Annotated in this window: 53 protein-coding genes and 2 pseudogenes (2 of these 55 only partly in view); 33 read left to right on the forward strand and 22 right to left on the reverse strand. The window is 61.9% G+C overall.

Translation table 11 applies throughout. From position 1 onward, the window contains the following. Positions 1 to 434, forward strand: partial view of an MFS transporter gene (locus ACP7CJ_RS06920; protein WP_247398325.1) — the end only. Its footprint begins 709 nt before the window's first position; 434 of the gene's 1,143 nt are visible here — the last part of the coding sequence; its start codon lies off the left edge, out of view; the stop codon is at positions 432 to 434. A 14-nt stretch (positions 435 to 448) separates the two neighbouring features. Here the strand turns inward: ACP7CJ_RS06920 and ACP7CJ_RS06925 are convergent, their stop codons facing one another. Both ACP7CJ_RS06925 and ACP7CJ_RS06930 read right to left on the reverse strand, forming a co-directional pair. Continuing rightward, the gene (locus ACP7CJ_RS06925; RefSeq protein WP_426099906.1) at positions 449 to 2,017 is read right to left on the reverse strand and encodes a phospholipase D family protein; all 1,569 of its coding nucleotides are present in this window, start codon (positions 2,015 to 2,017) and stop codon (positions 449 to 451) included. Positions 2,018 to 2,079: 62 nt separating this feature from the next. After that, positions 2,080 to 3,504 (reverse strand): PLP-dependent aminotransferase family protein, encoded by a 1,425-nt coding sequence (locus tag ACP7CJ_RS06930; protein WP_276195445.1) that lies wholly within the window; start codon positions 3,502 to 3,504, stop codon positions 2,080 to 2,082. Positions 3,505 to 3,669: 165 nt separating this feature from the next. Between ACP7CJ_RS06930 and ACP7CJ_RS06935 the strand changes: the two genes are divergently transcribed. Further along, positions 3,670 to 3,894: a DUF1127 domain-containing protein gene (locus ACP7CJ_RS06935; RefSeq protein ID WP_426099907.1), complete on the forward strand. Its 225-nt coding sequence runs from the start codon at positions 3,670 to 3,672 to the stop codon at positions 3,892 to 3,894. Between the two features lies 1 nt (position 3,895). Here the strand turns inward: ACP7CJ_RS06935 and ACP7CJ_RS06940 are convergent, their stop codons facing one another. Next, the gene (locus ACP7CJ_RS06940; protein WP_426099908.1) at positions 3,896 to 5,188 is read right to left on the reverse strand and encodes an NAD(P)/FAD-dependent oxidoreductase; all 1,293 of its coding nucleotides are present in this window, start codon (positions 5,186 to 5,188) and stop codon (positions 3,896 to 3,898) included. A 115-nt stretch (positions 5,189 to 5,303) separates the two neighbouring features. Here ACP7CJ_RS06940 and ACP7CJ_RS06945 point away from each other — a divergent pair, with 115 nt between their 5' ends. After that, entirely contained in the window at positions 5,304 to 5,657 is a 354-nt protein-coding gene (locus tag ACP7CJ_RS06945; RefSeq protein WP_276195442.1) for a YkgJ family cysteine cluster protein, read from the forward strand. Positions 5,658 to 5,722: 65 nt separating this feature from the next. Here the strand turns inward: ACP7CJ_RS06945 and ACP7CJ_RS06950 are convergent, their stop codons facing one another. Continuing rightward, positions 5,723 to 6,211: an Lrp/AsnC ligand binding domain-containing protein gene (locus ACP7CJ_RS06950; protein WP_003206849.1), complete on the reverse strand. Its 489-nt coding sequence runs from the start codon at positions 6,209 to 6,211 to the stop codon at positions 5,723 to 5,725. A gap of 155 nt (positions 6,212 to 6,366) precedes the next feature. On the opposite strand from ACP7CJ_RS06950, the gene dadA reads away from it, so the two are divergent. The 6 genes from dadA (at position 6,367) to ACP7CJ_RS06980 (ending at position 12,463) form a co-directional block, all read left to right on the forward strand. Beyond that, on the forward strand, positions 6,367 to 7,668 hold the full coding sequence (dadA, locus tag ACP7CJ_RS06955; RefSeq protein WP_276195441.1) for a D-amino acid dehydrogenase: 1,302 nt from the start codon (positions 6,367 to 6,369) through the stop codon (positions 7,666 to 7,668). Then, positions 7,640 to 7,993: a RidA family protein gene (locus ACP7CJ_RS06960; protein ID WP_276195440.1), complete on the forward strand. Its 354-nt coding sequence runs from the start codon at positions 7,640 to 7,642 to the stop codon at positions 7,991 to 7,993. Before dadA ends, ACP7CJ_RS06960 begins: the two co-directional genes overlap by 29 nt. Positions 7,994 to 8,071: 78 nt before the next feature. After that, on the forward strand, positions 8,072 to 9,145 hold the full coding sequence (gene alr, locus ACP7CJ_RS06965; RefSeq protein WP_426099909.1) for an alanine racemase: 1,074 nt from the start codon (positions 8,072 to 8,074) through the stop codon (positions 9,143 to 9,145). 116 nt (positions 9,146 to 9,261) lie between these two features. After that, a complete protein-coding gene (locus ACP7CJ_RS06970) occupies positions 9,262 to 9,810 on the forward strand; it encodes a cupin domain-containing protein (protein WP_276195438.1) in 549 nt (182 codons plus the stop codon). Positions 9,811 to 9,992: 182 nt separating this feature from the next. Next, the gene (locus tag ACP7CJ_RS06975; RefSeq protein WP_247401985.1) at positions 9,993 to 10,403 is read left to right on the forward strand and encodes a c-type cytochrome; all 411 of its coding nucleotides are present in this window, start codon (positions 9,993 to 9,995) and stop codon (positions 10,401 to 10,403) included. Between the two features lie 137 nt (positions 10,404 to 10,540). After that, a complete protein-coding gene (locus tag ACP7CJ_RS06980; RefSeq protein ID WP_426099910.1) occupies positions 10,541 to 12,463 on the forward strand; it encodes an acetyl-CoA hydrolase/transferase C-terminal domain-containing protein in 1,923 nt (640 codons plus the stop codon). A gap of 160 nt (positions 12,464 to 12,623) precedes the next feature. Here the strand turns inward: ACP7CJ_RS06980 and ACP7CJ_RS06985 are convergent, their stop codons facing one another. Together ACP7CJ_RS06985 and rep are read right to left on the reverse strand one after the other, a co-directional pair. After that, on the reverse strand, positions 12,624 to 13,196 hold the full coding sequence (locus ACP7CJ_RS06985; RefSeq protein ID WP_276195436.1) for a xanthine phosphoribosyltransferase: 573 nt from the start codon (positions 13,194 to 13,196) through the stop codon (positions 12,624 to 12,626). A gap of 58 nt (positions 13,197 to 13,254) precedes the next feature. Next, positions 13,255 to 15,264 carry a DNA helicase Rep gene (rep, locus tag ACP7CJ_RS06990; RefSeq protein ID WP_276195435.1) on the reverse strand — a complete coding sequence of 670 codons (2,010 nt, stop codon included), beginning with the start codon at positions 15,262 to 15,264 and terminating at the stop codon, positions 13,255 to 13,257. A 255-nt stretch (positions 15,265 to 15,519) separates the two neighbouring features. Between rep and ACP7CJ_RS06995 the strand changes: the two genes are divergently transcribed. Next, positions 15,520 to 17,184 (forward strand): putative bifunctional diguanylate cyclase/phosphodiesterase, encoded by a 1,665-nt coding sequence (locus tag ACP7CJ_RS06995; protein ID WP_276195434.1) that lies wholly within the window; start codon positions 15,520 to 15,522, stop codon positions 17,182 to 17,184. Positions 17,185 to 17,234: 50 nt separating this feature from the next. Here ACP7CJ_RS06995 and ACP7CJ_RS07000 read toward each other — a convergent pair whose 3' ends face one another. After that, positions 17,235 to 18,638, reverse strand: a complete 1,404-nt coding sequence (locus ACP7CJ_RS07000; protein ID WP_426100008.1) for a NorM family multidrug efflux MATE transporter — start codon at positions 18,636 to 18,638, stop codon at positions 17,235 to 17,237. Between the two features lie 151 nt (positions 18,639 to 18,789). Here ACP7CJ_RS07000 and ACP7CJ_RS07005 point away from each other — a divergent pair, with 151 nt between their 5' ends. After that, positions 18,790 to 19,710, forward strand: coding sequence for a LysR substrate-binding domain-containing protein (locus ACP7CJ_RS07005; protein ID WP_276195432.1), 921 nt, complete (start codon positions 18,790 to 18,792; stop codon positions 19,708 to 19,710). 164 nt (positions 19,711 to 19,874) lie between these two features. Then, complete coding sequence (locus ACP7CJ_RS07010; protein ID WP_276195431.1) at positions 19,875 to 21,851, forward strand: methyl-accepting chemotaxis protein; 1,977 nt, start codon at positions 19,875 to 19,877, stop codon at positions 21,849 to 21,851. A gap of 17 nt (positions 21,852 to 21,868) precedes the next feature. Here the strand turns inward: ACP7CJ_RS07010 and ACP7CJ_RS07015 are convergent, their stop codons facing one another. Continuing rightward, a complete protein-coding gene (locus tag ACP7CJ_RS07015; RefSeq protein WP_276195430.1) occupies positions 21,869 to 23,368 on the reverse strand; it encodes a PLP-dependent aminotransferase family protein in 1,500 nt (499 codons plus the stop codon). Positions 23,369 to 23,510: 142 nt separating this feature from the next. On the opposite strand from ACP7CJ_RS07015, the gene ACP7CJ_RS07020 reads away from it, so the two are divergent. The 3 genes and pseudogenes from ACP7CJ_RS07020 (at position 23,511) to glyA (ending at position 26,438) form a co-directional block, all read left to right on the forward strand. Then, positions 23,511 to 24,752 (forward strand): benzoate/H(+) symporter BenE family transporter, encoded by a 1,242-nt coding sequence (locus ACP7CJ_RS07020; RefSeq protein ID WP_426099911.1) that lies wholly within the window; start codon positions 23,511 to 23,513, stop codon positions 24,750 to 24,752. Continuing rightward, positions 24,749 to 25,092: pseudogene (locus ACP7CJ_RS07025) on the forward strand (alanine racemase); the annotation flags it as partial. The gene ACP7CJ_RS07020 and the pseudogene ACP7CJ_RS07025, both read left to right, overlap by 4 nt. 80 nt (positions 25,093 to 25,172) lie before the next feature. Continuing rightward, a complete protein-coding gene (glyA, locus tag ACP7CJ_RS07030) occupies positions 25,173 to 26,438 on the forward strand; it encodes a serine hydroxymethyltransferase (RefSeq protein ID WP_426099912.1) in 1,266 nt (421 codons plus the stop codon). A 10-nt stretch (positions 26,439 to 26,448) separates the two neighbouring features. On the opposite strand, the gene ACP7CJ_RS07035 is transcribed toward glyA, so the two are convergent. Together ACP7CJ_RS07035 and ACP7CJ_RS07040 are read right to left on the reverse strand one after the other, a co-directional pair. Next, on the reverse strand, positions 26,449 to 27,966 hold the full coding sequence (locus tag ACP7CJ_RS07035) for a YifB family Mg chelatase-like AAA ATPase (RefSeq protein ID WP_276195427.1): 1,518 nt from the start codon (positions 27,964 to 27,966) through the stop codon (positions 26,449 to 26,451). A gap of 214 nt (positions 27,967 to 28,180) precedes the next feature. Beyond that, a complete protein-coding gene (locus ACP7CJ_RS07040) occupies positions 28,181 to 28,444 on the reverse strand; it encodes an accessory factor UbiK family protein (protein ID WP_426099913.1) in 264 nt (87 codons plus the stop codon). A gap of 422 nt (positions 28,445 to 28,866) precedes the next feature. Between ACP7CJ_RS07040 and glnK the strand changes: the two genes are divergently transcribed. The 4 genes from glnK to sutA all read left to right on the forward strand — a co-directional run bounded on the left by glnK (position 28,867) and on the right by sutA (position 31,645). Next, on the forward strand, positions 28,867 to 29,205 hold the full coding sequence (gene glnK / locus ACP7CJ_RS07045) for a P-II family nitrogen regulator (protein ID WP_002555808.1): 339 nt from the start codon (positions 28,867 to 28,869) through the stop codon (positions 29,203 to 29,205). Positions 29,206 to 29,239: 34 nt separating this feature from the next. After that, positions 29,240 to 30,577, forward strand: a complete 1,338-nt coding sequence (locus ACP7CJ_RS07050) for an ammonium transporter (RefSeq protein ID WP_276195415.1) — start codon at positions 29,240 to 29,242, stop codon at positions 30,575 to 30,577. 211 nt (positions 30,578 to 30,788) lie between these two features. Further along, positions 30,789 to 31,214: a secondary thiamine-phosphate synthase enzyme YjbQ gene (locus ACP7CJ_RS07055; protein ID WP_017845176.1), complete on the forward strand. Its 426-nt coding sequence runs from the start codon at positions 30,789 to 30,791 to the stop codon at positions 31,212 to 31,214. A gap of 104 nt (positions 31,215 to 31,318) precedes the next feature. After that, on the forward strand, positions 31,319 to 31,645 hold the full coding sequence (gene sutA / locus ACP7CJ_RS07060) for a transcriptional regulator SutA (RefSeq protein WP_247406754.1): 327 nt from the start codon (positions 31,319 to 31,321) through the stop codon (positions 31,643 to 31,645). A gap of 96 nt (positions 31,646 to 31,741) precedes the next feature. Here the strand turns inward: sutA and ACP7CJ_RS07065 are convergent, their stop codons facing one another. The 6 genes from ACP7CJ_RS07065 to lptM are packed head-to-tail and all read right to left on the reverse strand — an operon-like array spanning position 31,742 to position 36,324. Continuing rightward, entirely contained in the window at positions 31,742 to 32,437 is a 696-nt protein-coding gene (locus ACP7CJ_RS07065; RefSeq protein ID WP_426099914.1) for an HAD family hydrolase, read from the reverse strand. After that, positions 32,434 to 33,333 (reverse strand): tyrosine recombinase XerC, encoded by a 900-nt coding sequence (xerC, locus tag ACP7CJ_RS07070; RefSeq protein ID WP_046381665.1) that lies wholly within the window; start codon positions 33,331 to 33,333, stop codon positions 32,434 to 32,436. Before xerC ends, ACP7CJ_RS07065 begins: the two co-directional genes overlap by 4 nt. A 2-nt stretch (positions 33,334 to 33,335) precedes the next feature. Further along, positions 33,336 to 34,052, reverse strand: a complete 717-nt coding sequence (locus ACP7CJ_RS07075; protein ID WP_426099915.1) for a DUF484 family protein — start codon at positions 34,050 to 34,052, stop codon at positions 33,336 to 33,338. Positions 34,053 to 34,065: 13 nt separating this feature from the next. Then, positions 34,066 to 34,896: a diaminopimelate epimerase gene (dapF, locus tag ACP7CJ_RS07080; protein ID WP_276195412.1), complete on the reverse strand. Its 831-nt coding sequence runs from the start codon at positions 34,894 to 34,896 to the stop codon at positions 34,066 to 34,068. Between the two features lie 3 nt (positions 34,897 to 34,899). Then, positions 34,900 to 36,147: a diaminopimelate decarboxylase gene (lysA, locus tag ACP7CJ_RS07085; protein ID WP_426099916.1), complete on the reverse strand. Its 1,248-nt coding sequence runs from the start codon at positions 36,145 to 36,147 to the stop codon at positions 34,900 to 34,902. A gap of 9 nt (positions 36,148 to 36,156) precedes the next feature. Then, complete coding sequence (gene lptM, locus ACP7CJ_RS07090; RefSeq protein WP_048723727.1) at positions 36,157 to 36,324, reverse strand: LPS translocon maturation chaperone LptM; 168 nt, start codon at positions 36,322 to 36,324, stop codon at positions 36,157 to 36,159. A 238-nt stretch (positions 36,325 to 36,562) separates the two neighbouring features. Between lptM and cyaY the strand changes: the two genes are divergently transcribed. The 3 genes from cyaY (at position 36,563) to rnk (ending at position 37,673) form a co-directional block, all read left to right on the forward strand. Then, entirely contained in the window at positions 36,563 to 36,910 is a 348-nt protein-coding gene (gene cyaY / locus ACP7CJ_RS07095; protein ID WP_276195410.1) for an iron donor protein CyaY, read from the forward strand. A gap of 2 nt (positions 36,911 to 36,912) precedes the next feature. Further along, positions 36,913 to 37,131 (forward strand): DUF1289 domain-containing protein, encoded by a 219-nt coding sequence (locus ACP7CJ_RS07100; RefSeq protein WP_247401872.1) that lies wholly within the window; start codon positions 36,913 to 36,915, stop codon positions 37,129 to 37,131. Positions 37,132 to 37,262: 131 nt separating this feature from the next. Then, the gene (gene rnk / locus ACP7CJ_RS07105) at positions 37,263 to 37,673 is read left to right on the forward strand and encodes a nucleoside diphosphate kinase regulator (protein ID WP_247401875.1); all 411 of its coding nucleotides are present in this window, start codon (positions 37,263 to 37,265) and stop codon (positions 37,671 to 37,673) included. Here the strand turns inward: rnk and ACP7CJ_RS07110 are convergent. The 3 genes from ACP7CJ_RS07110 to ACP7CJ_RS07120 form a co-directional block, all read right to left on the reverse strand. Further along, on the reverse strand, positions 37,670 to 40,510 hold the full coding sequence (locus ACP7CJ_RS07110) for a class I adenylate cyclase (RefSeq protein ID WP_426099917.1): 2,841 nt from the start codon (positions 40,508 to 40,510) through the stop codon (positions 37,670 to 37,672). The two genes, rnk and ACP7CJ_RS07110, sit on opposite strands and share 4 nt — an antisense overlap. 170 nt (positions 40,511 to 40,680) lie before the next feature. Continuing rightward, a complete protein-coding gene (locus ACP7CJ_RS07115; protein WP_247401881.1) occupies positions 40,681 to 40,935 on the reverse strand; it encodes a TIGR02647 family protein in 255 nt (84 codons plus the stop codon). Positions 40,936 to 41,087: 152 nt separating this feature from the next. Next, positions 41,088 to 41,372: a hypothetical protein gene (locus ACP7CJ_RS07120; RefSeq protein WP_426099918.1), complete on the reverse strand. Its 285-nt coding sequence runs from the start codon at positions 41,370 to 41,372 to the stop codon at positions 41,088 to 41,090. 125 nt (positions 41,373 to 41,497) lie between these two features. On the opposite strand from ACP7CJ_RS07120, the gene ACP7CJ_RS07125 reads away from it, so the two are divergent. Further along, positions 41,498 to 42,157, forward strand: a complete 660-nt coding sequence (locus ACP7CJ_RS07125) for a glutathione S-transferase family protein (protein ID WP_426099919.1) — start codon at positions 41,498 to 41,500, stop codon at positions 42,155 to 42,157. A gap of 40 nt (positions 42,158 to 42,197) precedes the next feature. Here ACP7CJ_RS07125 and argH read toward each other — a convergent pair whose 3' ends face one another. After that, complete coding sequence (gene argH, locus ACP7CJ_RS07130) at positions 42,198 to 43,592, reverse strand: argininosuccinate lyase (RefSeq protein WP_276195405.1); 1,395 nt, start codon at positions 43,590 to 43,592, stop codon at positions 42,198 to 42,200. A 389-nt stretch (positions 43,593 to 43,981) separates the two neighbouring features. Here argH and ACP7CJ_RS07135 point away from each other — a divergent pair. From ACP7CJ_RS07135 to rsd, 8 genes and pseudogenes are all read left to right on the forward strand, one after another. Beyond that, a pseudogene (locus ACP7CJ_RS07135) lies at positions 43,982 to 44,098 on the forward strand (sensor histidine kinase); the annotation flags it as partial. Beyond that, positions 44,095 to 44,841, forward strand: coding sequence for a LytR/AlgR family response regulator transcription factor (locus tag ACP7CJ_RS07140; RefSeq protein ID WP_253400091.1), 747 nt, complete (start codon positions 44,095 to 44,097; stop codon positions 44,839 to 44,841). The pseudogene ACP7CJ_RS07135 and the gene ACP7CJ_RS07140, both read left to right, overlap by 4 nt. Before the next feature lie 126 nt (positions 44,842 to 44,967). Next, positions 44,968 to 45,909 (forward strand): hydroxymethylbilane synthase, encoded by a 942-nt coding sequence (gene hemC, locus ACP7CJ_RS07145; protein ID WP_276195404.1) that lies wholly within the window; start codon positions 44,968 to 44,970, stop codon positions 45,907 to 45,909. After that, positions 45,906 to 46,664, forward strand: a complete 759-nt coding sequence (locus tag ACP7CJ_RS07150) for a uroporphyrinogen-III synthase (RefSeq protein ID WP_426099920.1) — start codon at positions 45,906 to 45,908, stop codon at positions 46,662 to 46,664. The genes hemC and ACP7CJ_RS07150 overlap by 4 nt, the downstream gene beginning before the upstream one ends. 18 nt (positions 46,665 to 46,682) lie before the next feature. Then, a complete protein-coding gene (locus tag ACP7CJ_RS07155; RefSeq protein ID WP_276195402.1) occupies positions 46,683 to 47,798 on the forward strand; it encodes a uroporphyrinogen-III C-methyltransferase in 1,116 nt (371 codons plus the stop codon). 5 nt (positions 47,799 to 47,803) lie between these two features. Further along, on the forward strand, positions 47,804 to 49,045 hold the full coding sequence (locus ACP7CJ_RS07160) for a heme biosynthesis protein HemY (RefSeq protein ID WP_276195401.1): 1,242 nt from the start codon (positions 47,804 to 47,806) through the stop codon (positions 49,043 to 49,045). Between the two features lie 237 nt (positions 49,046 to 49,282). Further along, on the forward strand, positions 49,283 to 49,804 hold the full coding sequence (locus ACP7CJ_RS07165; protein ID WP_276195400.1) for a disulfide bond formation protein B: 522 nt from the start codon (positions 49,283 to 49,285) through the stop codon (positions 49,802 to 49,804). Between the two features lie 208 nt (positions 49,805 to 50,012). Then, positions 50,013 to 50,471: a sigma D regulator gene (gene rsd / locus ACP7CJ_RS07170; RefSeq protein WP_276195399.1), complete on the forward strand. Its 459-nt coding sequence runs from the start codon at positions 50,013 to 50,015 to the stop codon at positions 50,469 to 50,471. A gap of 54 nt (positions 50,472 to 50,525) precedes the next feature. On the opposite strand, the gene ACP7CJ_RS07175 is transcribed toward rsd, so the two are convergent. Next, positions 50,526 to 51,203 carry an FKBP-type peptidyl-prolyl cis-trans isomerase gene (locus tag ACP7CJ_RS07175; RefSeq protein WP_276195398.1) on the reverse strand — a complete coding sequence of 226 codons (678 nt, stop codon included), beginning with the start codon at positions 51,201 to 51,203 and terminating at the stop codon, positions 50,526 to 50,528. 192 nt (positions 51,204 to 51,395) lie between these two features. On the opposite strand from ACP7CJ_RS07175, the gene ACP7CJ_RS07180 reads away from it, so the two are divergent. Beyond that, entirely contained in the window at positions 51,396 to 52,421 is a 1,026-nt protein-coding gene (locus tag ACP7CJ_RS07180; RefSeq protein WP_426244267.1) for an AlgP family protein, read from the forward strand. On the opposite strand, the gene ACP7CJ_RS07185 is transcribed toward ACP7CJ_RS07180, so the two are convergent. Then, positions 52,418 to 52,882: a TIGR02444 family protein gene (locus ACP7CJ_RS07185; RefSeq protein ID WP_276198012.1), complete on the reverse strand. Its 465-nt coding sequence runs from the start codon at positions 52,880 to 52,882 to the stop codon at positions 52,418 to 52,420. The two genes, ACP7CJ_RS07180 and ACP7CJ_RS07185, sit on opposite strands and share 4 nt — an antisense overlap. Positions 52,883 to 52,932: 50 nt before the next feature. Between ACP7CJ_RS07185 and ACP7CJ_RS07190 the strand changes: the two genes are divergently transcribed. Next, a protein-coding gene (locus ACP7CJ_RS07190; protein WP_276195396.1) for an ATP-binding cassette domain-containing protein crosses the window boundary here: on the forward strand, positions 52,933 to 54,792 show its 5' portion. Its footprint extends 51 nt past the window's final position; 1,860 of the gene's 1,911 nt are visible here — the first part of the coding sequence; the start codon lies at positions 52,933 to 52,935; its stop codon lies off the right edge, out of view.

Consider the following 54,792-nt stretch of genomic DNA (forward strand, 5'->3'; position numbering starts at 1 on the left):
TGGTCAGTACAGTGGTGGTGGGCGACGCGTTGCTGCAGTTGCCCATCGGCGCACTGGCCGACTACCTACCGCGCCGCACGCTGTTCTTGAGTTGCGCCCTCGTGTTGCTGGCGTCGAGCCTGGCGATTCCGTTGTTGCTGCACACGCCGTTGATCTGGCCGGTGTGGGTGCTGTTCGGCGCCAGTGCGGGCGGGTTGTTTACGTTGTCGTTGATCCTGATTGGCGAGCGTTACCGCGACGATGCGCTGGTGCGCGCCAATGCCCACGTGGCGCAACTCTGGGGCATCGGTTGCCTGATCGGGCCTTTGGTCGCCGGTGCGGGCAGTCAGTGGGTCAGCGGGCAGGCGTTGCCGTGGCTGATGGCGGCGGGAGCGCTTGGGCTGGTGGTGCTGTTGTTGCGCCAGGGCGCGTTTGGCGTCGTGCAATCGGCCTAGCACCTGATTTGGTCTTAGAGCATGCGTTCCAGGCCGACGGAGGTGGCGAACCAGGCATTGAAACGGCGCCACCAACTGCCGGGCTCGCGGGTCAGGGTGTGCAGTTGCCCGTTATCCTCGGTCGTCCACACCACCTGGCCATCCTGTAGTTTTGCTTCGTAGCTCAATGCTGGCGCCATGCCTTGCAGCGCCAGGTTGCGCACGTGCTCGGCCAGCTCGGGGCTGTCCACCAGCACGCCGACTTCGGTGTTCCACAGCACCGAGCGCGGGTCGAAGTTGAACGAGCCGATAAACGATTTCTGCCGATCAAAAATCATCGCCTTGCTGTGCAGGCTGGAGTCCGAGCCGAGGAAGGTGCCGCGACGAAACAGGTGTGGCCCGCTGCCTGTGCCGGGCGCACCCGGTTGGCGGCGCAACTCATAGAGTTTCACGCCGTGCTCCAGCAGCGCCTTGCGATAGGGTGCGTAGCCGCCGTGTACGGCCGGAACGTCGGTGGCTTCGAGGGAGTTGGTCAGCAGGCTTACCGAGACGCCCGCGTCTGCGCGTCCGGTCAAGTACACCAGGCCCGGCTGGCCCGGCACGAAATACGCCGAGATCATCACCAGCTCATGGTCGACGCCTGCCAACTCCGGCGCCAGTTGGGTGGTCAGCAGCAGCCGTGGGTCCGGATCAGCCTTGGCGAGTACCTTGCTCGGTGCGTCCCACAGTGCCTGGTTCCAGGCCCAGATCAGCTCGCTGCGCCAGATGTCCAGGCGCGGTTCGGTCTTGTAGATGCGTAGACGGTTGTAGAGCGCGTGGTTCTGTTGGCGCGATTGGGCCAGTGACTCTTCCAGGCGCAAGCGTCCTTTGCTCAAGTCACCTTTGGACGGCAGGTTAGAGACGAACTCATCGATGGGTTTGCTCAGTGCGCTGTTCCAGTACTGGTCGAAACTGTGGCCCAGTTGCTCGGCCACCGGGCCCACGCTGAGCATGTCGATATCGGTGAAATTCAGGTTCGGTTCGGCGTCGAAATATTCGTCGCCCAGGTTACGCCCGCCGACGATGGCCGCGCTGTTGTCCGCCAGCCACAGCTTGTTGTGCATGCGTCGATGTTGCCGCGACAGGTTGAGCAGGCGCCCCATGGCCCGCGTCACGCCGGTGCTGCGCCCCAGGTGCAACGGGTTGAATAGGCGAATCTGGATGTTGGGGTGGGCGGCGAGGGTGGCGATGACCTGATCGAGGCCGTCGCTGGTGGTGTCGTCCAGCAGGATGCGCACGCGCACGCCACGGTCGGCGGCCTTGAGCAGTTCATCCACGAGCAGGCGAGTGCTGATGCCGTCGTGGACGATGTAGTACTGCAGGTCGAGGCTGGTCTGGGCGTTGCGGATCAGTTCGGCGCGGGCCATGAACGCCTCGCTGCTGTTGGGCAGCAAGCGAAAGCCGGAGCGGCCCTGATGCGGCGCGGCCTGGGCCTGGATCGAGCGACCGAACGACGATTGCGCCGCCGGCAGGGCGTCGCTGGGGATGCGCGGCACATCGACCGTAGCGCAGCCGCCCAGGGCCAGGGCGCCCACCAGGAAAAACGCTAAAAGCCGTCGAGTCATCAAGGGCGCTGCTTCCACATCAGGGCGTTTGTCGACATATGACGGCTATTTCCCGGGAAAGGTCAGTCGGCGGCCTCGGCCAGCATCTTGCTCGCGGCGGCGCCGACCTTGCGCACCGCCTCTTCAATCTGCGGCGTAGGTTTGGCCGCGTAGTTCATGCGCAGGCAGTTCCTGTACTTGCCGGAAGCGGAAAAGATACTGCCCACGGCGATTTGTACGCCTTGTTCCATCAACGCACGGTTGAGCTTGAGGGTGTCGAAGCCTTCCGGCAGCTCAATCCACAGCATGAAGCTGCCTTGAGGTCGGCTGGCGCGGGTGCCTGCGGGGAAATAACGGCTGACCCAGTCGAGCATCAAGTCGCGATTACGTTGGTATTGCGTGCGCATCCGCCGCAAATGCGGTTCGAAATGGCCGCCTTTGAGAAATTCAGCGATGGCGATCTGCGGCTGTGTCGCGGTGGAGCCGGTGCTGATGTATTTCATGTGCAGCACCCGCTCCAGGTAGCGGCCCGGAGCGACCCAGCCAATCCGCAGCCCCGGCGCCAGGGTTTTCGAGAAGGAGCTGCAGAGCAATACGCGACCATCTTCGTCGAAGGATTTGATGGTGCGCGGGCGCGGGTAGCTGTAGGCCAGTTCGCCATACACATCGTCTTCGATGATCGCCACGTCAAAGCGCTGGGCCAGGGTCAGCAGTGCCCGCTTGCGCGCCTCCGGCATGATGTAGCCCAAGGGGTTGTTGCAGTTGGGGGTCAGTTGAATGATTTTGATCGGCCACTGTTCCAGGGCCAGTTCCAGGGCTTCGAGGCTGATGCCGGTGAGCGGGTCCGTAGGGATTTCCAGGGCTTTCATGCCCAGGCCCTTGAGGGTTTGCATGGCGCCGTGGAAGCTCGGCGAGTCTACCGCGACGATATCGCCTGCCTCGCAAATGGCACGGATGCTGGCGGACAGCGCTTCATGGCAGCCGGTGGTGATCACGATGTCTTCGGCGGTCAATTGGCAGCCGGAATCCAATGACAGTCGAGCGATTTGCTCGCGCAGTTCCATACAGCCGAGGATGTTGTCGTAATACAACCCCGGCAGATCCTGACGCCGGCTGACGCGGGCCAGGCTGCGCAGCAGGGGCTTGAGGGTGGGCGACAACACGTCCGGCATGCCGCGCCCCATCTGTATGACATCTTTACGCGGCACTGCGCGAATCAACTCGAGTACCTGGTCCCACTGGGAAATTTCCACCGGGCGCTGGGCCGGGCGGCCGACTTCGGGCAAGGCCGGCAGCTCACGGCTCGCGGGCACAAAGTAACCGGACTTGGGCTTCGGCATCGCCAGGCCGTTGTCTTCCAGCACGCGATACGCTTGCTGCACGGTGCTCAAACTGACCCCGTGCTCCACGCTCAAGGCCCGTACAGAAGGCAGCCTATCGCCGGGGCGGTAGAAGCCTTGCTCGATGCGGGTGCCCAGCAATTCGGCGAGGTTGACGTAAAGGGTCACGGTGATCACTCCCAAAGGACCAGTACAGATCCAGGGAAAATACAGGATTCAGCCGTTCGTGGGCAGTGTCTGTATGGATTTAATAAAATTGGGTTGAATCTGTAATGGTTTTGTCCGCCCGCTCATTCTAGTCACTCATGGCAACCAGCAAATGAGGGCAGCAAAATGAACGGGATGAGCGATGTGCGGCTGACGTTACACAGTCAGGAACTGGAAGCTGGGCAGGAGCCGACGATGTCGACCCTGACGCGCCACCGCTGGAGCCTGTTCTGGTGTCGCCGCCACACGCGTAAGGCGTTGCTGGACCTGACTGCCGAGCAACTGCGGGATATCGGGCTGACCGCCGAGCAGGCGCGCCAGGAAGGCCTGAAGCCGTTCTGGCGCCGTTGAGTCACACCTGTTCTTTCAGCCGGTGCCAGAGCATCCCCAGCGCCAACAGCGGCGAGCGCAAGTGCTTGCCGCCGGGGAAGGTGATGTGCGGCACCTGGGCGAACAAATCGAAACGTCCCTGCTGCTGGCCGCTGATGGCTTCGCCCAGCAGCTTGCCCGCCAGGTGCGTAGCGTTGAGGCCATGACCGGCGTATGCCTGGGCGTAATACACATTGGGTTGATCCGCCAATCGGCCGATCTGCGGCAAGCGGTTGGCGCCGATGCCGATCATGCCGCCCCATTGGTAGTCGATCTTGACGTCGGCCAGTTGCGGGAACACCTGCAACATCTTCGGTCGCATGTAGGCGCTGATGTCCTGGGGGTCGCGGCCGGAATAATGACAGGCGCCGCCGAACAGCAGGCGACGGTCGGCGGACAGGCGGAAGTAGTCCACCGTCACCCGCTGATCACACACTGCCATGTTTTGCGGCAGTAACTGGGCGGCCTGGGCTGCGCTTAGCGGCTCGGTGGCGATGATGTAACTGCCGGCGGGCAGCACTTTGCCGCTCAGGTGTGGGTTCAGGCCATTCAGGTAGGCGTTGCAGGCCAGCACCAGGGTCTTGGCGCGCACATTGCCGCGGGCGGTGTGTACGTTGACCTCGGGGCCGTAGTCGATGCGCGTCACTTCGGAGTGCTCGAACAGTTGCGCGCCCAGTTGCGCTGCGGCGGCCGCTTCGCCGAGGGCCAGGTTCAGCGGGTGCAGGTGGCCCGAGCCCATGTCGATCATGCCGCCCACGTAGCGGTCGGAGCCGATCACGCTGCCCATTTCGCCGGCTTGCAGCAGGCGTACTTCATGGCGATAGCCCAGGCTGCGCAACGCTTCGGCGTCTTCGGCGAGGCCGAGCAGGTCGCGGGGTTTGTTGGCCAGGTCGCAGTAACCCCAGGTCAGGTCACAGGCGATCTGGAAGCGCTCGACGCGCTGGCGCACAATTTCTACCGCCTCCAGGCCCATCAATTTCATCTGGCGCACGCCGTCGGTGCCGATCACATTGGCGAACTGCTCCAGGCCGTGGCCGACGCCGCGAATCAATTGGCCGCCGTTGCGCCCGCTGGCGCCCCAGGCAATCTTGCGCGCCTCCAGCAGCACCACGCTGAACCCACGTTCGGCCAGTTCCAGGGCGGTGTTGAGCCCGGAAAAACCACCGCCGATCACGCACACGTCGGCAACCCTTTCGCCGGCCAACGCCGGGTAGTCGGGTTGCGGCAGGCTGCTGGCGGCGTAGTAGGAAGCGGTGTGCCGGGCACTGGCGGTCATGGGGAATATCCCTGTTTGGAAAACTTGACGCAGGATACAGCGGTCGGACGAAGCTGTCTCACCGTGGGCTTTTGCGGCAGAATCCACGCCTATTCGCCGTTCGGTACGTGTTTCGATGAGTTGCAACAGTCAGAAAATCAGCGCGTTGCGCCGACAGATTCCCTCGTTCGAGTGCGTCCCCGGCTGCCACGATTGCTGTGGGCCGGTGACGACCTCACCCGAGGAAATGTCGCGCCTGCCGCGTAAGACCGCTGCCGAGCAGGAAGCTGCCATGGACGAATTAAACTGTGTCCACCTGGGCCCCAATGGCTGCACGGTGTATGGCGAGCGACCGCTGATCTGTAGGCTTTTCGGCACCACAAAGACCTTGCCGTGCCCCAATGGGCGCGGGCCGGTGGAGCTGATTCACCCGCGCGTCGAGAAGCAGATCCATGAATACATGGCGAGTACCCGGCAGGTGCTGGTCTAACAGAGGTATGCGGTCAAAATGTGGGAGGGGGCAAGCCCCCTCCCACATTGACCCAGTTGTGTCAGTCAGTCGGGGATCGGCAGATTGAGGCTCTCTTTCACTTCCTCCATCACGATATAGCTCTTGGACTCCCGCACATGGGGCAGTTTGAGCAGGATGTCGCCGAGCAACTTGCGGTACGAGGCCATCTCGGAAATCCGCGCTTTCACCAGGTAGTCGAAGTCCCCCGACACTAGGTGGCACTCCAGCACATGGGGCAATTTCAGCACGGCGCGGCGGAATTCTTCAAAGGTGTCGCCGGATTTGTAATCGAGGCTGATCTCGACAAATACCAGCAAACTCCCCTTCAAATGCTGGGGGTTGAGCCGCGCGTTGTAGCCCATGATGATCCCTTCACGCTCCAGGCGGCGCACGCGCTCGGTGCAGGGGGTGGTCGACAGCCCGACCTTTTCCCCCAGCTCCGTGAACGAAATACGCCCGTCGGCTTGCAGGATGCGCAGGATATTGCGGTCGATCTTGTCCAGCTCCCGCTTGGTCTGGGTGTTGGTACGCATAGGGGATACGCCTCTGTTAAAAGGGTTTTTGCCGAGAATTGTCGCCAAATATAAGCATTTATATAGTGAAATGCACTGGTGATTGCTTTTTATACTGCTCACATTATTGCTCGAACAACACACGTCGGCGGTCAAGCCGCGATGAGGATATAAAAATGCGCGTTCTGGTCTTGGGTAGCGGCGTCATTGGTGTGACCAGTGCCTACTATTTGGCGCGAGCCGGCTTTGAGGTGGTCGTGGTCGATCGTCAGCCTGCCGCTGCCATGGAAACCAGTTTCGCCAACGCCGGCCAAGTGTCTCCAGGCTACGCTTCGCCATGGGCTGCACCGGGTGTGCCGCTCAAGGCCATCAAGTGGCTGCTGCAACGCCACGCGCCGCTGGCGATCAAGGCTACCGCTGATATCAACCAATACCTGTGGATGGCGCAGATGCTGCGCAACTGCACCGCCAGCCGGTATGCGGTGAACAAGGAGCGCATGGTCCGCCTGTCCGAGTACAGCCGCGACTGCCTCGACGAGCTGCGCGCTGAAACCGGGATTGCCTACGAAGGCCGCAGCCTCGGTACGACCCAACTGTTCCGCACCCAGGCCCAACTCGATGGGGCGGCCAAAGATATCGCCGTGTTGAAAGAGTCCGGCGTGCCGTTCGAATTGCTTGACCGCGCCGGCATCGCCCGTGTCGAACCGGCCCTGGCCAGTGTTACCGACATCCTCGCCGGTGCCCTGCGCCTGCCGAACGACCAGACCGGCGACTGCCAGATGTTCACCACCCGCCTGGTCGACATGTGCAAGCAGTTGGGCGTCGAATTCCGGTTCGAACAGGATATCCAACGCCTCGACTACGCCGGTGATCGCATCAACGGCGTGTTGATCGACGGCAAGCTGGAAACCGCCGACCGCTACGTGCTGGCCCTCGGCAGTTACTCGCCGCAGTTGCTCAAGCCGTTGGGGATCAAGGCGCCGGTGTACCCGCTCAAGGGCTACTCGCTGACCGTGCCGATCACCAACCCGGCGATGGCGCCGACGTCGACCATTCTCGACGAGACCTACAAGGTCGCGATCACCCGTTTCGACAACCGTATCCGTGTCGGCGGCATGGCTGAAATAGCCGGTTTTGACCTGTCGCTTAACCCGCGTCGGCGTGAAACCCTGGAGATGATCGTCAACGACCTTTATCCTCAGGGCGGCGATCTGAGCGAAGCGATCTTTTGGACCGGGCTGCGCCCAACCACTCCCGACGGCACGCCGATTGTCGGTGCCACCCCGTTCAAGAACCTGTTCCTGAACACCGGCCACGGCACCCTCGGTTGGACCATGGCATGCGGTTCCGGTCGTTTACTGGCGGACCTGATGGCGAAGAAAACGCCGCAGATCAGCGCCGAAGGCCTCGATATTTCCCGTTATGGCAACCACCAGGAGTCTGAAAAACATGTCAATCCAGCGCCAGCTCACCAATGAGCGCATGAGCCAGATCGTTGCCCACAGCGGGACCGTGTATTTGTCAGGGCAAGTCGGCGACGACCTGAGTGCCGGGATTGAACAGCAGACCCGTGAAGCGCTGGCTACTATCGAGCGCCTGCTGGACCTGGCCGGTACCGACAAGACCAAGTTGCTGTCGGTGACGATCTACCTGAAAGACATTGACGCCGATTTCGCCGGCATGAACGCAGTGTGGGACACGTGGCTGCCTAAAGGCGTTGCCCCGGCCCGCGCCACGGTTGAAGCGAAACTGTGCGAACCGCAAATCCTGGTGGAGCTGTCCGTCGTGGCCGCCCTGCCTTAAGCAACGATCCCTCTCCCGGCACCGATGTTGTTGGTCGGTGCCGGTTTTTTTCACTCTGCCGCCTAGAAGCCTGCCGCCATGCGTCCAGCCCGTGCCCTGATCGACCTCCAAGCCCTGCGCAACAACTACCAATTGGCCCGTGAAGTCACGGGGGCCAAGGCCCTCGCCGTGGTCAAGGCCGATGCCTACGGCCATGGTGCCGTGCGCGTGGCCCAGGCACTGGAAGCCGAGGCCGATGGTTTTGCCGTGGCGTGTATCGAGGAAGCGTTGGAGCTGCGGGCCGCCGGCATCCGCGCGCCGGTGTTGCTGCTGGAAGGGTTTTTCGAAGCCGACGAGCTGCCGCTGATCATCGAGCATGATTTCTGGTGCGTGGTGCATTCGCTGTGGCAACTGGAGGCGATCGAACAGGCCAAGTTGAGCAAGCCACTGACCCTCTGGCTCAAGCTGGATTCGGGCATGCACCGCGTCGGCCTGCATCCCAAGGATTACCACGAGGCGTACCAGCGCCTGCTGGCCAGCGGCAAGGTGGCGAAGATTGTGTTGATGAGCCACTTCGCCCGCGCCGATGAACTCGATTGCGTGCGCAGTAATGAACAAGTAGCGGTGTTCGAGGCAGCGCGCCAGGGCTTGTCGGCTGAGGTCAGCCTGCGCAATTCACCCTCGGTGATGGGCTGGCCGAATGTGTCCAGCGACTGGGTGCGCCCGGGCATCATGTTGTACGGCGCGACGCCGTTTGGTGAAGACCAGGCCATCGCCGCACGCTTGCAGCCGGTGATGACCCTGGAGTCGAAAGTCATCTGCGTGCGCGAATTGCCGGCCGGCGAGCCGGTAGGCTACGGCGCCAAGTTCATCACGCCCAAACCGATGCGCATCGGCGTGGTTGCGATGGGTTATGCCGACGGTTATCCGCGTCACGCGCCCACCGGTACGCCGGTGTTGGTGGCGGGGCAGCGCAGCCAGTTACTGGGCCGCGTATCCATGGACATGCTGTGCATCGACCTCACCGACGTGCCCCAGGCCGGCCTCGGTTCCACCGTGGAGTTGTGGGGCAAGAACATCCTCGCCAGTGACATCGCAGTCGCCGCCGAGACCATCCCTTACCAGATATTCTGCAACCTGCACCGCGTGCCAAGGCTCTATTCCGGCGCTTGATCGGCCGTTACGAACGGAGCTGGCGAGGATTTAGGCTCAAGTGTTGTAAATACTGAACGCTGTCGCCATGATAACGCTCAATTACAACAAAGCCTGAATCCTAGGAGGCTCCCGCATTGGACGTCGGCGAACGACTGCAATCCATCCGTAAGCTGAAGGGTCTTTCCCAGCGTGAGCTCGCCAAGCGTGCGGGTGTCACCAACAGCACCATTTCGATGATCGAAAAGAACAGTGTCAGCCCTTCCATCAGTTCCTTGCGCAAGGTGCTGGGCGGCATCCCTATGTCGATGGTCGAGTTCTTTTCCGAGGAAATCCTCGAGGAAATACCGACCCAGATCGTCTATAAAGCCAACGAGCTGATCGACATCTCCGACGGCGCCGTCACCATGAAACTGGTGGGGCGCGCACATCCGAGCCGGGCGATCACGTTTCTCAACGAAATTTACCCGCCTGGCGCTGACACCGGCGTAGAAATGCTCACCCATGAAGGCGAGGAAACCGGGATTTTGGTGGAAGGTCGCCTGGAGTTGGTGGTCGGTCTTGAAATTTTTGTGCTCGAAGCCGGCGATAGCTACTACTTTGAAAGCACCAAGCCCCATCGTTTTCGCAATCCGTTCGATATGCCGGCGCGACTAATCAGCGCAGCCACACCCGCGAATTTTTGACAGAAGAGGCGTCCTGCCAGCATTGCAGAGACACCCGCAGCTGTATTCCGTGAAACTGAATCTCCCTTTGCTTAATAGGGTTGTTTCAGCCAAGCGGGCTAACCGTTATACTTTCGCCGCCTGCGAAACCGTGGCCGCAGGCGTGAATAGCCACCATTGAGGGTGAACGCGTGAACCTAATTATGAAAATGCTGGCTGCACCAGCAACCGTACTGGCCCTTTGGGCTGTCAGCGCTCAAGCTGCGACCAATGATGACATTGCCAAGCGCCTGGAGCCTGTTGGCCAAGTGTGTGTGCAGGGACAGGAGTGCAAAGGGATGGAAGTCGCCGTAACAGCGGGCGGCGGCGGTGCAAAAACACCGGATGAGATCATCACCAAGCACTGCAGTGCGTGCCACCAAACCGGCCTGTTGGGCGCCCCGAAAATCGGCGACACCGCCGCCTGGAAAGACCGCGCCGACCACCAGGGCGGCCTCGACGGCATCCTGGCCAAGGCGATCACGGGTATCAATTCCATGCCGCCAAAAGGCACGTGTGCTGATTGCTCGGATGCTGATCTGAAGGGCGCAATCAAGAAGATGTCCGGGTTGTAATCCAGCGATCTTCGTCAAAAATGCCGCTTACGAGCGGCTTTTTTGTGCCCTCGATTTATGTTTAGAGGCTGTTCTTTGCAGCAAAGACCCGCCACTCTCTGTCCAACCCCTAATCACGAAATGTTCAGGAGGGTCGGATGGTGCAGTTATGTTCAATCGAGCAAGCCGTTGACGACGTACTTGCGCGCTTGCCGGCGCATATCCACATGGGCTTGCCTCTGGGCCTGGGCAAGCCCAATTTGTTCGTTAATGCGCTGTACCGCCGTATCGCCAAGCTGCCGGAGCGGGCGCTGACGATCTACACCGCATTGAGCCTGGGTCGCCCGGCGTTGGGCGATGGCTTACAGAAGCGCTTCCTGGAACCGTTTACCGAACGGGTGTTTGGCGACTATCCCGAGCTGGATTTCCTCGCCGCTCTGCATAAAGACAGTCTTCCAAAAAATATCCACGTACAGCAATTTTTCATGCAGCCAGGCAGCCTGCTTCACAGCCAATCAGCGCAACAGGACTACGTCAGCAGTAACTACAGCCACGCCGCGCGCGATATCTACGCCGCGGGCCTGAACCTGGTGGCGCAACTGGTGGCCAGCAGCGCCGAACACCCCGACCGGCTGAGCCTGAGCTGCAACCCCGATATCACCCTCGACCTGCTGCCGATGATCGCCAAGCGCCGCGCCGCCGGGGAAACCGTGCTGATTGTCGGCCAGGTCCACACCGATCTGCCCTACATGCCCGGTGATTCGGAGCTGGGCATGGATGAATTCGACTACCTGCTCGATGAAAAGGACAGCACCACGCTGTTCTCCACGCCGAATATGCCGGTGGGCTTCCAGGACCACTTTATCGGCCTGCATGCCAGCACGCTGGTGCGTGATGGCGGCACCTTGCAGATCGGGATTGGTTCGATGGGCGATGCGCTGACCGCCGCCTTGCTCGCGCGTCAGGCGGATAACGAAGCCTATCGGCTGCTGCTGACCGACCTCGATGTGTACCAGTGGGCGCCGCTGATCAGCCGTGAAGGCGGCGTCGAGCCCTTCGCCAAAGGCCTTTATGGTTGCAGCGAAATGTTCGTCAACGGCCTGCTGGTATTGGCCGATGCCGGGATTGTGCGGCGCAAGGTCTACCCGGATGTGGCGACCCAGGAACAGGCGAATGCAGGCCTGCTCGATGACGCGGCACAGCCCGACGGCATTTCGATCCATGGCGGTTTTTTCGTTGGCCCGCGCAGTTTCTACCAACGTTTGCAGGACATGCCGCTCGCCAAGCGTCAGGCATTCAACATGACGCGCATCAGTTACATCAACGAGCTGTGCGGGCAGGAAGAACTCAAGCGTTTGCAGCGTCTGGATGCGCGGTTTATCAACAGCGCGATCGTGGTGACCTTGCTCGGCGCCGGGGTTGCCGACCAACTGGAAGGTGGCCACGTGCTCAGTGGCGTGGGCGGGCAGTACAACTTCGTTGCCCAGGGCCACGCGCTGGAAGGCGCGCGCTCGATCCTGATGCTGCGCAGTTGGCGCGAAGCGGGGGGAGAGGTCAGTTCCAATATCGTTTGGGAGTACGGCCATTGCACCATCCCACGGCACCTGCGGGACATTGTGATCACCGAATACGGAATTGCCGACTTGCGCGGTCAGACCGACGCCAAGGTGATCGAGGCGTTGCTCAACATCACCGACTCCAGGTTCCAGGGCGACTTGATCGAGCAGGCGCAAAAGGCTGGCAAGTTACCCCAGGATTTCCAGCTGGACCCGCGCTTTACCGACAATACTCCGGAGCGGCTTCAGGCCCTTCAGGCACGGCATCGCCGATTGTTTCCGGAGTATCCGCTGGGCACTGACTTCACGGATGAGGAGCGGGATCTGTTGCGGGCGTTGAACTGGCTCAAGAGCAAATTCAAGCTGAGCGAGATTTTCGACTTGGGCAAGGCGGCGCTGGATGCACCGGAGCCGGAGGCGTTTCCAGAGCATCTGAAGCGGATGCGGTTGGATAAGCCTGAAGGTTTGAAGGAGGACGTGTATCAGCGGCTGTTGCTCGCCGGCCTCCAGGCCACCGTGCACTAAATGTGAGAGGGGCGGTGCGACGATTCGACTTGCCCCCGATAGCAGTGGGTCAGCCAACACATTTGGTGACTGATACACCGCTATCGGGGGCAAGTCGAATCGTCGCACCGCCCCTCCCACATTTTGATCCGTGCTCACCTGGTATTTGCTGTGTAGCAAATTACTCGATGAAGGTGACGACACCACCGCTCAGCGATTTCACCCGCGCCAGCGACTCAACCCGATAACCCTGCGCATCCAGTTCGGCACGCCCACCCTGGAACGACTTCTCGATCACAATCCCCACGCCGGCAACGGTGGCGCCGGCCTGTTTGATGATCGAGATCAGCGCCTGGGATGCTTTGCCGTTGGCCAGGAAGTCATCGATGATCAGTACGCGGTCGCTGCTGGTCAGGTGGCGCGGCGAGATCGCCACGGTGCTTTCGACTTTCTTGGTGAAGGAATACACCGTCGCCGACAGCAGGTTTTCGGTCAGGGTCAGGGACTGCTGCTTACGGGCGAAGATTACCGGCACGCCGAGGTTCAGGCCGGTCATGATCGCCGGGGCTATCCCCGAGGCTTCGATGGTGACGATCTTGGTGATGCCCGAATCTTTGAACAGCGCGGCGAATTCGTCGCCGATCAGTTTCATCAGCGCCGGGTCGATCTGGTGGTTCAGAAAGGCGTCGACCTTGAGTACCTGATCGGAAAGCACGACGCCTTCTTCGCGAATTTTCTTGTGCAGTGCTTCCACGGAACGCTTCCTCTAATGGCGCGCAGTGCGCCGAAAGTAGATTAAAAAATAGTCAATTCTAGCGCTTTAACATCGCGCGTATATCCGCCAGGGCGGTGTTGCCGCGAACGGCCTTCACCTCGGTCGGGGTGTCGTCATTGCCTTCCCAGGCCAGGTCGTCCGGCGGCAGTTCGTCGAGGAACCGGCTGGGGGCACAATCGATGATTTCGCCGTATTGCTTGCGCTTGGCGGCAAAGGTGAAGGCCAGTGTCTGACGCGCGCGGGTAATGCCCACGTAGGCCAGGCGCCGTTCTTCCTCGATGGTGTCGGCTTCGATGCTGGAGCGGTGCGGGAGGATTTCCTCTTCCATGCCCATGATGAACACGTAGGGAAATTCCAGGCCCTTGGACGCATGCAAGGTCATCATCTGTACACCTTCGGCGCCGTCTTCCTCTTCCTGCTGGCGCTCGAGCATGTCGCGTAGCACCAGCTTGCCGATGGCGTCTTCGACGGTCATTTCGCCGTCTTCGTCTTTTTCCAGGGTGTTCTTCAGCGCTTCGATCAGGAACCAGACGTTGCCCATGCGGTAATCCGCGGCCTTGTCGCTGGAACTGTTGGTGCGTAGCCAGTTTTCATAGTCGATGTCCATGACCATGCTGCGCAGGGCGCTGATCGGGTCTTCGCCGGCGCACTGCTCGCGCACTTTGTCCATGAAGCGCTTGAAGCGCGACAGGCGATCGGTGAAGCGCGTGTCCAGGTGTTCGCCCAGGCCGATTTCGTCGGTGGCGGCGTACATCGAGATCTTGCGTTCGGTGGCGTAGTTGCCGAGTTTCTCAAGCGTCGTCGAACCGATTTCCCTGCGTGGGACGTTGATCACCCGCAGGAAGGCGTTGTCATCATCCGGGTTCACGATCAGCCGGAAGTAGGCCATCAGGTCTTTCACTTCCTGGCGTCCGAAAAAGCTGTTGCCGCCCGACAGACGATACGGAATCTGGTGGTGCTGCAGCTTCAGCTCGATCAACTTGGCCTGGTAGTTCCCGCGATACAGGATCGCAAAGTCACTGTAGGGCCGGTCGGTGCGCAGGTGCAGGGTCAGCAGTTCGACGGCCACGCGCTCGGCTTCGGCGTCTTCGTTGCGGCAGCGGATCACGCGGATCTCATCGCCGTGGCCCATCTCGCTCCACAGTTGTTTTTCAAACTCGTGGGGGTTGTTCGAGATCAGCACGTTGGCGCAGCGCAGGATACGGCTGGTGGAGCGGTAGTTCTGCTCCAGCATCACCACTTTCAAGGACGGGTAGTCGACCTTGAGCAGCATCAGGTTTTCCGGGCGTGCACCGCGCCAGGCGTAGATCGACTGGTCGTCGTCACCCACCACGGTGAACTGGTTGCGCTTGCCGATCAGCAACTTCACCAGCAGGTACTGGCTGGCGTTGGTGTCCTGGTATTCGTCCACCAGCAGGTAGCGCACCTTGTTCTGCCACTTTTCGAGGATGTCGGCGTGTTCCTGGAACAGCTTGACCGGCTGCAGGATCAGGTCGTCGAAGTCCACCGCGTTGAACGCCTTGAGCGTGCGCTGGTAGTGGGTGTAGACGATGGCGGCGGTCTGTTCCTTGGGGTTGCGCGCGTTTTCCAGGGCTTCGGCGGGCAGGACCAGGTCGTTTTTCCACGCGCCGATCATGTTCTTGATCTCGTCGACGCCATCGTCGCCCGCGTATTCCTTCTGCATGATGTCGGTCATCAGGGCCTTGACGTCGGTCTCGTCGAAGATCGAGAAGCCTGGCTTGTAGCCCAGTCGCACATGCTCCTTGCGGATGATGTTCAGCCCCAGGTTGTGGAAGGTACACACAGTGAGGCCACGGCCTTCGCCACCCTTGAGCAGGGTGGCGACACGCTCTTTCATTTCCCGCGCCGCCTTGTTGGTAAAGGTCATGGCGACGATGTACTGGGCGCGGATGCCGCAGTTCTGGATCAGGTGCGCGATCTTGCGGGTGATCACGCTGGTCTTGCCGGAGCCAGCACCGGCGAGCACCAATAGAGGGCCGCCGACGTAGTTCACGGCTTCTTGCTGCCGGGGATTGAGTCGGGACATACAGAGTTCAGGGAGTCATTGTTCAAAAGGGCGGGCATTTTAACAGGCTGGCAAGATTCTGCTGCCTTGGATCGACGGTGTGACGTACCACTCGATCTAAATTTGCCGCTTTTGTTACTTTGCCGCAGGATGTGCGGGTATTTGCGACTATTGTGCGCATGGTTTGTATTTGATAAACATTATCATTGGTGGTTGCTAGGCCGCACGTCATAATGCCCGCCGCCAACGAAATCTTGCAGAGTCTAGGGAGCTAGCTTGTCTACGCCTGTCGAACCCTTGCGTTTGCTGCTGCTGGCCGATGCGCCTGAGTGGGCAGCATTGTTGCGCGAGTGCCTGGTGCCGATGGGCGATGGGGCGGTGCTGATCAGTGCGCCCAACTGGGACTCGGTGAGTCGTCTGTTCGAGGACGACCACAGCGCCGTGCTGTTGACCACGCCCAACCTGCAACCCGGCCCGGGGCGGTGCAGCTTGCCGTGCGTGTTGTTGCTGGAACTGGAGCCACTGGTGGCGCCCCTGGGGGTCAGTGACTGGCTGGTCCGTCATGCCATGGACACCGCGACCCTGCGCCGCTGCCTGCGCCATGTGCGCGAGCGCGGTGTGTTGGAAAATACCCTGCAGCGCCTGGCCGAACAAGACCCGCTGACCGGCATCGCCAACCGCCAGGGCTTCCAGACCCTGCTGGCTGCGCGCCTGGCCGACAACGAGGGTCGCGGCCTGGCCCTGGGTCACCTGGACCTCGACAACTTCCGCCACGCCAACGATGCCCTCGGCCACCAGGCCGGCGACCGGTTGATCCTGCAAGTGGTCTCGCGGCTCAAGAGCCAGCTCGAAGCCGGCGACCAGTTGGCACGCCTGGGCAGCGATGAGTTTGCCTTGCTGATCGACACCCGCCGCGCACCCCAGCGTGCCGAATGGATGGCCGAGCGCATCACCGAAGCCATGGCTGAACCGTATTGGGTGGATGGCGAAAGCCTGCTGATCGGCTGCAGCCTGGGCGTCGCGCATGCCCGCGCGCGTGCCGGCGCCGACCCGCTGATGTGGCATGCCCATATCGCCATGCAGCAAGCCAAGGGCACCCAGGGCTGCACCTTTCATATCTTCAACGAGCGCATCAACCGCAACGCCCGCAGCCTGGCCGACCTGGAAAGTGAATTGCGCCGAGCGCTGCGTCGCGACGAGCTGGAACTGCATTACCAACCCCGCCTCGACCTGGACGACGGCCATATCGTCGGTCTCGAAGCGCTGGTGCGTTGGCGCCACGGCGAGCGCGGCCTGTTGCCGCCCAGCGAATTCGTGCCCCTGGCCGAACAGAGTGGGCTGATTGTTCCGCTGGGTTACTGGGTGATTTCCCGGGCCCTGCGCGACATGCAGGACCTGCGCGAACGCGGCCTGCCGCCGCTGCATATGGCGGTCAACCTGTCGTTTCGCCAGTTCCAGGACAGCCAATTGCTTTCGACCCTCAGCCGGCTGATTACCGAGCGCGGGGTGGATGCGCAATGGCTGGAATTCGAGCTGACCGAAACCGCCGTGATGCGCCGCAGTGATTTGGTCAAGCAGACCATGGACGCCCTCGGTCGCCTCGGTGTGCGCTTTTCCCTCGACGACTTCGGCACTGGTTTCTCATCGTTCGTACACCTCAATAGCCTGCCGATCGCCTTGTTGAAAATCGACAAGAGTTTTGTCGGCGGCATGGAAGAGCGCGAAGAAAACCGCAAGCTGGTTCACGCCATGATCAACCTGGCCCACAACCTGAATCTGGAAGTGGTGGCCGAAGGCGTAGAAACCGCGGAGCAGTTGGCGCTGTTGCGTTTGTTTGGTTGCGACCAGGCCCAGGGGTACCTGATCAGCAAGCCGCTGCCGTTGCCGGAGCTGGTGGACTACCTGACGTTTGGCAAGGACCAGCAGGCTTTATTGGGCTAGCTCATCCTCTATTTGCCAACCCGCTCCCACATTTCAACCGCGCAAGACTTCTAGTCGGTCTGCGCGGCATGGAATGAGCGTTGAGCGTCTGGCTCGTGCCGAATCATGCGCTTGATCTTCGCCTCAAACGCCCAGGTCAGGCTCACCGCCGCGCAGGCCAGGCCCAGCGCGAGGCCCCACCACACGCCGGTTGGCCCCCAACCCAGGGTGAAGGCCATCATCCAGGCCGCCGGCGCACCGATCAGCCAATAGCAACCCAGGCCCACCAGAAAGGTGGTCTTGGCGTCCTTGAGCCCACGGATGCCGCCCATGGCGATGGTCTGCACGCCGTCGAACAGTTCGAACCAGGCCGCCACGGCCAGCAGGCTGACGGCGAGCACGATCACCTCGTGGAATGCCGGGTCGTTATGGTCGAGGAATAGCCCGATCAGTGGATCGGAATACAGCCACAGCACCGCGGCAAATCCCAACATCACCGCCGCGCCAAAGCCGATGCCGACACGCCCGGCCATGCGCGCCTGCAGCAGTTGCCCGGCGCCATAGTGCTGGCCGATGCGCATGGTCACCGCGTAGGACATCCCCGCTGGCACCATGAACGCCACCGAGACGATTTGCAGCGCGATCTGATGCGCCGCCAATTGCGTACTGCCCATGGTGCCCATGCACAGCGCTGCAAAGGCAAACAACCCGACTTCCACCGCGTAGGTGCCGCCAATCGGCAGGCCCAGGCGCCATAACTCGCGCAAGTACTGGGTGTTCAGACGCAACAGGCCTGCGCTCAGCGGGTAGGCCGAGTACGCACGGTTGCTGCGGATATACCCCATCAGCGCCAGCGCCATCCCATTGGCGACGATGGCCGTAACCAGGCCGATGCCCATCAAGCCGAGTTTTGGCAGACCGAACATGCCCTCGATCAACGCGTGGTTGAGCAGGTAGTTGACCAGCGTGCCGCCGAGGCTGATCACCATCACCGGTGTGGCCTTGCCGATGGCGCTGGTGAAGCCGCGCAAGGCCATGAAGCTCAGATAGCCGGGCAGGGCGAACGGCAGGATGGTCAGGAATTGTCCTGCCGCGTCCACGTTGGTCTCGGTCTGGCCGAACATCAGCAGCACCGGCTTGAGGTTCCACAGCAGCACCGCCGCCGCCAGGGCCATCAGCCAGGCTAGCCACAGCCCGGCCTGGGTCAGGCGGGTGGCACCGTCGATGTCGCCCGCGCCGTGGCGGATGGCGACCAGGGTGCCCACGGCAGCAATCACGCCGATGCAGAAAATCGCCACGAACGAGTAGCTCGCCGCGCCCAGGCCACCGCCGGCCAGGGCCTCGGGGCTTAGGCGGGCCATCATCAGGGTGTCGGTCAGCACCATCAGCATGTGCGCCAACTGTGAGGCAATCAGCGGCCCCGCCAGCCGCAGAATGGCCCAGAGTTCGGTACGTGCCGGATGTTGGATGATCATCACGCTCAAATTCTCGGAAGGTTCGGAACAGCTGATTCTCGGCGCTCTCAGCCCATTGCACAAAGGGATAAAAGCGATTGCTCGCATGATTAAAACTCATGCTTGATTGATTCTGGTAGGGTTTCGGCATTGTGCTGTCGGAGCTTTCCTTATGTCTCGTCGTCTTCCTCCGCTTTATGCCCTGCGGGCCTTTGAAGCCGCTTCCCGGCACAACTCCTTCACCCGTGCAGCGCAGGAACTGTCCATCACTCAAAGTGCGGTGAGCCGGCATATCCGCACCCTTGAAGAGCATTTCGCCTGCCGCCTGTTCCAGCGCAGCGGCCGCAACCTGCAGCTCACCGAGGCCGCGCGCCTGCTGTTACCTGGGGTGCGTGAGGGCTTTGCCGCGTTGGAGCGGGCCTGTCATACCCTCAACGCCGAAGATGACATTTTGCGCATGAAGGCCCCCTCGACCCTGACCATGCGCTGGCTGCTGGCGCGGCTCAGTCGTTTCCGGCATTTGCAGCCGGGCAACGAAGTGCAGCTCACCAGCGCATGGATGAGCGTGGATGAAGTGGATTTCAACCAAGAGCCTTTCGACTGCGCAGTGCTGTTGAGCGACGGGCACTTTCCGGCGGATTGGGACGCCAGTTACCTGTTCCCGGAACTGTTGATTCCAGTCGGTGCGCCCAACTTGTTGAGCGACGGCCCGTGGGACGTCAATCGCCTGGCCAGCGCCGAGTTGCTGCACCCCACGCCCGATCGCCGCGACTGGCGTAGCTGGCTGGAGCGCATGGGGCTGTCTGCCCAGGTGTCGCTCAAGGGCGGGCAGGTGTTCGATACCCTGGAATTGGGCATGATCGCCGCCGCACGGGGTTATGGCGTGTCCATGGGCGATCTGCTGATGGTCGCCGAAGACGTGGCTCAAGGGCGCCTGAGCCTGCCGTGGCCAACCGCTGTCGCCAGTGGGGAAAATTATTACCTGGTGTGGCCGAAAACCCGCCCGGGCGGCGAGCGCCTGCGCCGGCTGGCGGAGTTTCTGCAAGGCGAAGTGCAGGCCATGGTCTTGCCCGTCGTCGAACGTCTCGATTGAAGCGCTTCAGCGTGAGCTAGCAATCGTTTGCGTTTCGCTCAAGTATTGCCAGCGTCCGCCGAAGTAGGTGTGTTGGAATTGTCGTGCACCAACGAATCTCACTAGATAATTTGCCGAGCAACGCTATGAGATCAGGATGATCCTGGCCTCGGCCAGGAGCTGTCATGTCTCAACCTCGTGCTCGGATCGCCTCCCAGTTAGGCCTCGCGTTAGCCGTGATTCTGGCTGTCGTTATCAGCGGCAGTACTGTTTTTGCCTTGCGTTCCCTCGACTCCGCCAACCTCGATACCCGGGAAGAACACCTGGCCAGCGAGGCGCGCCTGCTGGCCGACCAACTCAGTACGTTCCACGGCACCTTGCGCGAGAGCACCCAGCGTTTGAGCGGGCTGTTTGAAAAGCGCTTCAGCGCCGGCTTGAGTGTGCAGGCAGATCAGCCGATCGCCGTGGCCGGTGTGCAAACCCCGAGCCTGTACCTGGGCAAGGTGCTGCTGAACAACAACTTCGATGGCGTCGACGAGTTCAAGCAGATGTCCGGCGGCGTGGCCACGGTGTTCGTGCGCAGCGGCGATGACTTTATCCGTATCAGCACCTCCTTGACCAAGCAGGACGGCAGCCGTGCCATCGGCACCGTGCTGGATCGCCAGGGGCCGGCCTACTCGCGGGTGGTCGGCGGACAGACCTATATAGGCCGCGCCGTGCTGTTCGATCGCTCCTACATGACCCAGTACAGCCCGGTGCGCGACGCCAGCGGCAAGGTTATCGCGGTGCTGTTCATCGGCTTCGATTACACCGATGCGCAGAACGCCCAGTTCGACAACCTCAAACGCTTCCGCATCGGCCAGACCGGTTCGCTGGCGCTGCTCGATGAGCAGAAACACTGGCTGGTGCCGCCGGCCGGGGTGCAGGCGCCGGACCAGTCTGTTGCGGTGATGCTGGACCTGGCCAAGACCCCCGGCAAGGGCCGCTTCTGGAGCGACAAGAACGAAGATTTCTACAGCGTCTCGGTGCCGTTTGACGGCGGCCCCTGGGCGGTAGTGGCGAGCATGCCGAAAGCCGAGATCCGCGCGGTCACGTGGTCGGTGGGCACTCGCCTGGTGATCGGCAGCCTGTTGGCGATGCTGCTGGCGGTGGGCGCGACGGTGTGGTTGTTGCGCAGCAAACTGGCGCCGTTGAGTGACCTGGTACGCCAGGCCGAAGCCTTGGGCGCCGGGGATTTGAGCGCGCGCCTGAACGTGTCCAGTCATGACGAGATAGGCCAACTGGCGCGCAGCTTCAACCAGATGGGTGAAGCGTTGTCGACCATGGTGTCGCACATCCGCAAGGCCGCCGAGGAGGTCAACGGCCGCGCTCAGGCGTTGTCCGGTTTGTCCGGTGGTGCTTATGAGGGCATGGAGCAGCAGTCTGGCGAGATCACCAGCATGGCCGGCGCGGTGGAAGAGTTCAGCGCCACCTCGCTGAACATCGCCGACAACATGGGCAACACCGAACGCTTGGCCCAGGAAAACGCCCAGCAGACGCGCATCGGCCGTAACTCGATGGAGCAGGCGTCGTCGTCCCTGGAGCACATCGCCACCTCCCTGAACAGCACCGCCACGGTGATTAACACCCTCGGCCAGCGCTCCCAGGAAATCGGCGGCATCGTCGGCGTGATCACCTCGATCGCCGAACAGACCAACCTGCTGGCGCTCAACGCTGCCATCGAAGCCGCCCGCGCCGGTGAGCAAGGCCGTGGGTTTGCCGTGGTCGCTGACGAAGTACGCAACCTCGCTTCACGCACCCGCCAGGCCACCGATGAAATTTCCGGGATGATCCAAAGCATCCAGCAGGAAACCGGTAACGCCATCAGCACCATGGAACAGGGCAATGCGCTGATGCAGGAAGGCCTGTCACGCAACGCCGACGTGGCGTCGGCCCTGGCACGCATCGACGAGCAAAGCCGCTCGGCCGGGCAGCAATTCGCCGCGATCACCACCGCCACCCAGGAGCAGAGCAGCACGGCAACGTTGCTGAGCAGCAACCTGCAGAGCATTGCGCTGGCCAACAGCGAGCAACGCGAAGTGGTGTCGAACCTGGCGATTACCGCCAAGGAGCTGGAGACGCTGGCGTCGGGCTTGCGCCAAGAGGTCGATCGGTTTCGTTGAAGGTGCGCCTGGAGCGGCTAGCGCGCGTTGAGCGCGTTCGCCAGGCGCAGCATGGCGGTTTCGATTTCATGGGCGGTCAAGGACGAGTAGCCCAATAGCCATCCCTGTTTCGTGGCGGCACCGGCATACAGCCGGCTGAGGCCGGCCAGTTGCACGCCCGCGTTGGCGGCCTGGCGGATGGTTTTTTCTTCCGACCAACCTTCATGCAGCACGCAAGGGATTTGCAGCCCGCCCTGGGGCCGGCACGCCGTGACCACATCGCCCAGGTGCTTGCCGATGGCGTCGAGCATGATGGCTTGGCGCCCGGCGTAGAGTTTGCGCATCGCACGGACATGGGCGTTGTAATGACCGTCCTCCATAAAGCGCGCCAGCGTCAGTTGCAGGATCTGCGGGGTGTGGCCGTCCATCATGCTGCGCGCGTAGGTGAAGGCCTTGACCAGTTCAGGGGGCAGCACCATGTAGCCCATGCGCAGGCCGGGGAACAGGGTCTTGCTGAAGGTGCCGAGGTACAGCGTGCGCTGATACTTGTCCAGGCCCTGCACACAGGCCGTGGGTTTGCCGTCGTAGTGAAACTCGCTGTCGTAGTCGTCTTCGATGACCCATTTGCCTTTTTCCGCAGCCCAGTTGATCAACTCAAGGCGCCGTTCCAGGGGTAGCGTGGCGCCGGTCGGGTATTGATGCGAGGGCGTGACATACACGCACGTGGCGCCGCTGCGGTCGGCGTGCAGCAGGTCGGTGCGGATGCCCCACTCATCGACATCGATCGGCACGACCTTGGCCTCGGCGGTTTCGAAGGCCTTCCTGGCGCCGTAGTAGCCCGGGTTCTCCAGCAGGATCGGTTTACCGACGTCCACCAACAACTGCGCACACAAAAACAGCGCCTGGCGCGTACTGCTCAGCACCAGGACCTGGTCGGGCGAGCACTTGGCCCCACGCTCAAGGTTCAAATAGGTGGCGATGGCTTTGCGTAATGATTCGGCCCCTTGCGGGTCGCCGTGCAACAGCACGCTGCTGCGATAGTCCTTCATCACCTGGCGCTGCAGGCGCTCCCAGACCTCGGTCGGGAACGAGCGGGTTTCGGGCAGGCCCGTGGCAAATGCCTTGATCACCTGTTGGTCGGCCACGCCGCCGCTGTCGAGGATCATCCGCCCGCGCTGGCTCAAGCCGGCACCGGGAGCCGCCTGGCTGGTTTTGACGGCCTGCGCCTTGATGCGGCGGCGCGAGGCGCCGCGCAATTCGGTGCCGATGGCCTCGCACACGTAACTGCCGGAGCCCTCGCGCCGCACGATAAAACCATCGCGCTGCAACTGCACGTAGGCGTTCTCCACCGTATCGCGCGCGATCCCCAATGACTTCGCCAACACCCGCGTCGCCGGCAGCTTCAGACCGGGTGCCAGCGCGCCGTCGAGGATCAAGGCGCGCAGGGCACGTTGAATTCGCTGGTGCAGGCCCAACCGCTGGAATTGCGCATCGTTGAGGCGCATTTGCAGGGTTTCCAGCTCGAAGGTTTTCGCCATGCGGTCTGCCTTGCCTTGAAGAATTGGCTGGTATTGGCAGGCCAGTCTATCCGTAGACTTCGACCTGCGCCACGGCCTTCACGCCGGCCAATGGCCGATCACGCGAGGCTCAACCCCTCGTCTGGCAAGGAGCTAAGTACCTATGTCTTCGTCAATATCGCCGTCGTCGCTGCGCCTGCGCGACCTGTTCCACCCCATCGTGGCCGGGCTGATTTCAGTCATCGTCAATTATGGCGGCACGTTCATTCTGGTCTTCCAGGCCGCCAAGGTGGCGGGGCTGAGTCCCGAGCTGACCGCTTCGTGGGTCTGGTCAGTGTCGATCGGTGTGGGGGTGACCGGGCTGTTTCTCAGTTGGGTGAGCCGTGAGCCGATCATCACCGCCTGGTCGACCCCCGCTGCGGCGTTTCTGGTGGTCGCGCTGTCTGCCACGCCTTATGCCGAGGCGGTCGGCGCGTACATGGTTTCAGCCGTGGCGTTTGTGCTGCTGGGGCTGTCCGGCTGTTTCGAAAAAGTCATCCGGCTGATTCCGCCTGGCATCGCGGCGGCCATGCTGGCGGGAATTCTGCTGCAGTTCGGTATCGGCGCGTTTGGTGGCATGAGCCTCGACCCTTTGTTGGTTGGGTTGCTGATCACCGCTTACGTTGGGCTCAAGAGGTTTACTGCGCGCTACGCCGTGGTCGGGATTCTGGTGCTGGGGCTGGGATTCCTGCTGGTGCAGGGGCGGGTGGACTTGTCGGGCCTGTCCCTGCAACTGGCGGCGCCGGTATTCACCCGGCCCGAGTTTTCGCTCAATGCGTTGCTCAGTGTGGCGCTGCCGCTGTTTCTGATCACGCTAACGGGCCAGTACATGCCGGGCATGCTGGTGTTGCGTAACGATGGCTTCAAGACCAGCGCCAACCCGATCCTGACAGTGACCGGGCTGGGGTCGCTGTTGATGGCGCCGTTCGGCTCGCACGCGTTCAACGTCGCGGCGATCACGGCGGCCATCTGCACGGGCAAGGAAGCCTCGGAGGTCCCGTCCAAGCGCTGGGTCGCCGGGGTTGCGGCTGGTGTGTTCTACATCCTTGTCGGGGTGTTCGGGGTGACGCTGGCCGCCGTATTCATGGCGTTCCCGCCGGCGTTCATCACCACGCTGGCCGGCTTGGCCCTGCTGGGCACCATCGGCGCCAGCCTGGCCAACGCGATGGCAGACGTCAGGTCGCGTGAAGCCGCGCTGATCACCTTTCTGGCGTGCGCCGCGAACATCACCCTGTTGGGGATCGGTGGGGCGTTTTGGGGGTTGTTGATCGGGTTGGCCGCGTATGCGCTGCTCAACGGCCGCTTGCCCCGTCGTCGTGCGGCGGTTTCCGAGGCGGTGACGATGGCCAAGGAGGCGGCCCAATGATGCGCGCCGAAGCGCAAGCCAGCGCCACCCTGCATGCGCGTCACGGGCGTTACCCGCAGGCCACCAGCGTGGAGGATTTTCGGCGCAATCTGGCGGCCGTACAGCAACGTATCGCCGCTGCCTGCGAGGGGCCGAGGCGCTGGATCGTCGCCTGCACATTGAAGGACGGCAACTGGATGTGTTCGTGCAGGTGAACACCTCCGGGGAAGCCAGCAAATACGGCCTGGTGCCGCACGCCGTCGCGGACTTTCTGCAGGCCCTGCCGGCGTTCCCGGCCTTGCGCGTTCGTGGGCTGATGACGCTGGCGCTGTTCCCGGCCGACATGGCCCGCGTGCGCCCGCGCCATGCCGGATGCCTGCTACTGGCCGAGCGCTGATCACTGATCAACGACCTGATTTTCCCAGCAAGGACCTGTTCATCATGTACGACTCAACATTGACGCTTGAAGCCTTCGACCCGCAGTTGTGTGAGGCGATTCATAACGAGGAGCGCCGCCAGGAAGACCACGTCGAGCTGATCGCTTCCGAAAACTACGCCAGCCCGCTGGTCATGCGCCTCCAGAGCACGGTATTGACCAACAAATACGCCGAGGGCTATCCCGGCAAGCGCTACTACAGCGGGTGCGAATACGTCGATGTGGCCGAGCGCCTGGCCATCGAACGGGTCAAGACCCTGTTCGACTGCGATTACGCCAACGTGCAGCCCCATGCAGGGGCCCAGGCAAACGCTGCGGTGTTCCTGGCCTTGATCAACCCCGGGGATACGGTGATGGGCATGAGCCTGGCCCAGGGCGGTCACCTGACCCACGGCAATCCGTCCAACTTTTCGGGCCGGCATTACCACATCGTGCCTTATGGGCTCGATCCGCAGACGGGCTTGCTCGACTACGACGAGATGGAGCGCATTGCCGTGAAAACGCAGCCGAAGATGCTGATCGGTGGGTTTTCTGCCTACTCGCGGTACAAAGACTGGGCGCGCATGCGGGTGATTGCCGACAAGGTCGGCGCGATTTTCTGGGTCGACATGGCTCACGTCGCCGGGCTGGTCGCTGCTGGCGAATACCCGGACCCGTTGCCGCACGCCCATGTGGTCACCAGCACCACGCACAAGACCTTACGTGGCCCACGGGGCGGGTTGATTTTGTCCAAGGGCCAGGACGCAGCGTTTTACAAAAAGCTCGACTCGGCGGTATTCCCGGGTGTTCAGGGCGGGCCGTTGATGCATCAGATCGCGGCCAAGGCGGTGGCCTTCAAGGAAGCCTTGAGGCCCGAGTTCAAAACCTACCAGGCCCAGGTCGTGGTCAACGCGCGGGCCATGGCGGCCGTGCTGCAGCGGCGCGGTTACACGATTGTCTCGGGTGGCACCGATAACCACATGATGCTGATCGACCTATCCGACCGGCCCTACACCGGCAAAGACGCCGATGCGGGCCTGAGCAACGCCGGCATCACCGCCAACAAGAATTCGGTGCCCAACGATCCGCGCTCACCCTTTGTCACCTCGGGGCTGCGCATCGGCACGCCGGCCGTCACGACCCGCGGTTTCGGCGTGTTCGAGTGCGAGCAACTGGCCGGTTGGCTGTGCGATGTACTCGACGCCCTGGAGCGCGGGGAGAGCGAGAGCGTTGCGCATCAGGTGCGTGAACAGGTGATTGCGCTGTGCCGCCGTCACCCGGTTTATCGCTGATTTTTTATGTCTAAGCGTTGGCGCAGTCGACTTGGCTGGAAGCCGAGGGCCGGTATTGCAAGGCTTCGGCAATGTGGCGGCGACCGATAGTGTCGGCGCGCTCCAGATCCGCCAAAGTGCGGGCGACCTTGAGCAGGCGGTGGGCTGCTCGAAGCGACAGGGTCAAGCGCTCGCAGGCGCTTTCCAGCCAGGCTTCGTCCGGCTTGGACAGCGCACAATGCTGGCGCAACCCCGGTAGATCCAGGAACGCATTGGCGCAGCCCTGGCGCTGATGCTGGCGTTCCCGTGCCTGGGCAACCAGCGCCGAGGCGGTGGACGTGTTGTCGCCGGGCTGCGGGGCTGGGTTCAGCGCGGTGATTTCGCGGGCGACGGTCAGGTGCAGGTCGATCCGGTCCAGCAACGGCCCGGAGAGTTTGTTGCGGTAGCGCTGGATCTGCTCCGGCGTACAGCGACAGCGCGCGCTGGGGTCGCCCATGTAACCGCAAGGGCAGGGGTTCATCGCGGCGACCAGTTGAAAGCGCGCCGGGAAACTCACACGGTCACGTGCGCGGGAGATCACGATATGCCCCGACTCCAGCGGCTCGCGCAAAACCTCCAGCACCTTGCGATCAAACTCCGGCAGCTCGTCCAGGAACAGCACCCCATGGTGGGCCAGGGTGATTTCCCCCGGTTGCGGCTTCGACCCGCCGCCCACCAGCGCCGGGCCGGAGGCCGAGTGGTGCGGCTGGCGAAACGGCCGGTGGGGCCAATGGCTCAATGGCGCCAGGCTGACCACGGATTGAATCGCGGCGACTTCCAGCGCTTCGTGTTCACTCAGCGGCGGTAGCAAACCCGGCAGGCGGCTGGCGAGCAAGGTCTTGCCGGTGCCGGGCGGCCCGCTGAACAATAGGTTATGCGCGCCTGCCGCAGCGATCAGCAGCGCGCGTTTGGCGGCGAGTTGGCCCTGGACTTCGCTGAGGTCCGGGTAGGGCTTGTTCAAGTACAGCAAGCCGTCAGACTTGAAGGGCTCGATCGGTACTTGCCCATTCAGGTGCGCCACCACCTGCAGCAGGTGATCCACTGCAATCACCTTCAACCCGGATGCCAGGCAGGCCTCTTCGGCATTCGCCCGAGGCACGATCACGCTGCGCCCGGCCTTGCGCGCCGCCAGCGCCGCCGGCAACACGCCTTTCACCGCGCGTACCTCGCCCGAGAGTGCCAATTCTCCCAGGCACTCCACGTCATCGAGCATCAGCGCCGGCACCTGCACGCTTGCCGCGAGAATCCCGAGGGCAATCGCCAGGTCAAAACGCCCGCCGTCCTTGGGCAGGTCGGCGGGTGCGAGGTTGAGGGTGATGCGACGGGCCGGGTATTGCAGCGCTGAATTGAGGATGGCGCTGCGCACGCGGTCCTTGCTTTCCTTGACGGCGGTTTCCGGCAAACCCACCAGCGTGAGCGATGGCAGACCATTGGCCATATGCACTTCGACGCTGACGGCGGGGGCTTCGACGCCGATCTGGGCGCGGCTGTGGACGATGGCGAGGGACATGCTCATTCCTTGAAAGGGCGGGCCGCTTCCTGCGGTTTTTCAAGGGTAGACGAGGTGGGGAAGAGCGAGGCGGGGGAGGTTTTACAGAACGTATCCGGAGAGTGACGCAGAACGAGTGTGTGGGCTGGCGTGCCTGCGATATAGGCGGTTAGGTGTGTCAGAGGGACCGAGTCGATCCCATCGCAGGCAAGCCAGCGCCTACATTGACCGGGGTTTATTCAGCGGCTGCCGGGGTCAACCGCGCTTCCAACTCCGCCACCTTCGCCTCCAGGCTTTCCAGGCGCGCTCGGGTGCGGGCCAGTACCACCATTTGGCTGTCGAATTCTTCCCGGCTGACCAGGTCGAGCTTGCTGAAGCCGCTTTGCAGCAACGCCTTGAACTGGCTTTCGATTTCATTGCGGGGCAGCGGGGGGTCGCCGCTGAACAGGCGGGAGGCGTGGCCGCTCAGGGCGTCGAGGAGGTCTTTGGGCGCGAGCATGGGAAATCTTCCGGAAAACTGTTGGCGGGCAGTGTATCACGCAGCGTCTATAGTCATTTTCACGGACTCACGCGCACGCTTTTCGCGCATGGGGGCGCACGGTGGCGCACCCTTTTCGTGCGCATTGCATTCGCCAGAGGGTCCCGCAGGTGGGCGCAGCTAGGCAATGGACTGATTTCAATGATTTTTACGGAGCTGGCAAGGTTTCTGCTTAGACGAACATGACCCATGCACTGATGCAGTCGCTGTGACGAATGCAGTGCGCCGACGGATCAGGGGTACAGGTTTCGTCACCAGTGGTTCGCTGGCGTCGTAATGGCAATTGCTCTTGCGACGACGCGTTACAAAGCCAGGCGCTGCGCTTAGACTTGAGACGGGTTTGTTTTCCTGGGGCAAGTCCACCAATTCGGGAGAGAGTTTTCATGAAGCTAGTCACTGCCATCATCAAGCCGTTCAAGTTGGACGATGTACGCGAGTCGTTGTCCGAGATCGGCGTGCAGGGCATTACCGTTACTGAGGTCAAAGGCTTCGGGCGGCAGAAGGGTCACACCGAGCTGTATCGCGGCGCGGAGTACGTGGTCGATTTCCTGCCGAAGGTGAAGATTGATGTCGCCATTGACGACAAGGATCTTGACCGGGTTATCGAGGCGATAACCAAGGCTGCCAACACCGGCAAGATCGGTGACGGCAAGATCTTTGTGGTCAATCTGGAACAGGCTATTCGCATCCGTACCGGCGAAACCGATACCGACGCAATCTAAGCCGCCAAACCCCAACGCCCCAGGAGAAAACAATATGACTCTGCGTAAATTCGCAGGGCTCGGAGCCCTGTTGTCCTTTGTAATGCCAAGCCTGGCCTTGGCGGCAGACGAAGTGGCTGCTCCAGTCCTCAATTCCGGTGACACGGCGTGGATGCTCACATCCACCGCGCTCGTGCTGTTCATGACCATTCCCGGCCTGGCGCTGTTCTACGGCGGTATGGTTCGCTCCAAAAATATTCTGTCGGTGATGATGCAGTGCTTCGCCATCACTGGCTTGATCACCATCCTGTGGTTCGTCTACGGCTACAGCATGGCGTTCGATACCACCGGTATGGAAGCGGGCGTCGTCAACTTCAACTCGTTCGTGGGCGGCTTGTCCAAGCTGTTCCTCTCAGGTGTGACCCCGGCCAGCATCACCGGCCCTGCGGCGCTGTTCCCTGAGGCGGTGTTCATCACCTACCAGATGACCTTCGCCATCATCACCCCGGCGCTGATTGTCGGTGCCTTCGCCGAGCGTATGAAGTTCTCCGCGATGCTGATCTTCATGGGCGTTTGGTTCACCCTGGTCTACGCGCCGATTGCTCACATGGTGTGGGGCGGTCCGGGTTCGCTGCTAGGTGACTGGGGCGTGCTGGACTTCGCCGGCGGTACGGTGGTGCATATCAACGCCGGTGTGGCTGGCCTGGTAGCGTGCCTGGTCCTCGGCAAGCGTAAAGGTTTCCCGACCACGCCAATGGCGCCTCACAACCTGGGTTACACCCTGGTGGGTGCGGCCATGCTGTGGGTCGGCTGGTTCGGCTTCAACGCCGGTTCTGCAGCGGCGGCCAACGGCACTGCCGGTATGGCGATGCTGGTGACCCAGATCGCTACTGCCGCCGCCGCACTGGGCTGGATGTTCGCCGAGTGGGTCACCCACGGTAAACCAAGCGCCCTGGGCATCGCCTCGGGTGTGGTGGCGGGCCTTGTGGCTATTACGCCGGCTGCCGGTACCGTGGGCCCGATGGGCGCGCTGATCATCGGCCTGGCGGCGGGTGTGGTGTGCTTCTTCTGCGCCACGACCCTGAAACGCAAACTGGGCTATGACGACTCCCTGGACGCCTTCGGTGTGCACGGTATCGGCGGTATCCTCGGCGCAATCTTGACCGGTGTGTTTGCAGCGCCAGCACTGGGTGGCTTCGGCACCGTGACTGATGTGGCGGCACAGGTCTGGATTCAGTGCAAAGGCGTCGGCTTCACTGTGATCTACACAGCCATCGTGACCTTCATCATCCTCAAGGTGCTGGACATGGTCATGGGCCTGCGGGTTACCGACGAAGAAGAAGCTGTCGGCCTCGACCTGGCGCAACACAACGAACGCGGTTACAACTTGTAAGTAGGCGAAAAAAACATGCCCGGCTTGCCGGGCATTTTTTTGTCTGACGTTTGTCAGTCATGACGCGTGGTGCCGGTTTTTGCGCTGCGTATGTGATGGCGCGCACACGGCACTTTTCCGGATGCGAATGTCTTACAGGCATGTAGGCGTATTCGGCACTTTGTTTTTTCCCTGAGCGCGCTAGAATGCGCGCCGATGGGCGGAGAACTGTATGTGGCAACAGACCCTGATTACCCTGCGGGCCAAGCCCCGGGGCTTTCACCTGGTAACCGACGAGTTGCTGGCCGGCTTGCCTGAATTGAAGGCGTGTCGCGTGGGCCTGTTGCATCTGTGGCTGCAGCATACCTCGGCCTCGTTGACCATCAACGAGAATGCCGATCCGGCGGTTCGTCGTGACTTCGAGCGTTTTTTCAACTCGCTGGTGCCGCAAGGCCGAGCCGGGTTCGAACACAACGACGAAGGCCCGGACGATCTGCCGGCGCACTTCAAGGCCAGTCTCCTGGGCTGCCAGCTGAGTTTGCCGGTCAAGGCCGGCCGCTTGGCGATGGGGACCTGGCAAGGTGTTTATCTGGGCGAGCACCGTGATCATGGCGGTGCTCGTAAAGTCCTCGCCACTTTGCATGGTGATGGGGCATAAGCCATTGGTTATCCGGTGGATGTTGATTTTTTTTCCGGCGACCTTCGACAGAGGGCGAAGCTGGGCTATAACTAATCTGCTTTTCGCAAGTCATGAGGTAGAACATGAGCGACGATGATCTGGAAGACGACCTGGAAGTAGGTGAGGACGACGATACCGAAGAGCTGGAGGCGGTAGCGGAAGACGCTCCTGACGAAGGCGATGACGGTGGCGATGATGCGCCTGCCAAAACAGCCAAAGGCAAGGTCAAGGCCGCAGTTTCGGTCGATGAGCTGCCGAGCGTTGAAGCCAAGAACAAAGAGCGCGATGCGCTGGCCCGTGCGATGGAAGAGTTCCTCGCTAAAGGCGGCAAAGTGCAGGAAGTCGAGGCCAACGTGGTGGCAGACCCGCCCAAGAAACCGGATAACAAGTACGGCAGCCGACCTATTTGAGGTCAGCTTCCCGCTTGCTGAAAAAGCCCGCCGTCGCTGCGGGCTTTTTCATGCCTGAAACAATGTCTATGAGCCAGCGGTGTTGCCGCGACAGCGTTACTGCCAACTGCGGAGCAACGGTGGCAACTCCGTCAGGCTGCGAATCTGCGCATCCGGGTGTTGATCCGCCTCCCAGACCTTGCCCGTCGGGTTGAACCACACCGCGCGCAGTCCTGCTTGTTGGGCTCCCGCGATGTCATCCCCCGGATGATCGCCAACATGTACCGCTGCGCTGGCGTCCACGCCACCACGTTGCAGCGCTTCCTGAAACAACCGCGCATCCGGCTTGGCGATGCCGAGGTCTTCAGCGCGCAGGGCAAAGTGAAAGTAGTCCGCCAGGCCCACACGCTGCACGTCCGCGTTGCCGTTAGTGATCACCCCCAGCAAGAAGTGCTTGCGCAGCGCTTGCAGCATCGGCTCGGCTTCGGGGAATACGGTGAGCTGGTGGCGTGCATGAATGAACGCTTCAAAGCACACATCGGCCATTTCCTCGGCTTGCGGCTGCGGGTAGCCCGCTTCTTCGAAAGCGTACATCAATACGCGGTGGCGCAGCACGCTGATGCGGTGTTTGAGTTCGGGATGGCGTTCCAACACCTGCTGGCGAAGGCTGGCGAAATGCTCCAGGGGCAGTTCGCCGACCTTGGCGGCATGGGTGGCCAGCCATTCGCGCATTGACGCTTCGGCGCTGATGATGACGGGTACGTTGTCCCAGAGGGTGTCGTCCAGGTCGAAGGTGATCAGCTTGATGCTCATGAGTCGCCGCCCTTGATGCGTTTGGCCCGTGGATGGGCGCTGTCGTACACCGTTGCCAGGTGTTGGAAATCCAGGTGGGTGTAGATCTGCGTGGTCTTGATATCGGAGTGGCCGAGCAGTTCCTGCACCGCGCGCAGGTCTTGGGACGACTCCAGCAAATGGCTGGCAAACGAGTGCCGCAGCATGTGCGGATGCAGGTTCTGCCCCAGCTCGCGCTCGCCGGCCGCCTTGACCCGCAGCTGAATCGCCCGCGGGCCCAGGCGCCGGCCCTGCTGGCTGACAAACACGGCGTCGTCCGCCGGGTTGGTCAGTGCGCGCAGGGGCAGCCACAGTTGCAAGGCTTCGCGGGCTTTTCTACCCACCGGCAGCACGCGGGTCTTGCTGCCTTTGCCGAGCACTTGCACCAGGCCGTCGGCCAGGTCGAGTTGATCGAGGTTCAGCCCGGTCAGTTCCGACAGGCGCAGGCCCGAAGAATAGAACAGCTCCAGGATCGCCTGGTCGCGATGGGCCAGGAAATCATCCTCGACGGCGCCATCGAGCAATTGCAGGGCGCGGTCGGTGTCGAGAGTCTTGGGCAGCCGCCGCTCGCCCTTGGGCGGGGCCAGGCCATTGGCCGGGTCGTGGTCGCACAGGCCTTCGCGGTTGAGGTAGTGATACAGGCCGCGCACCGCCGATAGCAGGCGTGCCAGGCTGCGGGAAGATTGGCCCTGCTGGTGCAGGCGCGCGATCAGGCTGCGCAGCCCCTGGATATCCAGGGCTTTCCAACTGGGGATTTGCTGCTTTTCGCAGTAGGCCAGAACCTTGTTCAAGTCCCGTCGGTAGGCTTCCAGGGTGTGGGGCGACACCTGGCGCTCGCTGCGCAGGTGAGCGCAGTAAGCGTCCAGTTGCCGTTCCATGGTTAGCGCACCGCGCGCAGGGCGGTGGTGAAACGCGGTAGTACGCGGCCCAGCACTTCGGCGATGTAGGTCAGGAACAGCGTGCCCACCGAGCTTTTGTAGTGCGCAGGATCACGGCTGGCGATGGCCAGTACCCCATGCAGGCCCTGATGGCTGAGGGCGACCACCGCGGTAGAGCCGATCTGCTGGCGCTGCTCGGCGCCAAACAAAAAGTCCAACTCATGTTCGCGCAAGGTGCCGCTGATGGTCTTGCCTTCGGAAAGCAGGCCGCCAATCGCCGTTTGCGCTTCGCCGCCGCTGACCCAGCGGCCTACCGGCATCGGGTTGTCGCTGAACAGGATCAGGCTGACGAAGGGCACCTGGAAGTCCTGGCGCAGGCTGTCTTCCACGGCGATCACCGTTTCTTCCAGGCTGGTGGCGTCCATCAGCGTCAGAATCAGGCGCCGGGTCTTGTCGAACAGGCGGTCGTTATCGCGGGCTACGTCCATCAAGTGCGAGAGCCGATGGCGCATTTCGATGTTGCGCTCGCGCAGGATCTTCATCTGCCGCTCCACCAGCGACACGGTATCGCCACGCTGGTGGGGGATGCGCAGGGCCGGCAGCAGTTCTTCGTGCTCGACGAAGAAGTCCGGATTAGCCTCAAGGTACGCCGCGACAGCAGCGGCCTCCAGGCTGACGCTCGGGGATGCTTGTGCGGGTACTTGAGGCTTATCGGTCATTTGCTTGGCTCACTCATAGACGGACCTGTCCTTCGTATACGCGCATGGCCGGCCCGGTCATCATCACCGGGTGGCCGGGGCCTGCCCATTCGATGGACAAGCGTCCGCCGGGCAGGTCGATCAGCAGCGGCGAATCCATCCACCCCTGGCTGATCGCGGCCACGGCAGCGGCGCAAGCACCGGTGCCGCAGGCCTGGGTTTCACCGGCGCCGCGCTCCCATACACGCAATTGCGCGCGGGAGCGGTCGATCACCTGCAGGAAGCCCACATTGACCCGTGCCGGAAAGCGCGGGTGATGTTCGATCTTCGGCCCCAGCTCATGCACCGGCGCGCTATTGATGTCATCGACGCGCAGCACCGCATGGGGGTTGCCCATGGACACGGCCGCCAATTCGACAGCCTGGCCGTCGACGTCAACGGTGTAGCAGGTGGCCTGCTCGGCGGCCTGGAACGGAATATCCGCCGGCACCAGGCGTGGCGCGCCCATGTTGACGCTGATCTGGCCGTCGCTGCGGACATCCAGCTCGATCACGCCGCTCTTGGTCTCGACGCGAATCTGCCGCTTGGCGGTCAGGCGCTTGTCCAGCACAAAGCGGGCGAAGCAGCGCGCACCGTTGCCGCACTGTTCCACTTCGGAACCGTCGGAGTTGAAGATCCGGTAACGGAAATCCACCTCCGGGTTGCTGGGCGCCTCAACGATCAGCAACTGGTCGAAACCGATGCCGGTATGGCGGTCGCCCCACTGTTTAGCGTGCTTGGGCAGAATGTGCGCATGCTGGCTGACCAGGTCAAGGACCATGAAGTCATTGCCCAGCCCGTGCATCTTGGTAAAACGCAACAGCATGGCTTACTCCGGCAGCAGGCTTTCGCCAGCATACAACTCGGCTACCGTCTCGCGGCGACGCACTTCAAACGCTTGATCACCGTCCACCAGCACCTCGGCGGCACGTCCGCGGGTGTTGTAGTTGGAACTCATGACAAACCCGTAGGCACCGGCCGAATGAATGGCCAGCAGGTCGCCTTCTTCCAGGGCCAACTGACGATCCTTGGCCAGGAAGTCGCCGGTTTCGCAGATCGGGCCGACGACGTCATAGGCGCGCGCTTCGCTGTCGCGAGGCGTTACGGCAGTGACATTCATCCAGGCCTGGTACAGCGCCGGGCGGATCAGGTCGTTCATCGCCGCGTCGACGATGGCGAAATCCTTGTACTCGGTGTGCTTGAGGTACTCGACCTGGGTCAGCAGCACGCCGGCGTTGGCGACGATGTAGCGGCCCGGCTCGAACATCAGCGTTAGGTCGCGGCCTTCCAGGCGTTCGCGCACGGCCTTGATGTAGTCGCCGATCAGCGGCGGCTCTTCATCGCGATACTGCACGCCCACGCCGCCACCGAGGTCGATGTGCTGCAGGTAGATGCCGCACTCGCCGAGGCGGTCGGTCAGCGCCAGCAGGCGGTCGAGGGCATCCAGGAACGGAGGCAGGGTGGTGAGTTGCGAGCCGATATGGCAGTCGACACCCAGCACTTCCAGGTTCGGCAGTTGGGCGGCGCGGATGTACACGTCCTCGGCGTCGGCGATGGCGATGCCGAACTTGTTCTCTTTGAGACCGGTGGAAATGTACGGGTGGGTGCCGGCGTCGACGTCCGGGTTGACGCGCAGGGAGATCGGCGCGCGAACGCCCATCTCGGCAGCGACGACTTGCAGGCGCTCCAGTTCGTCGGTGGATTCGACGTTGAAGCAATGCACGCCGACTTCCAGGGCGCGGCGTATGTCTTCGCGGCTCTTGCCGACGCCGGAGAAGACGATTTTGTCAGCCTGGCCGCCAGCGGCCAGAACCCGTTCCAGCTCGCCACGGGAGACAATGTCGAAACCGGCGCCCAGACGCGCCAGGACATTGAGCACGCCCAGGTTGGAGTTGGCCTTGACCGCGTAGCACACCAGGTGCGGCACGCCGTTCAACGGGTCGGTGAAGGCGCGATATTGGGCTTCGATATGCGCGCGCGAGTACACATAGGTCGGGGTGCCAAAGCGCTCGGCAATTGCGGACAGCGCCACGCCTTCCGCGAACAGCTCGCCGTTCCGGTAGTTAAAAGCGTCCATGGGTTTCCCTTAGTAAGTGTCGTGCTTGTGCGCTTTTTGTGGTTTCTGCGACGATTGCGCCTGTTCATTTGGGTCTTTGCTGTCATCAGGCAGGTACAGCGGGCCTTTTTGACCACAGGCACTAACGAGGCAAGCGACCGCGACGAGCGCAGCAAGGGAAGAGATCAGGCGCTTCATGGCGAAATCCTTGAATATGCATTAATTGCGCCCGAGTATACCGACCACCCGCCAGCTTGCCTATGCACCGAAATACCCGTCCGGCGGGGGTTTGCCGAGACAGTAGCGAAGCGGCTTACGGTAGTCGGGGATATTTCTTACCGTCATCGGTAACGAACTCGGTATCCTTTGCAATCGGCGGAGCGCGACCGTATCGTGCGGCGCTTGAGCAAAACCAGACACTTTTGAGGTTGCCGCAATGAGTTTGACCGAAGCCCGTTTTCACGACCTGGTGGATTCGACCCAGCACGCGCTGGAAGATATTTTCGACGAGAGCGGCCTGGATGTGGACCTGGAAAACTCGGCCGGGGTGCTGACCGTCAAGTTCGAGAACGGCACTCAACTGATCTTCAGTCGCCAGGAACCGTTGCGCCAACTGTGGCTGGCGGCACGCTCCGGCGGTTTTCACTTCGATTACAACGAAGAAGACCGCAATTGGCAGTGCGACACCAGCGATGAGCTGCTCAGCGAAATGCTCGCGCGCATCACGCTGGAACAGGCCGGCGTCGAGTTGGGCTTCGATGAGCTGAACCCCGACGAGAACTGATCGTGAACCAGCCAGCGCCTGTACGTCCGCCCAAGCCGTTGTTCAGTAATGTCAGCGCGGCGGTGCCGTCACCTTGTATCAGCTTGTGTCGGCTGGACGAGCAAAAAGTCTGCCTTGGCTGCTTTCGCCATGTGGAAGACATCCGTGAATGGCGCTCCGCCGACGATCAGCGGCGGCGAGTGATCGTGGCCCAAGCCGAGCGGCGCAAAGTCGCGCCTTGAGCCCTTCTTGTTTATTTACGGTGCTGTGGTAGTGTCCGGGTACACCTCAACTCATCGAGGTCCGTGAGAACCCCGCCTTTTCCTGGCGGGGTTTTGCTTTTTTGTGCAGAAAAAAGGAGTCTGCCTGAATCATGACCGCACCTTCCATCATTCTTACCCGTCTCGACGTGCAGCGTCTTGAGCAACTGATCGACCGTGTCGGCGAAAACTCGCCGGGCGTAGAAGCCCTGCAACACGAACTCGACCGCGCCGAAGAAGTGGTTGGCCACGATGAAGTGCCTGCAGATGTCGTGACCATGAACTCCAGCGTGCATTGCCGCGAGCAAGGCAGCGGGAAGGACTATCACCTGACCCTGGTTTACCCCAAGGATGCGAATGCCGACGCAGGCAAGATTTCGATCCTGGCGCCGGTGGGCAGCGCGTTGCTCGGCCTCAAAGTGGGCCAGCACATCGACTGGCCTGCGCCCGGCGGCAAAACCCTCAAGCTCGAACTGCTCAGTGTAGAAAACCAGCCCAAAGACGGCGGTGCGTTCTCGCTCTAGGTCCGGCTCAGCGCTTCATTGAGCGCCTGTTCCAGCTCGGCCTTGTAACGCAGGTACAAATTGCTCGGGCTGTGCACATCACCGAGCAGACCCGACAGGTCCAGATCAGTGATATAGCAGCGGTAGCGCTCGGTTTCCCGGCGCTGCCCGACGATCTCCTGGGCGACCACTGCAAACAGCTGGTCGCCAAACTCCAGTTCGGAAAATTCCCGCTGATTGCAGTACAGGGTAATCCCCACCTGGCCCGGCGTCGCCTTGCCGATAATCGCCTGCACGTCATAAAACGGCTTGTTGGCCGGGTTTTGCGGCGCCGGCCGAGACTCGATGCTGCGTGCGCGGTTGCTGCCCGATGGCAGCAGTTGGTAATACAGGGTTTGCACCGCGCCCAGCGGTTCTTGCGGGTCCACGGGCGACAACGCGTCCCGGCGATAGATGATCGACTGCAGAAAGCGCTGCAACGGCGCCAACAGGCTCTGTTCATCGTGGAACGGCAAGCGTTGTTGCCAGAGCGCATTGAACTCATCCAGCACGTACAGCTCGGCGAAGCCTTCGTTGACCCGGTAAAACACCTGCACGCAATTGGCCATTCCCATCGGTAGCAGCAGCGCCAGGTCGTGGTCTTCCAGGGCCATCGCGTCCAGGTGCAATGGGCTGTAGCTGGCCAGTTCTTCGCTGAGGTAGGCGATCAGCGCGTCCTGCGTCGCCAGTGATACGTGGGTAGCCTGGCCTGGCATCAGCTCCATCACGTGATAGTGCTGCTGCACCTGCAGCAGGTAGCGATGGTTGCCCTGGCCCAGCAGCAGGTTCTGCGCGGTGTCGAAGATTTCTTCCACGCGCCGGGCAATGAACTGCGCGCGGTTGTGGCAGAAGCAGCGCACCCGCAGGCGTGGAAGGTGGTCCGACGGCAATTGGTTGAGGTAGTCGCGCAGGCAATCGAGCAGGGCATGGGGGCCGTCGTAGCGACTGACCATCACCTCGTTCCAACTGTTGAGCGTGACCTGATCGAGGGTCAGCACCAGGTTGTCACGCACGCCGGCGTAACTCAGCGAGTCGGTGCGCTCGGTGGTCATCAGGATGTTCAGGTCGCGGTGGTGCTTGAGCGGGTCGACGCCGACGTTGATCAGCAGCAACACCTCTTCCGGCACCGCCGAGCGCAGCAGACGATCTTCATCGACGCTGGCCAGGGGCAGGGCGATGGTCTGTTGCAGGCTGCCCAGCAGGTTGAACAGTTCGAATTCGGTCATGTCGCTGACGCCCGGGTGCAGCGCTAGGCGGGTGCTGCTGTCGATCACGCCGTTGCGGTGGCACCAGGTGAGCATTTCCAGCAGGTCGCGGCTGCGCTTGATCGGCGCGAAGTGCTCCGATTCCAGAGCGGTGAGGCTGCCGTTGTATAGCCCCCAATGATGCTGGTCTGGTTCCTTGCGGTTGGGGGATTGCACCAGGGTTAGGGTGTCTTCGGCCAGGTCCGGGGCGATGCCGGGGTTGATGAACTCGACCTTGCCAGCCTTGCGTTCAAACGCCGCATAGAGACGGCGGCCAAGCACATTGAGGTCGCGCTTATTGATCAGGCTGACGGTCTGCTCGGTGCGGGCGAACTGGGTCAGGAAGCGATAGCTGTAGTTCAGCTCATTGACCAGGGCGCGTCGCTCGGAGGCCACCTGGCGCACTTTCCACTGGCTGCGGCTGTCGAGCAGGGCCAGTTGACGCGGGTCCCAGCCCCATTCACGGGCCAGGCGCTCCAGCAACAGGTGCTGCCAGCCGAGGGTGCGCTGGCCGGCGCTGAGCTTGCGGTTGACCTTCAAATACAGTGCGCGCCTTACCAGTTCCAGGCGTTCCGGCTCGTTGCGCGCGTTGAGGTACTCCTCGATGCGGCGATAGACCACGACATACGGGTCCAGCTCGTCCAGGTCCATCTTGTTGGCGAACACCGCCCGTTTGAAGCGCAGGCTCAGGCACTGCACATTCGGGTGCTCGCTGGCGTAGACCTCGGTCAGCAGCAGCTTGAGCAGCGACTTGTAGGGCGATTCGATGCCCTTGAACAGTTGCCACAGCCCGGCGCCAATGAATTCGCCGGGTGGGATGCGCGCCAGATGACCGAGGTCGAGGGTTTCATCGGCGCGAATAAAGCGTTTGGAAATCAGCGTGTGGGTGAACTGGGCGTAGCGGGTTTCTTCGTACACCGGCACCAGCCACCAGATCGGCGTGCGGCCGGCGAGCCAGATCGCGGTGCGATAGAACTCATCCAGCAACAAATAGTGCTGGGTTGTACCGCAGTCGTCGGAGCTCAGTTGCGTGTCGCGCTCGCCCAATACAAAACGGCTCGGCTCGATCAGGAAAAAATGCGCTTCGGCACCCATGCTCAGAGCCCAGGCTTCGAGTAACTGGCATTTCTTGCGCAGCTCGACCAGTTCGTTCTCGCCCAGGTCGGGGGCGTGACATACCCACACGTCCATGTCGCTTTGATCGGCCTGGGCCAGGGTGCCGAGGCTGCCCATCAGGAACAGGCCATGGATCGGCTGCGGCGGTTTGCCGTGGCGCGGTTTGTAGGAAAACGAACGGGTCAGGCGTTGGGCTTCGCTCAGGGCCTGGGCGTCGGGTTCGAAATTCGACAGCCCGGCCGGGGTGCTGCCTGACACGTAACCGGGCAACAGCGGGTGATTAACGTGAAAAAACAGCGGCAGCAGGGTCAATACGCTTTGCTGACGCGGCGTCAGCCCTTCGATGGCCCTGGCCATACGCCCTTCGTTCAGCGCCATGAAGCGCGCGCGCAACTGGGCCAGCACCTTGCGGTCGATGCCTTCGTCCAAGTCGGGGCGGATTTCATGGGTGCGGGTCATGTCGAACTCGGTGGCGCGCAAGGCCCGACATGGGCGGCCGTGTAGGAGTTTACAGTCAGAAGCGTAGGAGGTTTAGAGGGGGAAGCGCTTTTTGGCGTCAGAATTTTATCCAGTCCACGGCAACGCCCTAGGAATCCGCGGCAGGCGGACCCCATGGGCGATATCCGGAATCAGGCAGCTTCTTTGGTCGTGGTGGTGGTCAGGATGGTCAGCAGGGATTGGGCTTGTTCTGCGGCGTCCCGGCCAAGGCTGGTCAGGTAGCCTCCGTCCGGTTGGTCGATCAGTTTTTTCTCGAACAGGCGTTTGGCGGCTGCGATAGCGGTCGGTGCGGCAGTCTGATGGACTTTCAGACCTTCCTGGGAGCTGCCCAGGTTGAAGAGTGCAAGGATTTCCAGTTCGGCAACCAACTCAGGGGTATACGACATAGGGACTCCAGACTTTCTAAGAATTTGTTAGAGGCTAGCAGGCCCTAAGGTGAACGTACTTTGACGGGCTGTCCAGTGGGAAACTCGCGGGTGTTGATATGGCGCAGTGTTGTGGCGAGGAAGCAGGCTTCCCGGCCACGCGGGCGGCCGGTTCAGGCGTTTTCAGGCGGCAGTTCGGGCAGCGCGCGCAAGGCTGTTTCATACCAGTCGGTATCGAAGGCGCGGTCTTCGTCGAGCATCTTGTCGATTTCCACTGCCAGCACATGGGCCATCAGATTCAAAATCTCTTCGCGCTCGTAACCCACCAGCGTCAGCTTGTTGAGCGTGGCCTTGGCGGCAGGCGGATTGTCGCTTTCGATCTGGTTTTCGATGGCCTGGGTCAGCGTGCTTTCGGTGAACTCTTCTTCGTCGTTGTCGATATCGGTCGGCTCGCTCATGGCAGGCTCCTCAAGGAAAGGGCGCCAGTCTACCTCCATTCAGGCAGGTGATGCTGCTAGCCAGGTTGGTCGGGCCGATCTATAACTCATGCAGCCAACCCCGCACACGGCCTGGAGGCTTTGCGATGCTCAAACTGTACGGATTTTCGGTCAGCAACTACTACAACATGGTCAAGCTGGCGCTCTTGGAGAAAGGCCTGACGTTCGAAGAGGTGCCTTTTTTTGCCGGGCAAACGCCCGCAGCCCTGGCGGTCAGCCCGCGGGGCAAGGTGCCGGTGCTGGGTGTCAAACAGGGCTTTATCAACGAAACCAGTGTGATCCTCGAATACATCGAGCAAACCCAGGAAGGCACTGCACTGTTGCCGGCGGAGCCGTTTCAGCGCGCCCAGGTGCTGGCATTGTGCAGGGAAATCGAGCTGTACATCGAGCTACCCGCCCGTGCCTGTTTCGCTGAAGCGTTTTTCGGCATGCCGGTGCCGGAGGCGATCAAGGACAAAGCCCGGGCCGAGTTGCTGCTGGGGGTGGGGTCTTTAGCTCGGCACGGCAAGTTCGCGCCCTATGTCGCTGGGGAGAGCTTTACGATTGCCGATCTGTATTTCATGTACAGCCTGAACCTCGCCTGCGGCGTGGGCGAGAAACTGTTTGGCCTGGATCTGCTGGCAGAATTGCCGGAGGCGAAGGCGTTGCTGCAGCGCTTGCATGCCATGCCTAACGCCATGAAGGTGGCGGCGGACAGGGAAGCGGCGATGCCGGCGTTCATGGCGATGATGGCGGCGAAGAAGTAAGCAATGTGGGAGGGGGCTTGCCCCTCCCACATTGATGCTTTTAGCGGCTGGCGAGCAGTGCCTGGCCGCGCACGACGGCGGCTTTTACCTGCCCCGGCGCAGTGCCGCCGATATGGTCGCGGGCATTCACCGAGCCTTCCAGGGTCAGCACAGCAAACACGTCCTGCTCGATCTGGTCGCTGAATTTGCGCAGTTCTTCCAGGCTCATTTCCGCCAGGTCCTTGCCGCTTTCCACGCCGTATTTCACGGCATGGCCGACGATTTCGTGGCAGTCACGGAACGGCAGGCCACGGCGTACCAGGTAGTCAGCCAGGTCGGTCGCAGTGGAGAACCCGCGCAGCGCCGCTTCCCGCATGATCGCGTGCTTGGGCTTGATCGCCGGGATCATGTCGGCAAAGGCACGTAGCGAATCGCGCAGGGTGTCGGCAGCGTCGAACAGCGGTTCCTTGTCTTCCTGGTTGTCCTTGTTGTAGGCCAGGGGTTGGCCTTTCATCAGGGTCAGCAGGCCCATCAGCGCGCCGAATACGCGGCCGCTCTTGCCACGTACCAGCTCGGGCACGTCGGGGTTTTTCTTTTGCGGCATGATCGAGCTGCCGGTGCAGAAGCGGTCGGGCAGGTCGATGAACTGGAATTGCGCGCTGGTCCACAGCACCAGTTCTTCGGAGAAGCGCGACAGGTGCATCATCGCGATACTGGCGGCGGCGCAGAATTCGATAGCGAAGTCGCGGTCCGACACACCGTCCAGGGAGTTGCCGCCTACGGCGTCAAAACCCAGCAGTTGTGCGGTGTACTCGCGGTCGATCGGGTACGTGGTGCCCGCCAGTGCGGCGCTGCCCAATGGCATGCGGTTGGCGCGCTTGCGGCAATCCACCAGGCGCTCGTAATCGCGGCTGAGCATTTCGAACCAGGCCAGCAAGTGGTGGCCGAAGGTCACGGGCTGTGCGGTCTGCAGGTGGGTGAAGCCGGGCATGATAGTGTCCGATTCACGCTCGGCCTGTTCCAGCAAACCTTTTTGCAGGCGGGTGATTTCGGCCAGGATCAGGTCGATTTCGTCACGCAGCCACAGGCGGATATCGGTGGCCACTTGGTCGTTACGGCTGCGCCCGGTGTGCAGTTTCTTGCCGGTCACGCCGATGCGATCGGTGAGGCGGGCCTCGATGTTCATGTGCACGTCTTCCAGATCGACGCGCCAGTCGAACGTACCGGCTTCGATCTCCCCACGGATGGTGGTCAGGCCGTCGATGATGCTGTCGCGCTCGGCGTCGGTCAGCACGCCGACCTTGGCCAGCATCGTGGCGTGGGCGATCGAGCCCATGATGTCGTGGCGGTACAGGCGCTGGTCGAAGGTGACGGAGGCGGTGAAGCGGGCGACGAAGGCGTCGACGGGTTCACTGAAGCGGCCGCCCCAGGACTGGTTGGTCTTGTCGGTGCTCATGGATTCGCTCGTGATCTGCTTAAAAGAGGCGTGGAGGTGTGACGCCGATAATAACAGGGTTGCCCGTGGAGGCGGTGCTGTGGGTGGTCGGCATTTTTATTTGTGCAAAGGATGGCTAAGTGCCTTGCCGCCGACCGCGTCCGGGAAGAGACTGGGCAAAGGTGCTTATTGAAACGATATTTGACGAATGAGCAATGTCGTCTCGGCGAGCGTCTACAGTTGGACTGATAGTGTGTGAATGCACCAAAGTCAGGTGATGCGGTCATAACCCTGACTACCATTAAACAAGGGGGGTATTCGGATTGTGTATCAGCAAACCCTACGACGATGCCCAAGGGCGGCAGGTTTTGGGCGCTATTGAACAGGTCCGGATAAATATGAGTGTCGCTCTCGGGGCACTTTTTGCCGCTCGCGCTAGTCTTAGCGTGGATCGCTGTGACGCACGTCACCGCACCTGTCTACGCTATCCTTGTGCGAGACTCACGCAGGAATCCAGCGCAATATGAATGTCCTGATCGTTGATGACGAACCCCAAGCCCGCGAGCGACTGAGCCGTCTGGTCAGTGAGCTCGAGGGTTATACAGTCCTTGAACCGAGCGCCGCCACGGGCGAGGAGGCGTTGACGTTGATCGACAGCCTCAAGCCGGATGTGGTGCTGCTCGATATCCGCATGCCGGGCCTGGATGGCCTGCAAGTCGCCGCCCGCCTGAGCGAGCGCGAATCGCCACCCGCCGTGGTGTTGTGTGCCGCCGAGGAAGAGTTCCCTGCCGAAACCCTGGAAGCCAGCGGTGTCAGTTTCCTGGTCAAACCGGTGACTGCCGAGGCGTTGCTCAAGGCGCTGAAAAAGGCCGAGCGCCCCAATCGCATCCAGCTTGCCGCCCTGACCCAGCCCGCCGCCCAGAGCGGTAACGGGCCGCGCAGCCATATCAGTGCGCGCACCCGTAAAGGTATCGAGCTGATCCCGCTGAGCCAGGTGGTCTACTTCATCGCCGATCACAAGTACGTGACCCTGCGTCACGAGGCTGGCGAAGTGCTGCTTGATGAGCCGCTCAAGGCCCTTGAGGATGAATTTGGCGACCGTTTCGTGCGCATCCACCGCAATGCGCTGGTGGCCCGTGAGCGCATCGAACGCCTGCAACGCACGCCCCTGGGGCACTTTCAGTTATTCCTGAAAGGGCTTAACGGCGATGCCTTGATCGTTAGCCGGCGCCATGTCGCCGGCGTGCGCAAGATGATGCAGCAGCTTTAGCGCAAGGGCTGTAGCGGTGATCGCGGTGCGCTGCGGCCAGGGAGGCCCCGCACTTGCTGATTCAAATCAAAGCGAATTTTCCTGAGCTGTTATTATCTCCCGTATCTATTCAGTACGGATTGATCCATGTCCTCTCGCGAAATCCGCATCGCCACCCGTAAAAGCGCCCTGGCCTTGTGGCAGGCCGAATACGTCAAAGCACGCCTCGAGCAGGCCCACCCTGGTCTCCTGGTGTCCCTGGTGCCCATGGTCAGTCGCGGCGACAAGCTGCTGGACTCGCCGCTGTCGAAGATCGGCGGCAAGGGTTTGTTCGTCAAGGAACTGGAAACCGCACTGCTGGAAAACGAAGCCGACATCGCCGTGCATTCGATGAAAGACGTGCCCATGGACTTCCCCGAAGGCCTGGGCCTGTTTTGCATCTGCGAGCGTGAAGACCCGCGCGACGCCTTCGTGTCCAATACCTATGCGTCCCTGGATGAGCTGCCGTTGGGCAGTATCGTCGGCACCTCCAGCCTGCGTCGTCAGGCCCAGTTGCTGACGCGTCGTCCGGATTTGCAGATCCGCTTCCTGCGCGGCAACGTCAACACCCGCCTGGCCAAGCTGGATGCCGGTGAATATGACGCGATCATTCTCGCGGCGGCCGGTTTGATCCGGCTCGGCTTCGAAGACCGCATCACCTCGGTCATCAGCGTCGAAGACAGCTTGCCCGCCGGCGGGCAGGGCGCAGTGGGCATCGAATGCCGCACCGCCGACCGTGAAATTCACGCCTTGCTCAAGCCGCTCGATCACCACGACACCGACGTCCGTGTCACCGCCGAACGCGCCCTGAACAAACACCTCAACGGTGGCTGCCAGGTACCGATCGCCTGCTACGCCGTGCTTGAAGGGGAAAACCTGTGGCTGCGCGGCCTGGTGGGCGACCCTGACGGCGGCAACTTGATCACCGCGCAAGTGCGCGGGCCGCAGCGTGATGCGACGGCGCTGGGTATCCAGGTCGCCGAAGCGCTGCTGGACAAGGGCGCCGGTGCCATTCTGCAAAAAGTCTACGGCGAGGCCGGCCCGCAGTGACCGATTGGCGTGTGCTGCTGACGCGGCCTGCCGAGGAGTCTGCGCTGTTGGCGGCGTCGTTGTCCGATGTCGGGATTTTCAGCAGCAGCCTGCCGTTGCTGGAGATCGAAGCCTTGCCGGTCACGCCTGCGCAGCAGGCGGTCTTTGCTGACCTGGGCCGCTATTGCGCGGTCATTGTGGTGAGCAAACCGGCGGCGCGCCTTGGCGTGCAATGCTTGGATCGACGCTGGCCGCAGTTGCCGTGGTTCAGCGTGGGGGCCGCCACCGCGCAGGTCCTCGCCGAACAGGGCCTGGACGTTCATTATCCCCCCAGCGGCGACGACAGCGAGGCCTTGCTTGCCTTGCCCGCCTTGCGCGAGGCTATTGCACATGCTGATGCACGGGTGTTGATCCTGCGCGGCGAGGGTGGGCGAGAGCTGCTGGCGGAGCGCTTGCGCGAGCAAGGTGCTAGTGTCGACTATCTGGAGTTGTATCGCCGTTTTCTTCCGGCCTACGACCCGGGGGTACTCATGCAGCGCATCCAGTTGGAACGCTTGAACGGCCTGGTGGTCAGCAGTGGGCAGGGTTTTTTACACCTGCAAGCCCTGGCCGGCCCGGATTGGCCACAGGTGGCGCGGCTGCCGCTGTTCGTGCCCAGCCCGCGAGTCTATGAGATAGCGCGGGCCGCTGGCGCAGAAAAAGTTGTGGATTGTCGCGGCGCGAGTGCTGCGGCTTTGTTAGTGGCGTTACGGAGCCATTCCGTTCCCACTCTCTGATACGCAAAGGATGGATACGTGAGCGAAACAGCCTTGCCTAAAGATGAAGCTCAGCCCGCGCTCGATGCGTCGGGCCAGACACCGGTCACCGCGCCGCGCCGTGGCAATGGCCTGGCAATCGTCGCCTTGCTGCTGGGTGCTGCGGGCGTTGCCGCCGGCGGCTGGGGGATCTGGCAGGTCCGCGCCCTGCAAGCCAGCAGCCAGCAACAGCTGAGCCAGGTACAGACCCTCGACGACCAGTCCCAGACCCTCAAGCAAAGCCAGCAACAGTTGGCGGCACGCCTGGCGCAACTGCCGGGTGCGGACGAGCTGGAAGAGCGCCGCCGTCTGGTGGCGCAGTTGCAGGGCGACCAGCAGCGTTTGGGCCAGCGTCTGGAAACCGTGCTGGGAGCCAGCCGCAAGGACTGGCGCCTGGCTGAAGCCGAACACTTGATTCGTCTCGCGAGTTTGCGCTTGTCTGCCCTGCAGGATATCAACAGCGCGCAGTCGCTGGTCCAGGGCGCCGACGAGATTCTTCGCGAGCAGAGCGATCCGGGTTCCTACGCCGCGCGCGAGCAATTGGCCAAGAGCCTTGCCGCGTTGCGCAGTACCGAACAGCCGGACCGTACCGGGCTGTACCTGCAGCTCGCGGCCTTGCGTGATCAAGTCGTGCAACTGGCGGCGATCGCGCCGGAATACCAGCTTCAGGAACCGGCGCCCCAAGGGCGTCCGACGACCGATACGGAAAACCGCTGGAGCCAATGGTGGGAGCAGCTCTCGCGTTACTTCCGCATCGACTTCAACCCGGATGACAACATTCGCCCGCTGCTCGCCGGCCAAGGCCTGAACCAGGTGCGCCTAGCCCTGAGCCTGGCCCTCGAGCAAGCGCAGTGGGCTGCGCTCAATGGTGAATCGGCGGTGTACAGCCGTTCGCTGGGTGAGGCGCGCAGCGTGTTGCAGGACAACTTCAACCAGGACAACCCACAGAGCAAAGCGATGCTGGCGCGTATCGCCGAGCTTGAGCCCAAGGCTGTCTCGGTCGTGACCCCGGACCTGGCTGCCAGCCTGGCTGCCGTGCAGGCATACCTTGAACGTCGTCACTCGCCTGCCGACGAAGCCAAGGCTTCGGCTGGCACGCCGGCGAGCCAGGAGTAGAGCCGATGAAGCGTTTCTATGTGATCCTGGTGCTGGCGATTGCGATCGCCCTGGCGCTGGCTGTGGGCATTTCGAAACACACAGGCTACGTGCTGATTACCTATCCCCATCTGCTGCATTACGAGTCGAGCCTGTGGGCCACCCTGGTGGCGGTGTTTGTCATCGGCCTGGCGATCTACCTGATTCGTGTCCTGTTGAGCCTGCTGAGCACCTCGGGCGGCGTGGTCAACCCGTGGTCGCGGCGTAACCGCAGCCGTCGCGTGCAGATCGCGATCGAGCAGGGCCAGATGGACCTCGCCGAAGGCCGCTGGGCCAGTGCCGAACGCCACCTGCATCGTGCCGCCGAAGCCGAACGTCAGCCGTTGCTGTATTACCTTGGCGCGGCCCGGGCGGCGAATGAGCAAGGGCGATATGAAGCGTGCGACGGTTTGCTGGAGCGTGCCCTCGAGCGTCAGCCCCAGGCCGAACTGGCGGTTGCCTTGAGCCATGCGCAATTGCAGATGGACCGTGGCGATACCGACGGCGCGCTGATCACCTTGCAGGCCATGCACGAGCGTCATCCCCATAACGCCCAAGTGTTGCGCCAGTTGCAACGCTTGCATCAGCAGCGGGGCGATTGGTCGTCAGTGATTCGTCTGTTGCCTGAGCTGCGTAAGGACAAAGTGTTGCCGGCCGGCGAACTGGCCGAGCTGGAGCGCCGTGCCTGGGGTGAAAACCTGAGCCTGGCCGTCCAGCGTGAAGAGCAGGGCGAAGCGGGTTTGCAGGCGCTTGAGCGCGCCTGGCAACAACTGACGTCCGCCCAACGCCAGGAGCCGCAATTGGTGTTGGCCTACGCCGAGCAACTGCGCCAGTTGGGCGCTGATGCCAAGGCCGAGGAAGTGTTGCGCAGCGCGATCAAGCGGGCTTATGACAGCCATCTGATCCGCCTGTATGGCCTGTTGCGCGGCAGTGACCCGGCCCGCCAGTTGAAGTTTGCCGAGGGCTGGCTCAAGGACCATCCAGGTGATGCCAGCTTGCTGTTGACCCTGGGTCGCCTGTGTCTGCAAAACAGTCTGTGGGGCAAGGCGCGGGACTACCTGGAAAGCAGCCTGCAAGTGCAGCGCAACCCCGAGGCGTGTGCCGAATTGGCACGCCTGCTGGCCCAGTTGGGTGACACCGAGCGCAGCAACCAGTTGTTCCAGGAAGGCTTGGGCCTGCTGGACAACCGTTTGCTCGCCTCACCGTTACCCGTGCCGGCGCAGGGTTGAAGTAGGAAGTGGTGCGAGGGTTGGCTCGGATGCGTCCGACAGCCAACCTTTTGGTTCTGTGTAAAGACTCGGTTTAACTGGGTGCGTAATATATTCCTACGTTGCGTCAGGTTATGTCCTCCAAGTTCTGGCGGGATGTCCCTACGTTTTCGCGGAATCGTCTGCTCTAACGCGTATTGAAAGGGGTCAGGCCTTTCCTCTACCGTAACGGCCTATCTCTCGCGGTACGGATAAACAATGTCTTTGGCCCCCTCACGCTCCTTGTTTTTCCTGGCGTTCATGGCCGGTGCGCTGACGTTGGGTGCGTCTTTCTACCTGGAATATGGCGCGCTGCTGCGGCCCTGCTTTCTGTGCCAGGTACAACGGCTATTCCTCGCCACCTTTACGTTGATCAACCTGGTAGCGGCTGTGCATAACCCCAAACGCTACGGCGTCTATGGGTATGGGCTGGCGAGCACAGGCTGTGCCGCGCTTGGCGCAATTACCGCCGTGCGCCAGGTGTTATTGCAGAACACCACGTCGGATCAGGCCAGCCATTGTTGGCCCAGTTTGCAGTACATGCTCGAAAGCCTGTCTTTTTCACAGGCGCTGCGCTCGATCTTCAACGGCACCGTTGACTGCGTGGAAATCACTTGGACCCTGTTCGATTTGAGCCTTCCGGAGTGGAGTCTGTTGTTTTTCGTGGCGATGCTGATCCTGGGCTTCATGCAATTTTCACGGCTGATATTCAGCCAACCGTTGCGCCTGTCGAGACGCTGAAAACCGGTCGTAGGTTGTAGGAGGGGATTAAACACTTGTATGAACTTTCTCTCCTGCGTACCTTGAAGCCATAGTCATGCGGGCATAATCTGGCCCGAATGCGTTATTGAAACCGTTGTCAGATACGGCTTTGTCCGGCTGCCGCTTTATCCTTGAAGTATTGCGCGGGCACACAGCGGCAGCGCCCCTATAGGGAAGAGAGATCATCATGCTGGAAAGTTGTCAGAATGCTCAGGAACGCTGGGGTGGGGTGCACAAGCTGATCGATAGCTGGCTGAAGGCACGCCACGAACTGGTTCGGGCGTTTGATGCTCTCGGCGCGGAGCCCGAAGCATTGACGAAGAATCGCAAGCCGTTGCAGGCGTTTTGCGGTGTGTTGGTGGACTACGTGTCTGCCGGTCATTTCGGCATCTACGAGCAACTGACCAAGGAGGCTGAAGCCTTCGACGATCAGCGCGGTCTTGAATTGGCCGATACCCTCTACCCACGCATCGATGTGATCACCGAGAAGTTGCTGGCGTTCAATGACCTGTGTGATGCCGGCAAGTGTGTTGCGGAAAAATTCAAAGAGCTGGGTGGCCTGCTCCATGAGCGTTTCGAGCTTGAGGATTGCCTGATCGAAGTGCTGCACAATGCTCACCGGGATGTGGCTGTCGCTCAGGCCTGACCCTTGGTGATGAGATAAAAAAACGGTGCGCATAACGCACCGTTTTTTATTGGGTCAATGCCGGGTGCCGAGTAATTCGATCTCGAATACCAAGGGTGTGTAAGGCGGGATCAACGCACCGGCACCGTCGGCGCCATAGGCCTGTGCTGACGGAATCACCAGGCGCCATTTCGCGCCCACCGGCATCTGTTGCAGCGCGCTGCTCCAGCCGCTGATCACACTGTCTAGACGAAACCATTGCGCTTGGGTGCTTTGATCGAACACCGTCCCATCGGGCAATCGCCCCACGTATTTCACCTGAACCTCATCATTGGCCAACGGTTTATTGCCGGTCCCGGGCGTCAACTCGGTGAGCAGAACGCCATCGGCTAATTCGCGCACGCCGCTCGCGGCTTTTTCCTGGGTCAAAAACTGCTGTTCGGCCGTCAGGGCTTTTTCACTTTGGGGTGCCTGAATATCGGCTTCGTCCTGCGCTTCATGCTGCGCCAGGATCTGTTCGATGCGCGTGTTATCCAGCGCCAGCGGTTTACCTTGATAGGCTTGCTTGAGGCCATCGATCAAGGCCTGGAGCTGCAGGTCAGGGACTTCCTGGCGCAGCCGCTCACCGAGGCTGGCGCCCAGGCTGTACGCGAGGTCGTGCGCATCTGGGGCAGTGGTTTTGGACGGCGAAGGCTCGCTGGCATTGGCCACGGAAATCGCCAAGCCAAGCGCAAGAAAAAGGTAACGCGACATGGGTCTTCTCCAGCCGAAAGTGCGACGGATTATGCCAGTGTGAGTGGATAAAAAGTGGCGTGGTTTTCCGTTATATCGATAAGATTTTTCGCACGGTGCAACGCAAGGCAAACGATACTGTCAACATGCGCTAGCGGCGGTAAGAGCAGAGGGCTAGTATGAGCCGCACCCACGTCAGCCAGGAGGTAAACCATGTCGGCCAAACAGAAGCCTGTAAATACCCCGTTGCACTTACTCCAACAACTCTCGGGCAGTCTGCTCGAACATTTGGAAAGCGCGTGTTCCCAAGCCTTGGCTGATGCAGAAAAACTGCTCGCCAAGTTGGAAAAACAACGCGGTAAAGCGCAAGAAAAACTGCACAACTCCCGCACCAAACTGCAAGACGCCGCCACTGCCGGCAAGGCCAAGGCTCAAGCCAAAGCCAAAGACGCAGTCAAAGAACTTGAGGACCTGCTGGACGCCCTCAAGGATCGCCAAGCCGAAACCCGCACCTACATTTCCCAACTCAAAAAAGATGCTCAAGAAAGCCTGAAACTGGCCCAGGGCGTTGGTCGTGTGAAGGAAGCTGTATCGAAAGTGCTGGGCGCTCGTGCACCGGTGAAAGCCGTTGCAGCGAAGACGCCGGCTAAGGCCGCCGCCAAGCCAGTTGCTAAAGCTGCTGCCGCAAAACCAGCCGCCAAGCCAGTTGCTAAAGCCGCTGCTGCAAAATCAGCCGCCAAGCCAGTTGCTAAAGCCGCTGCTGCAAAACCAGCCGCCAAGCCAGTTGCTAAAGCCGCTGCTGCAAAACCAGCCGCCAAGCCAGTTGCTAAAGCCGCTGCCGCAAAACCAGCCGCCAAGCCAGTTGCTAAAGCCGCTGCTGCAAAACCAGCCGCCAAGCCAGTTGCTAAAGCCACTGCTGCAAAACCAGCCGCCAAGCCAGTTGCTAAAGCCGCTGCTGCAAAACCAGCCGCCAAGCCAGTTGCTAAAGCCGCTGCCGCAAAACCAGCCGCCAAGCCAGTTGCTAAAGCCGCTGCTGCAAAACCAGCCGCCAAGCCAGTTGCTAAAGCCGCTGCCGCTAAGCCAGTCGCTAAACCTGCTGCTGCAAAACCAGCATCGGCCAAGCCAGCCACCCCGGCAGGATCGGCTGCTACCCCAGCAGTGTCCGCCGCTCCAACCGCATCGGCCAGCAGCACTCCTGCACCGGTCGCGCCAAGCAACACCCCAACCAGCGCTTCCTAAGCGCCGGTGACTGCGACGCGCATCTGCTGCAGCGCGTCGTGGTCAAGGTTGGCGGCTCCCTCGGCCGCCAGTCCTTCCAGCCATCGTTGACCCATCGCTTCGCCTGTCGGCCATGCTGTTGCCAGCGTTGCCAGGCGTGTCAGCAACTCGCGTTCCGCCTCCAGCTCCAGGGCCTTGACCCGCTCCCGTAACGCCGCCAAGGGCTGATCCTGCTGCGCCACGGCCCGCCATTGCATGCGCACCTGTCGCAACGGTTCAACGACCTGCGATTGCCACGGCTCGGCGATTTGCCTCAGCGCCTGCGTGCGTTCAAGCGTCAGCGCCACACCGCGCCGTTCCAGCCACGCCCCGCAGAGCAACAGGCACACATCCGCGCCTTGTTCCTGCAAACGCAGGCACGCGGCCTCGACGCCCGTGCGGGCGTAAGTCGAGAGGGCAAAGCTCCACAGGTCAGCGCACATATTCACACCCAAGCCAGCGGCCAACGAAGCTGGTAGACTCCGCCGCCATTATGATCCGACTTCAAAGCCTAACATTACAGCGTGGCCCGCAACGTCTTCTTGAAGACGCCGAGCTGACCCTGCACGCCGGTCACAAAGCCGGCCTGATCGGTGCCAATGGCGCCGGCAAATCCACGTTGTTTGCCCTGTTGCTGGGTGAGCTGACCCCGGATTCCGGGGACTGCTTGCTGCCGGCCGACTGGCGCATCGCCCATATGCGCCAGGAGATCGACACCCTGGACCGCATCGCGATCGACTACGTGCTCGATGGCGACCTGCGTCTGCGCCAGGTGCAACACGACCTGGCCGAGGCCGAGAAAGCCCAGGACGGCGCCGCTCAGGCCCGCCTGCACGCGGAATTGGACAGCGCCGACGGCTACACCGCCGACGCCCGTGCGCGCAAGATGCTCGCCGGCCTTGGCTTTACCAACGAGCAGATGGACCGCCCGGTCGCCGACTTCTCCGGCGGCTGGCGCATGCGCCTGAACCTGGCCCAGGCACTGATGTGCCCCTCGGACCTGTTGCTGCTCGACGAACCGACCAACCACTTGGACCTCGATGCGATCCTGTGGCTGGAGGATTTCCTCAAGAACTATCAAGGCACCTTGCTGCTGATTTCCCACGACCGGGATTTTCTCGACGCCGTGGTCGACAACATCGCCCACGTCGAACAGAAGAAAATCACCCTCTACCGTGGCGGCTACAGCGCGTTCGAGCGCGCCCGCGCCGAACGCCTGGCCCAGCAACAGCAGGCGTTCGAGAAGCAGCAGGCGCAGCGCGCGCACATGGAAAGCTACATCGCCCGGTTCAAGGCCCAGGCCACCAAGGCCCGCCAGGCCCAGAGCCGGATCAAGGCGCTGGAGCGCATGGAAGAGCTGTCGGCGGCCCACGTCGATTCGCCCTTCGATTTCGTGTTCCGCGAGTCGGCGAAGATCTCCAGCCCGTTGCTCGATCTGTCCGATGCACGCTTGGGCTATGGCGATAAAACCATCCTCGAGAAGGTCAAGCTGCAACTCACGCCGGGCGCGCGTATTGGCCTGCTCGGACCGAACGGCGCGGGCAAGTCGACGCTGATCAAGAACCTGTCGGGCGAACTGCAACCCCTGGCCGGTCGCCTGACCCGGGGCGAGAACCTGGTGGTGGGCTACTTCGCCCAGCATCAGTTGGACTCCCTGGACGCCAAGGCTAGCCCATTGCTGCATTTGCAGCGCCTGGCGCCGACCGAGCGCGAGCAGACTCTGCGCGACTTCCTCGGCGGTTTCGACTTCCGGGGTGCGCGCATCGATGAGCCGGTGCTGAACTTCTCCGGCGGCGAAAAAGCCCGCCTGGCCCTGGCGCTGATCGCCTGGGACCGGCCGAACCTGTTGCTGCTCGACGAACCGACCAACCACCTCGACCTGGAAATGCGCCTAGCGCTGACCATGGCGTTGCAGGAATTCAGTGGTGCGGTACTGGTGGTGTCTCACGATCGCCACTTGCTCAAGAGCACCACCGACAACTTCCTGCTGGTGGCCGATGGCAAAGTCGAAGAGTTCGACGGCGATCTTGAGGACTATGCGCGCTGGCTGACGGATTACCGCCTGCGTAACGCGCCGACCAGCAACACGCCCGTCAACCCGGACAAAACCGACAAGAAGGCCCAGCGCCAGGCCGCCGCCGCCCTGCGCCAGCAGTTGGCGCCGCACAAGCGCGACGCCGACAAGCTGGAAGCCGAGTTGGGCAAGGTCCACGAACGTCTGGCCAAGATCGAGACCAGCCTGGGCGACAGTGCCGTGTACGAAGCGGCACGCAAGGATGAACTGCGCGATCTGCTGGCCGAGCAGGCCAAGCTGAAGGTCCGTGAAGGTCAGTTGGAGGAAAGCTGGATGGAA

Origin of the sequence: Pseudomonas sp. PSPC3-2 (genome assembly GCF_049897085.1) — a bacterium.
GTDB lineage: Bacteria > Pseudomonadota > Gammaproteobacteria > Pseudomonadales > Pseudomonadaceae > Aquipseudomonas > Aquipseudomonas paraveronii.

Coding starts and splice junctions, on each gene's coding strand:
- ACP7CJ_RS06925 (WP_426099906.1), bottom strand. CDS start 2,017: ATGACTCGACGGCTTTTAGCGTTTTTCCTGGTGGGCGCCCTGGCCCTG.
- ACP7CJ_RS06935 (WP_426099907.1), top strand. CDS start 3,670: ATGAACGGGATGAGCGATGTGCGGCTGACGTTACACAGTCAGGAACTG.
- ACP7CJ_RS06940 (WP_426099908.1), bottom strand. CDS start 5,188: ATGACCGCCAGTGCCCGGCACACCGCTTCCTACTACGCCGCCAGCAGC.
- ACP7CJ_RS06945 (WP_276195442.1), top strand. CDS start 5,304: ATGAGTTGCAACAGTCAGAAAATCAGCGCGTTGCGCCGACAGATTCCC.
- ACP7CJ_RS06950 (WP_003206849.1), bottom strand. CDS start 6,211: ATGCGTACCAACACCCAGACCAAGCGGGAGCTGGACAAGATCGACCGC.
- dadA (WP_276195441.1), top strand. CDS start 6,367: ATGCGCGTTCTGGTCTTGGGTAGCGGCGTCATTGGTGTGACCAGTGCC.
- ACP7CJ_RS06960 (WP_276195440.1), top strand. CDS start 7,640: ATGTCAATCCAGCGCCAGCTCACCAATGAGCGCATGAGCCAGATCGTT.
- alr (WP_426099909.1), top strand. CDS start 8,072: ATGCGTCCAGCCCGTGCCCTGATCGACCTCCAAGCCCTGCGCAACAAC.
- ACP7CJ_RS06975 (WP_247401985.1), top strand. CDS start 9,993: ATGAAAATGCTGGCTGCACCAGCAACCGTACTGGCCCTTTGGGCTGTC.
- ACP7CJ_RS06980 (WP_426099910.1), top strand. CDS start 10,541: ATGGTGCAGTTATGTTCAATCGAGCAAGCCGTTGACGACGTACTTGCG.
- rep (WP_276195435.1), bottom strand. CDS start 15,264: ATGTCCCGACTCAATCCCCGGCAGCAAGAAGCCGTGAACTACGTCGGC.
- ACP7CJ_RS07000 (WP_426100008.1), bottom strand. CDS start 18,638: ATGATCATCCAACATCCGGCACGTACCGAACTCTGGGCCATTCTGCGG.
- ACP7CJ_RS07005 (WP_276195432.1), top strand. CDS start 18,790: ATGTCTCGTCGTCTTCCTCCGCTTTATGCCCTGCGGGCCTTTGAAGCC.
- ACP7CJ_RS07010 (WP_276195431.1), top strand. CDS start 19,875: ATGTCTCAACCTCGTGCTCGGATCGCCTCCCAGTTAGGCCTCGCGTTA.
- ACP7CJ_RS07015 (WP_276195430.1), bottom strand. CDS start 23,368: ATGGCGAAAACCTTCGAGCTGGAAACCCTGCAAATGCGCCTCAACGAT.
- ACP7CJ_RS07020 (WP_426099911.1), top strand. CDS start 23,511: ATGTCTTCGTCAATATCGCCGTCGTCGCTGCGCCTGCGCGACCTGTTC.
- glyA (WP_426099912.1), top strand. CDS start 25,173: ATGTACGACTCAACATTGACGCTTGAAGCCTTCGACCCGCAGTTGTGT.
- ACP7CJ_RS07035 (WP_276195427.1), bottom strand. CDS start 27,966: ATGTCCCTCGCCATCGTCCACAGCCGCGCCCAGATCGGCGTCGAAGCC.
- ACP7CJ_RS07040 (WP_426099913.1), bottom strand. CDS start 28,444: ATGCTCGCGCCCAAAGACCTCCTCGACGCCCTGAGCGGCCACGCCTCC.
- glnK (WP_002555808.1), top strand. CDS start 28,867: ATGAAGCTAGTCACTGCCATCATCAAGCCGTTCAAGTTGGACGATGTA.
- ACP7CJ_RS07050 (WP_276195415.1), top strand. CDS start 29,240: ATGACTCTGCGTAAATTCGCAGGGCTCGGAGCCCTGTTGTCCTTTGTA.
- ACP7CJ_RS07055 (WP_017845176.1), top strand. CDS start 30,789: ATGTGGCAACAGACCCTGATTACCCTGCGGGCCAAGCCCCGGGGCTTT.
- sutA (WP_247406754.1), top strand. CDS start 31,319: ATGAGCGACGATGATCTGGAAGACGACCTGGAAGTAGGTGAGGACGAC.
- ACP7CJ_RS07065 (WP_426099914.1), bottom strand. CDS start 32,437: ATGAGCATCAAGCTGATCACCTTCGACCTGGACGACACCCTCTGGGAC.
- xerC (WP_046381665.1), bottom strand. CDS start 33,333: ATGGAACGGCAACTGGACGCTTACTGCGCTCACCTGCGCAGCGAGCGC.
- ACP7CJ_RS07075 (WP_426099915.1), bottom strand. CDS start 34,052: ATGACCGATAAGCCTCAAGTACCCGCACAAGCATCCCCGAGCGTCAGC.
- dapF (WP_276195412.1), bottom strand. CDS start 34,896: ATGCTGTTGCGTTTTACCAAGATGCACGGGCTGGGCAATGACTTCATG.
- lysA (WP_426099916.1), bottom strand. CDS start 36,147: ATGGACGCTTTTAACTACCGGAACGGCGAGCTGTTCGCGGAAGGCGTG.
- lptM (WP_048723727.1), bottom strand. CDS start 36,324: ATGAAGCGCCTGATCTCTTCCCTTGCTGCGCTCGTCGCGGTCGCTTGC.
- cyaY (WP_276195410.1), top strand. CDS start 36,563: ATGAGTTTGACCGAAGCCCGTTTTCACGACCTGGTGGATTCGACCCAG.
- rnk (WP_247401875.1), top strand. CDS start 37,263: ATGACCGCACCTTCCATCATTCTTACCCGTCTCGACGTGCAGCGTCTT.
- ACP7CJ_RS07110 (WP_426099917.1), bottom strand. CDS start 40,510: ATGACCCGCACCCATGAAATCCGCCCCGACTTGGACGAAGGCATCGAC.
- ACP7CJ_RS07115 (WP_247401881.1), bottom strand. CDS start 40,935: ATGTCGTATACCCCTGAGTTGGTTGCCGAACTGGAAATCCTTGCACTC.
- ACP7CJ_RS07120 (WP_426099918.1), bottom strand. CDS start 41,372: ATGAGCGAGCCGACCGATATCGACAACGACGAAGAAGAGTTCACCGAA.
- ACP7CJ_RS07125 (WP_426099919.1), top strand. CDS start 41,498: ATGCTCAAACTGTACGGATTTTCGGTCAGCAACTACTACAACATGGTC.
- argH (WP_276195405.1), bottom strand. CDS start 43,592: ATGAGCACCGACAAGACCAACCAGTCCTGGGGCGGCCGCTTCAGTGAA.
- ACP7CJ_RS07140 (WP_253400091.1), top strand. CDS start 44,095: ATGAATGTCCTGATCGTTGATGACGAACCCCAAGCCCGCGAGCGACTG.
- hemC (WP_276195404.1), top strand. CDS start 44,968: ATGTCCTCTCGCGAAATCCGCATCGCCACCCGTAAAAGCGCCCTGGCC.
- ACP7CJ_RS07160 (WP_276195401.1), top strand. CDS start 47,804: ATGAAGCGTTTCTATGTGATCCTGGTGCTGGCGATTGCGATCGCCCTG.
- ACP7CJ_RS07165 (WP_276195400.1), top strand. CDS start 49,283: ATGTCTTTGGCCCCCTCACGCTCCTTGTTTTTCCTGGCGTTCATGGCC.
- rsd (WP_276195399.1), top strand. CDS start 50,013: ATGCTGGAAAGTTGTCAGAATGCTCAGGAACGCTGGGGTGGGGTGCAC.
- ACP7CJ_RS07175 (WP_276195398.1), bottom strand. CDS start 51,203: ATGTCGCGTTACCTTTTTCTTGCGCTTGGCTTGGCGATTTCCGTGGCC.
- ACP7CJ_RS07180 (WP_426244267.1), top strand. CDS start 51,396: ATGTCGGCCAAACAGAAGCCTGTAAATACCCCGTTGCACTTACTCCAA.
- ACP7CJ_RS07185 (WP_276198012.1), bottom strand. CDS start 52,882: ATGTGCGCTGACCTGTGGAGCTTTGCCCTCTCGACTTACGCCCGCACG.